This is a genomic window from Pseudomonas fluorescens (assembly GCF_902497745.1).
Classification (GTDB): domain Bacteria; phylum Pseudomonadota; class Gammaproteobacteria; order Pseudomonadales; family Pseudomonadaceae; genus Aquipseudomonas; species Aquipseudomonas fluorescens_BM.
Genome location: NZ_CABVHJ010000002.1, coordinates 287,744 through 345,414, shown reverse-complemented (window position 1 = coordinate 345,414; position 57,671 = coordinate 287,744). Strand labels below are relative to the sequence as shown.

Here is a 57,671-nt window from a genome sequence, read left to right as displayed (position 1 = left end):
TGCACCAAGTGTTCTGGATCGACCAGCTGTTTCTCGGCTCGAACTTGTTGACCCTGTTCTAAACCGCACCGCCAGTCCCCTGTAGGAGCTGCCGAAGGCTGCGATCTTTTGATCTTGCTTTTAAAAGATCAAAGTCAAAGGATCGCAGCCTTCGGCAGCTCCTACACAGGGGAATCGGGTTTACAGCATTAAACCGATTTGGGTCTTCTTCGGCAGTTTGCTCACCACCAGTTGATGCGAGCGCTGCAACAACCCGCGCAATTCCTCAGCGCCCAGCGGGTAGGGCGGTTGCATGATGATCCACTGCGCCCGCGCCAGATATGGCGCCGGGTGAATCCCCGGGCGGTCGCAATGGCCGAGAAACAGATCCTTGTCGACCTTGAATGCCAGTGAATCTCCGCGCAGCCCCTGCAAGGCAAACATCTTGTTGCCGGCAATCGAAAACACCCGCACGCCACCCCATTTGTAATCTTCTCGAGCGCCCGGCAATGCCAGGCAGAACGCCGCAACATCGGCTTCGCTCATCTTTCCCTTGCTCATAACAACCGCTCCCCACAGGCATTGAACGACTCGACCAGATGATCGATCCATGCTCGCACCGCCGGCATTACGCCGCGTCGATGCGGATACACCGCTTGCAGCCAGCCGCCAGGCAACGACCACTCGGGTAGCATCTGCACCAGCGTGCCGTTTCTCAGTTCCTCTTCGCAATACATCATCGGCAGCAGCGTGAAGCCCTGACCCGCGAGGACGCAGGCCTTGCGTACCACGAAATCATCAATGCCCAGCCGTGCTTCCATGTTCAGCTCGAAACTGTTGCCCTGCTGATCGAGCAGGCGCACATGAACCAGACGATCCGCCTCCAGCGCGCCGAGCACCGGCAGCGTTTTCAGGTCTTGCGGATGGTCAATCGTTTGCCCCTGGATAAACGCCGGGCTGGCCACCACGACCATTTGCGCCTGGCGCAGACGCCGGGTGACCAGCAACGGGTCCTCATCTCCATGTTCACGCACGCGCAACGCCACATCAAAGCCTTCGCCGACCAGATCGACGCGGCGATTGAGCAGAACGACTTCAAGTTGCACCTGCGGAAATTTACCGAGAAATTCGCTGATCACCCACGGCAGCATCTCATGCGCCAAACCGGTCGGGCAGGACACCCGCAAGCGTCCACGCGGCTCACTGGACATGCTCGCCACCGCCTCATCGGCCATTTCCGCTTCCAGCAACATCGCCTGACAGTGACGCAGATAACGTTCGCCAACCGCGGTGAGATTGAGTTGCCGAGTGGTGCGTTGCAGCAAACGCGCGCCGAGGCGTTCTTCCAGTTCGGCAATACGCCGTGACAGTCGTGACTTGGGAATGCCCAGCAAACGCCCGGCCGCCGCGAACCCGCCGGCCTCGACGACTTTGGCGAAATAGTAGAGATCGTTGAGGTCTTGCATAGAAAATCCACTGTTCTATAGATGGGACAAACTATCGCATTTCAGGCGGCTAATCATCCATTGGTTTCTTGCGTAGGATTGTCTCCATTCCGTCGCCACCGGCGATTCATTCCAGGAGATTCCACATGAAACTGCTGCATATCGATTCGAGCATTCTGGGCGACAACTCGGCTTCCCGTCAGTTGAGCAGCGAAGTCGTCAAAGCCTGGCAAACCGCCGAGCCAAGCGCTGTCGTGACCTACCGCGACCTGGCCGCCGACGCCATCAGCCACTTCTCGTCGACCACGCTGGTCGCCGCCGGTACCACCGCTGAACTGCGCAACGCCGCACAACAGCACGAAGCTGAACTGAGCGCTTCGACCCTGGCCGAGTTCATCGCTGCTGACGCCGTAGTGATCGCCGCGCCGATGTACAACTTCACCGTACCGACTCAACTCAAGGCGTGGATCGATCGCGTTGCCGTTGCCGGTCAGACCTTCCGTTACACCGAAGCCGGCCCTGAAGGCCTGTGCGGTGGCAAGAAAGTGGTGATCGTTTCCACCTCCGGCGGTATCCATGCCGGTCAGGCCAGCGGCATCGCTCACGAAGAATACCTGAAGCTGGTTCTGGGCTTCCTCGGCATCACCGACATCGAAATCGTCCGCGCCGAAGGCCTGGCGTATGGCGAAGAAGTGCGCAACAACGCCATGACCGCTGCGCAAGCAAAAATCAGCGAGCAATTGTTCGCCGCGGCGTAAGGCTTGCGTAAAGAACAGCTGATGTTCAGGTAACCCCCAAAAAACTCTGTATTCTGGTTCCGCAAGGGGCGAATACGGAGTTTTTTGTTTCTGACTGTTACATAATCTGGCCCGGGTTATGCAGTCGAACAATCAGTGTCTGAATGCATGTCGTACCGAAACACCGAATCCCGGTGGTTCTGGCCCGCCACGCAACGGATCTTTCGATTGAGCAACAACAGGGTGGGCATCCCATGATGCGTCTTTGTGCAACGTTACTGATTTGCCTGCTTGGCAGCCTTAACACAGTGCATGCTGCGCCTGGGCGACACCCTGTGTGGAGCGTCGGTTATCACGAGATGACCTTCCTCGACCCACTGGATCTGCAACCGATGCGCGCCATCGCGTTCTATCCCTCCAGCGACCGCGAACACATGAGCCTGCTCGAGGGGTACTCAGTCGAGGCCGGCGAAGACACCAAAGTCGCCATCGGCCGCTTTCCGATGTTGATGCTCTCCCACGGCAACACCGGCACGCCCCTGGCGCTGCACGACCTCGCGACCTCGCTGGCACGCAAAGGCTTTGTCGTGGTGGCGGTGATTCACCCCGGTGACAACTCCAAAGACCACAGCCGACTCGGTACCCTGAGCAATCTGTACGGGCGGCCGATCCAGATTTCCGAAGCGATTACCGCGACCCTTGGCGACCGCATGCTCGCGCCGTATGTCAACGCCGATCAGGTCGGGGTGATCGGTTATTCGGCGGGCGGCGAGACGGCGTTGATTCTGTCCGGGGCGCAACCGGATCTGGATCGCCTGCGTCGGTATTGCCAGGAACGTCCGGATGACCGGGATGCCTGTAACACCCAAGGCGAACTCATCGTTGACCGTGATGACCTGCAACCAGTCGCCGATCCGCGCGTGCACGCCTTGCTGCTGATGGCGCCGCTGAGCCTTAAGTTCGGTCGCCACACCCTCGCCGATGTGCATGTGCCGGTGCTGCTGTACAGCGGTGATGGCGACAAACTGGTGGCCTTCGACAAGAACGCTGCCGCGTTGGCGCGCAAACTGCCGACAGCGCCGGACTTCAAGTTACTGGCCGGGGCAGGGCACTTTGTCTTTATGGCGCCGTGCAATGAAGAGCAGATTCGCGCGATGCCGGCGTTGTGTACTGATGCGGATGGTGTTGATCGCGAGGACATTCACCGTAATCTGATCTCCGAGGCCGGACGGTTTTTCTCCCATGCCTTGGGCAAACCGACCCGGGCCGGCATGCAAACCGCAGATCAATAACCCGATCCCCGCAGCACCGCAGCAACTGTGGGAGCGAGCTTGCTCGCGAAGGCGTAGTGTCAGTCAATACATGTGCTGACTGACTCACCGCCTTCGCGAGCAGGCTCGCTCCCACATTGGTTTTGCGTCGATTGTTCAGGAAATCGCCCGGCGCTGGAGCAGCAGGGTCAGCCCCAGCCCGATCACCGACAACAGCGCCGCACTGAAGAATATCCACGAATACCCCAGATTCAACGCCACCGCGCCCATCAGCGGTCCGGCAATCGCCAGCGCCAGATCGAAGAACACCGCGTAAGCGCCCAAACCCGAACCGCGACTGGAGCTGGGCACCTGTTTGATCGCTTCAACGCCCAGCGCCGGGTACACCAACGACAGGCCAAACCCCGCCAGTCCGGCGCCGATCAAAGCGAAAGCAGTGGAGGGCGCCAGCCACAACATCAGCAGCCCGACGGTTTCGATGGTCATGCAGGCGATCGCCGATTTGAAGCCGCCGAAACGGCTGATCGCCGAAATAAACAGCAGCCGCGACAGAATGAAACATACGCCGAACACCGTCAGGCAATACGCCGCGCCGGTCCAGCCGCGATTAAGGTAATAAAGAGTGATAAACGTAGTCAGCGTGCCGTAGCCGATTGAGGCGAGGGTCAGGCTGGCGCCATACGGGGCAATCCGTCCGAACACCGCCCAGAATGGCAGCCGTTCGCCACGGATCACCGGCACCGAGGGTTTATTGCGGATCAGCAGCAGTGCGCCGGCCGCAAGGACCGCCAGCGCGATGCCGAGGCTGGTGAAACCGTAATCGGCGACCATTACCACACCCAGCGGCGCACCAATGGCAATCGCGCCATAGGAAGCGATGCCGTTCCAGCCAATGGATTTTGCGGTGTGCTCGACGCCGACCTGGCCCATGCACCAACTGATCGTGCCGACGCCAATCAGCCCTTGCGCGATGCCGAGCAGCAAGCGCCCGATAATCAAAATGATCAGGCTTGTCAGCGCAAAGTCTTGCAGCAGCGTAGAGACCAGGGTCAGCAAGCCGCTGAGGACAATCCCCCACAAGCCATAAATGATCGCCCGCTTGGTGCCGACCGTATCCGACATGCGCCCGGCCATTGGCCGGCTGAGCAGGGTGGCCAGGTATTGCGAGCCAATCACCAGCCCGGCAATGACCGCGCTGAAACCCAATTGTTCGTGCACATAACCGGGCAACACTGCGATCGGCAAACCGATGCAGAGGAAGGCAATAAAGGTGTAGAAGACGATGGAGACGATCTGCAGGGTGATCGCCATGGAGCTTTGCGGTGGCAGTTGCTGCGCAGACATGAGGACTCGTTCGCGGGCGGCGGTGGGAGAGTTCGCATCATGGCGTGGGCTTGAGATAAAAGAAAGCAGGCTAACTACTTTCCCTGAGGATTGATGTAGCTGCTGATGGCCCCTTCGCGAGCAGGCTCGCTCCCACCCTTGGAATGCATTCCCCTTGTGGGAGCGATCCTGCTCGCGAAGGAGTCGCACCCGTAAATCACTGCCTTTGGAATGCATTCCCGTGTGGGAGCGAGCTTGCTCGCGAAGGTATCCGCACCAGCAAATCCCTCACCCTGAAATGCAAAAAGCCCCGTCACATGGACAGGGCTTTTCAGTTTTCAGCTGCTATTTAAAACACAACACCCTGACTACGCAGGTAGTCATCGTAAGTGCCGCTGAAGTCAGTCACGCCATCCGGGCTCAGCTCGATGATGCGCGTGGCCAGGGACGATACGAACTCACGGTCGTGGCTGACGAAGATCAGCGTGCCCGGGTAGTTTTCCAGCGCCAGGTTCAGCGCCTCGATCGATTCCATGTCCAAGTGGTTGGTTGGTTCGTCCATGATCAGCACGTTCGGCTTTTGCAGGATCAGCTTGCCGAACAACATGCGACCTTGCTCACCACCGGAAATCACTTTGACCGATTTGAGGATCTCGTCGTTGGAGAACAGCATGCGGCCCAAAGTACCGCGAATCATCTGCTCGCCCTGGGTCCACTGACCCATCCAGTCGAACAGGGTGACGTCGTCTTCGAAGTCGTGCGCGTGGTCCTGAGCGTAGTAGCCCAGTTCCGCGGCGTCGGTCCACTTGATGCTGCCGGCGTCCGGGGTCAGTTCGTTGACCAGGGTGCGCAGCAAGGTGGTTTTACCGATACCGTTCGGGCCGATGATCGCCACGCGCTCGCCGGCTTCAACCTGGAAGCTGAAGTCTTTGAACAGTGGTTTGCCGTCGAAGCCTTTGGCCATTTTTTCGACGATGACCGCCTGGCGGTGCAGCTTCTTGTTCTGATCGAAGCGGATGAACGGGCTCACGCGGCTCGAAGGCTTGACCTCGGCCAGCTGGATCTTGTCGATCGCCTTGGCGCGGGAAGTAGCCTGCTTGGCTTTCGAGGCGTTGGCCGAGAAGCGGCTGACGAACGATTGCAGCTCGGAAATCTGCGCTTTCTTCTTGGCGTTGTCCGACAGCAGTTGCTCGCGGGACTGGGTCGCCACGGTCATGTACTCGTCGTAGTTGCCCGGGAACAGACGCAGCTCGCCGTAATCCAGGTCAGCCATGTGCGTGCACACGCTGTTCAGGAAGTGACGGTCGTGGGAGATGATGATCATCAGGCTGTTACGCTGGGTCAGCACGTTTTCCAGCCAGCGAATGGTGTTGATGTCCAGGTGGTTGGTCGGTTCGTCGAGCAACAGCACTTCCGGATCGGAGAACAGCGCCTGCGCCAGCAACACGCGCAGTTTCCAGCCCGGCGAAACTTCGCTCATCGGGCCGAAGTGCTGCTCGATGCCGATACCCAGGCCCAGCAACAGTTCACCGGCGCGGGATTCGGCGGTGTAGCCGTCCATCTCGGCGAATTCGGTTTCCAGCTCGGCCACGGCCATGCCGTCTTCTTCGCTCATTTCCGGCAGCGAGTAGATGCGGTCGCGCTCGGCCTTGACCTTCCACAGCTCTTCGTGACCCATGATCACGGTGTCGATCACGGTGAATTCTTCGTAGGCGAACTGGTCCTGGCGCAATTTACCCAGACGCACGTTCGGCTCGAGCATGACCTGACCGCCGGACGGGTCGAGGTCACCGCCGAGGATTTTCATGAAGGTCGACTTGCCGCAACCGTTGGCGCCGATCAGACCGTAGCGATTGCCCGCGCCGAATTTGACCGAAACGTTTTCGAAGAGCGGCTTGGCGCCGAACTGCATCGTGATGTTAGCTGTAGAAATCAAGAGTTATTCCTGCGAAGCATTCTGAGTAGCGAGGGTGCGGCTGGAGCGCTTGGCCCGAGTCAAAGTGCGCTGAAGCGGGGAAGTCCCGTCATCAACCAAGGGGGGCGCGTAAAGTTTGGCGGCGATTGTACTGGTCTGGCTCTTTAAACGATAGGGCGAAGACGCCACGATCGCCGATTGGCATGATCGCGGGACAGTTTTTCACAGATGAAGGTTCACTATCGGTTACAAACTGTGGCTAAAATGCCACCTTTCACCGAGCGTCCGGTATCGGCGCGGGCCAAGGACGTGCCATGTGTATTCAGACCACTGCATAAGACGCGGGGCTTCAGGCCGCCAGCGCGCAGTTTGTTCACTTCTGACGTGTGACGATTTCCGTGAAACTCATCATTGCTGCTATTTATGTCATTTCGATTGCATACGTTCATCTTCGTGGCCGTGTGCGTCACAAACTCGGTCGTCAATTGAGCGATCATTCGACGTTCCTCGCGCCGATCAACTGCTTCTTGTATCTGTTCTCGAAAAAGCCGAACAAGCCTTACCTCGACCCGGCTGATTTTCCCGATTTGAGCCCGCTACAGGCGCACTGGGAAGAAATCCGCGAAGAAGGGCAGAACCTGCTGCGTGCCGGCGAGATCAAGCGTTCCAATCAATACGACGACGTCGGGTTCAACTCGTTCTTCAAAAGCGGCTGGAAGCGTTTCTACCTGAAGTGGTACGGCGAGAGCCATCCGTCGGCGATGAAGCTGTGCCCGCGCACGACTGAACTGGTACAGAGCATCGGTTCGATCAAGGCGGCGATGTTTGCCGAGCTGCCACCGGGCTCGAAACTTGTGCGTCACCGCGACCCGTATGCAGGCTCCTATCGCTATCACTTGGGCCTGGATACGCCGAACGATGCCGGTTGCTACATCAACGTCGACGGTGAGAACTATCACTGGCGTGATGGCGAAGCGGTAATGTTCGACGAAACCTTTATTCATTACGCCGAAAACACCACCGACAAGAACCGCATCATCCTGTTCTGCGACATTGAGCGCCCGATGAAGTACCGCTGGGCCGCCGCGTTCAATGCTTGGTTCAGCCGTACGGTAATGTCGGCTGCCGGCGCGCCGAACGATGCTGGCGACCGTACTGGCGGGATCAACCGCTTGTTTACCCGGATCTACAAGATCCGCCTGCGTGGCAAAGAGCTGAAAAAACGCAATCGCAAGCGCTACTACATGGAAAAATGGGCGATCTTCGGTGGTTTGCTGGCAATCTTCATTCTGATCTGATCAATGTAGTGAATTAACTTACGCCTTCGCGAGCAAGCTTGCTCCCACAGTGGAATTGGGTGATTGCGAATTTCGCATTCGACTCAGAACCCTGTGGGAGCGAGCTTGCTCGCGAAGACTCTCTCAAATACAACCTGTCAGTTGCCTGACAATCCTTGGATTGTCATTCACCGGAGGCTTTCTTTGTCCTCTTGGCTGGCGCAGCCTTGGTGGCGGCCTTCGCTTTAGGCTTCGCCGGCGCTTTCCCGCCCAGACTGCGTTTGAGCAGTTCGGTCAAGTCGATCACATCAGCAGTTTTGCGTTCTTCCTCGCCACCCACCGTTTCGACATCCTCAATCTTGCCTTCATGGGCCTTTTTCTCGACCAGGGCCATGATCTTGTCTTCGAACTCATCCTTGTAATCCTCGGGCTTCCAGTCCGCGCTCATGTCCTGCACCAACCGTTTGGCCATGTCCAGTTCGCCCTTGGCCAACTGCGGCTTGGTCACTTCGCTGCCCAGTTCCAGCGTATCGAGGCTGCGAACTTCCTGCGGCCAGCGCAGCTTCACCAGCACCAGTGCAGACTCCAACGGCATCAGCGCCGCTAGGTATTGCCGTGTATGCAGCACCACGCGAGCGAGGGCGACTTTGTTGGTCTTGCTCAGGGTTTCGCGCAGCAACGCGTAGACCTTGCCGCCGCGCTTGTCCGGCGCCAGGTAGTAAGGCGTGTCGATGTTTTGCAAGGGAATCTGCTCGGCGTCGACAAAGGAAAAGATGTCGATGGTCTGCGTTGAAACCGGGTGCGCCGAGCGGATTTCCTCCTCGCTGAGCACCACATAGCGGCCTTTTTCATAGGCCACGCCTTTGACGATATTCTCCTTGGTGACTTCCTTGCCGGTGACCTTGTTCACCCGTTTATAACCCACCGGGTCCATGCTGCGGCTGTCGAGCCAATCGAAATCGACGCCCTGCGACGAGGTCGCCGAGACCAGTGCGACAGGGATGTGAACCAGTCCGAAACTGATCGCGCCTTTCCAGATTGCCCGAGCCATGGTGAGTTCTCCGAGTGATGATCGGATGACCTGCGGCCGTGGCTGAAAGTTTCCCCGGAATGCACGGGGTTTCTGGGACTCGGTCAAGTCGTGTTACATGTTGTTTAAGGCTTGTGGGTTAACAAATCCGAACCCTCGGCGTAGCGTGGACTCGAAGGCTCTATCCCCGGCCCTATCAAGAGGCAGCGTCATGAACCGAATTCTGCTTGGCATCGTCGTCCTGACCCTCAGTGGCGGTCTGGTTCATGCCGACGTCTTGTTGGCGCAAAGCCCTACCGGCAACAGCAACAACCCCTACAACAGCCCGATCCGCCGGGCCAACCCCAACAGCATGCAGGGCACCCAGCCCAGCGCTCCGCCCATTCGGGGGCCGAACACTGTGCCGACGCCGCGTCAGCCTACGGTCGAGAACCGGGGCATTGGCAACGGCCAGCCGATCCGCTCGGTGCCGGGCACACCACCCACGTTCATTCCCAATCCACCTTCGCGCAGCGGAGACAGCAACCGTTGAGCGGCGGGACCGAGGTTCTGCCGGCCATTGCAAACGAACAAAAGGAATCGTGCATGTTGCGTAAAACTCTTCTAGCCACACTGTGTGCCGGAGCGCTGATCAGCGCTCCGGTATTCGCCGCCGCCCCTAAAGAGCTGCAAAGCGAACAGGGCACCCTCGAAGTCACGACCATTTCCGCGGGTCTCGAGCATCCGTGGGCGCTGGCGTTTCTGCCGGACCGCCAAGGCATGCTGGTCACCGAGCGTCCCGGCAATCTGCGTGTGGTGGGCGCCGACGGCAAACTGTCGGCGCCGATCTCCGGCGTGCCACAGGTCTGGGCCAAGGGGCAGGGCGGGTTGCTGGATGTCGTGCTGTCGCCGGACTTCAAACAGGATCGCCTGGTCTATCTGTCGTATGCCGAAGGCGGTGGTGCCGGTGACAAGGCCGGCACCGCCGTGGGTCGCGGGCGGCTCTCGGATGACTTGAAGACGCTGAAGGATTTCAAAGTGATCTTCCGTCAGGAACCGAAACTTTCGGTCGGCAATCATTTCGGTTCGCGGCTGGTGTTTGATCGTGACGGTTATTTGTTCATTACTTTGGGCGAGAACAACGACCGGCCGACGGCGCAGGATCTCGACAAGTTGCAAGGCAAGGTCGTGCGCATCTACCCGGACGGCAAGGTTCCGGATGACAATCCCTTTGTCGGCCAGTCTGGCGTACGGCCCGAGATCTGGGCCTACGGCCTGCGCAACCCGCAAGGTGCGGCACTCAATCCATGGACCGGCACGCTATGGGAAAACGAGCACGGCCCGCGCGGTGGCGATGAGGTGAACATCATCGAACGCGGCAAGAACTACGGTTGGCCGCTGGCGACCCACGGCATCAATTATTCGATGCAGCCTATCCCGGAAGCCCAGGGTAAAACCGCAGAAGGCACCGTCGCGCCGCACCATGTCTGGGAGAAGTCGCCGGGCGTCACCGGTATGGCGTTTTACGACGCCGATCGCTTTAAACGGTGGCAACACAATGCGTTTGTCGGTGCCTTGGTGACTCAGGAACTGATTCGTTTGCAGTTCGATGGCGACAAGGTTGTGCACGAGGAGCGTTTGCTCGGTGAACTGAATCAGCGGATTCGCGATGTGCGGCAAGGGCCGGATGGTTATCTGTATGTGCTGACGGATGAATCGAAAGGTTCGTTGTACAAAATCGGCTTGAAACCGACACCTTGACGGGTAGGGCCCTGTAGGAGCTGCCGCAGGCTGCGATCTTTTGATCTTGATCTTCACAACAAAATCAAAAGATCGCAGCCTTCGGCAGCTCCTACATGTGGAGGCTTACGTTTCGCGAGAATACAGCACCACCGCCGCGCGTAATTTACCCCGGCCAAACCGGCACATTTTCTCGAATTCCCCATGGCTCACCGGCACATGCTGGCAGTCCATGGGTTGTCGATGCTGGCTGTGATCGACATCCGGATCATGCAGGTAAACGAAGTCTTCGTCGCAATCGGTCACGACCACCCAGTGCGGCGATTTGGAGCGCGTCAGTCGATAGCTGCTGATCAACACAAGCGGTTGCCCACCGGCATCGAGTAAACGCGGCAGATCCAGTGGCGCACCGATCACACACTCGACATCGGTCTCCTGCAATTGCGCCGAGAACTCATCATGCACCAAACGCATGACGTCTTTTTTATGCGCATCACGCACACCGTCGAGAAACAATGGCCCGGCCAGGCTCAATTGCAAACCCACCCTGTAACCCCGACGCCACGCCGCCAGCGCCAATCCCTGTGGACTGCAACCGCCGTGGCCGGAGCTCATGAACACCGTGGTCGCTTCACGCCAGAGCTGTAGTTCTTCGCGTCGTTCCAGCAAACGCTCAGATTGCAGTGCGCCCATGGCCATCAACAGACAGGCCGGGCCACAGGTGAAATCAGTGGTTTGCCGGTAGTAGGGCACCTTGATGCTGCGCGAGTCGCGGTGCTGGAGAATGCGTTTTTCCAGGCGTAGCGCATCGGCGTGGTCTTCGTAGTAATCGTGAATCAGCGCAAAACGCCGGTAGCCATTGCGTTCATACAGGGCAATCGCCGCAGGGTTGTCGATGCGCACCTCCAGACGCAGGTATGCACAATCGTGCTCCAGCGCCGTCGCTTCTATGCGTTGCAGCAGCTGTTTGCTCAGGCCCGTGCCGCGCGCCTCGACGGCCAGGGCAATGGAATACAGCCGCGCAAGCGAGGTGCCGCGATGAAACAACACCAGTGCGTAGCCCAGCAGTCGACCGTCGCACTCGGCCACCAGCAACTGCCCGTGAGCGCGGGTGATCATCCATTGAAAGCTGCGACTGGTGAGCCGGTCCGTGGTGAAACATTGCATTTCCAGTGCCAGCAGCGCCGGCAAGTCTTCAACTACCGCCAAACGAAAAACAGCCTTCATATGACCACCGTAAAAGTTGCGTAACGAAACGAGACTTTCGAAAAACTTCGTGCTTAATAGAAAAGGTCTTGTTCTCCAACGGATCAATCTCTATGTCAGCGGTACAGGGTCATTGGCGCGAAGTATCCGAGCAAAGTTTGCCGGCGGCAACTCTTTTAAGTTCAGCGGTTAAAGCCTCCAGTCAAGTGTTGATTATTGTCGAACGCAAGGAAGACTGGGCTTCATACTTCCCCAGTGAAGACATCGTGACCGCCCAGGAATACCTCGAACACAGCTGTGACAGCGAGTCGGGAAAACGCGTGCAGGTGATCAATCTGTGCCGCAGCTACAAGTATCTGGGCCACGGCTACTACTGCTCGTTGCTGGCCGAAGCACGGGGGCACAAGGTGATTCCGTCGGTGCGCACCATCAGCGAACTGACGAAAAAATCACTGTACGGTCTGGCATTGGACGATCTCGATAAAACCCTGGAAAAAGCCCTCAGTCATCACCTCTACAGTGATACCGAAGGTTTTACCCTGACCCTGTATTTTGGCCGAACACATATCGAGCCATTGCAGGATCTGGCCCGGCAGTTGTTTGAAGTATTCCCCTGTCCGATTCTGTTAGTTGAGTTTCGTCGAACTAACGGCTGGCACATCGAAGGGATTAAGTCTGGCGCCTTGCACAAGTTGCGCGATGATCAGGAAGATCAGTTTGCCAATGCGCTGGACGGTTTCAGCCGTAAAGTCTGGCGAGTACCGCGTTCTCCGCAAGTGGCGCGCTACGACCTGGCGATTCTGCACGATCCGCAAGAAGCCCTGCCGCCGTCCAACGCCAAGGCACTGGCAAATTTCGTCCGGGTCGGTAAAACCATGGGCATCGATGTTGAACTGATTGAGCGCAAGGATTACGCACGTCTGGCCGAGTACGACGGCTTGCTGATCCGTGAGACCACCAGCGTCGACAATCACACCTATCGCTTTGCCAAGAAAGCCGAGAGCGAAGGATTGGTGGTGATGGATGACCCGACATCGATTTTACGCTGCACCAACAAGGTCTATCTGACCGATCTGCTCAACAGCCATCAATTGGGTATGCCCGCCACCGAAATTCTCTACAAGGAGCGCCCCGAGGACTTCGAACGGGTCGGCGAGCGCCTTGGTTTTCCGCTGGTGCTGAAGATTCCCGACGGCTGTTTTTCCCGTGGCGTGATCAAGGTCGAAAGCCAGCAGGCTTTGCTCGAAGCCACCGCCGAGCTGTTTGAGCACTCGGTGTTGCTTCTGGCTCAGGAGTTTTTCTACACCGAGTACGACTGGCGCATCGGCGTGCTCAACCGCAAACCGATCTTCGCCTGCCAATACTTCATGTCCAAGGGCCATTGGCAGATCTACAACCACAAGGCCAAAGGCCAGGACGTCAACGGCGAATGCCGGACGATGGCGATCCACGAGGCGCCACGCGCCGTAGTGGAACTGGCGGTGAAGACTGCCAACCTGATCGGCGACGGCCTTTACGGTGTCGATTTGAAACAGGCCGGCGACAAAGTCGTGGTGATTGAAGTCAACGACAACCCCAACCTCGACGCTGGCATCGAAGACGCCTACTTACACGACGATCTGTATTCACTGGTACTGGAGGAGTTCGTGCGGCGCTTGGAACTCAAGCGTCGCGGCCAGGCCTGGTGATCCGCCGATGATCAACAGCTTCGCACTGAGCCACGGCGCCCTGCAGCGGGTCGAGCGACTGGACGCCGAGGTGATGCTGTTCAGCAATCCCGATGCCGCCGAGCGCGACTTGCTGCACAGTCATTTCAAAGTCGACGAGCATGCACTGGCGTCAGCGCTGGACCCGGACGAGGTCTCGCGCATCGAGTTCCATCCCGACCATCTGTTCCTGATCTGGAAGCGCCCGGAAAATTATTCCGGCGGTGGCAGTCTGGCATTTGAAGTGTCGTCCTGCGGGCTGCTGTTCGCGCCGGGGCAATTGCTGGTAATTGCCACCGATGACACGCCGCTGCACGGCCTCGGCACCCGCCAGCCGTTGAACACGCCGCTGGATGTATTGCTCGATCTGCTGTTCAACAATATCCATCACTACCTCGGGCACCTGAAGGTGATCAAACTGGTCGCCCGCGAGTTGCAGCAGAAATTCAACGCCTCGATGCAGAACCAGCATCTGGTGCAGATGTTCAACCTCAGCGAAAGCCTGATCTATTACATCAACGCGCTACACAGCAACGGCGCGGTCCTTACGCGCCTGCGCAATCATGCCGAGAAGCAGCATTTCGGCAGTGAGGCGATCGGCCTGATCGACGACCTGATCATCGAAAACAACCAGTGCTACAAGCAGGCGGAAATCTACTCTACGGTGTTTTCCGGGCTGATCGATGCGCGCGGCAACCTGATGAACAACAGCATGAACAACCTGCTGCGCAAGCTGACGTTGATCAACGTGGTGTTTCTGCCGTTGAACCTGATTGCCAGTATTGGCGGGATGTCGGAGTTCAGCATGATGACGGCGGGGACGCCGTGGTGGATTTCCTATCCGCTGTTTCTGGCGGCGATGTTGCTGGGGGCGGGGGGGATGTTGTTTGGGCTAAGGCGTTTGGCCAAATAATCGGCTTGTGCATACAACCTATGTAGGAGCTGCCGAAGGCTGCGATCTTTTGATTTTTATTTTGGTTTTAAGGGCCAAGATCAAAAGATCGCAGCCTTCGGCAGCTCCTACAGGGGAGAACGCGCGCTGCAGTCCCGCATTTGGCCGAACCGCCACCGTGATGCCTTGTTATAGTTCGGGCCTCATTTTCAGCCCGGTAAAGGATCACTGCCATGACTCAATACTCCGCCTTCAGCGTCGAACTGGCCGACAACATCGCCCATGTGCAGATCAATCGTCCGGAAAAGATCAACTCGATGAACGCGGCGTTCTGGAGCGAGATCGTCGAGATCTTCCAGTGGATCGACGACACTGACGAAGTGCGCGTGGTGGTGCTCAGCGGCAACGGTAAACACTTTTCCTCCGGCATCGACCTGATGATGCTCGCCGGCGTCGCCAATGAACTGGGCAAGGACGTCGGCCGTAATGCGCGCCTGCTGCGCCGCAAGATTCTGACCCTGCAAGCTTCGTTCAACGCCGTCGATAACTGCCGCAAACCGGTGCTCGCCGCCATTCAGGGTTACTGCCTGGGTGGCGCCATCGATCTGATCGCCGCGTGCGACATGCGCTACGCCGCCGAAGACGCGCAATTCTCGATCAAGGAAATCGATATCGGCATGGCCGCCGATGTTGGCACTTTGCAACGGTTGCCACGGATCATCGGTGACGGCATGCTGCGTGAGCTGGCTTACACCGGTCGCACTTTCGGCGCTGACGAGGCGCGCAGCATTGGCCTGGTCAACCGCGTCTACAGCGACAAGGACGCGCTGCTCGAAGGTGTGATCGACATTGCCCGTGAGATCGCTTCGAAATCGCCGATCGCGGTCACCGGCACCAAGGAAATGATCAGCTACATGCGCGACCATCGCATCGACGACGGCCTCGAATACGTTGCCACATGGAACGCCGCCATGCTGCAATCCACCGATTTGCGCGTGGCCATGGCCGCCCATATGAGCAAACAGAAACCCGAATTTCTGGACTGAGAAACCATGACAGCTCGCTGGACCACTGCAGTACTGGACACCGATCAACCTGGCGGCTGGGCCGTGGCGCGCAGCCCGGAAGGCTTTTTGTTCGATGACAACGGCGCGCTGTTTCCGCGCGAATGGCTCAAGCGTCAGGACTTGTCGGTCCTCGCCGAGCATGGCATCGGCCATCTCGATGGCGAGCCGGTGTACCTGCTGGAATTGCGCAGTGCCAGCGACGTGTCGGGTTGCAACTGGAAAGGTCTGCGGGCGTTCATGCTCGACGGCGATCACACCATTTACAAAGTGCTTGGGTATGCCGCGCAAATCGGCACTTGGGCGCGTGAGCACCGTTTTTGCGGCAATTGCGGTCAGGCGATGACGCAAGTGCCGCGCGAGCGGGCGATGTACTGCCAGCCGTGCGATCTGCGCAGTTATCCGCGTATTTCGCCGAGCATGATCGTGCTGATCACTCGTGGTGATGAGATTTTGCTCGCGCGTTCACCGCGTTTCGTCACCGGGGTTTACAGCACGCTGGCCGGGTTCGCCGAGCCGGGCGAGTCGGCCGAGGATTGCCTGATTCGTGAAGTGCGTGAAGAAGTGCAGATCGAGGTGAAGAACATTCAGTATCTGGGCAGCCAGTGCTGGCCGTTCCCGCATTCGATGATGCTCGGCTTCCATGCCGAATACGCCGGTGGCGAGATTGTCTGTCAGGAAGACGAGATTGAAGACGCCCAGTGGTTCAACGTGCACGACCTGCCGCCGCTGCCGGCGTCCAAGTCGATTGCCCGTTACCTGATCGACGTCTATGTGGCGCGGCGTTTAGGCCACGCTGAACCAGTGCTGCCAGGCTAGGCGCACAGTCAAACCCAGCACCACGGTGATGAACACCGGGCGAATGAATTTGGCGCCACCGCTGATCGCGGTGCGCGCGCCAAAGAACGCGCCGACCATCACCGACAGGCCCATGCTCAGGCCGATGATCCAGTCCACCTGCCCGGAAAACACAAACACCGACAGCGCCGCAATGTTGCTGACGAAGTTCATGCTGCGCGCGACGCCACTGGCCTTGACCAGATCGATCGGGTAGAGCAGCAGGCTGCTGACTGTCCAGAACGCGCCAGTGCCCGGACCCGCCACGCCGTCGTAGAAACCGAGGCTGAAGCCTTGGGTCGATTGCCATTTCTTTTTGATCGGTGCATTGCTGTCCAGCGGTGCTTTTGGCGTGCCGCCGAACAATAGATACAAGCCGCAGGCGAAGACGATTACCGGAAGCATCTTGTTCAGCCATTCAGCCGGCAGGTAATGGGCGACGACAGCGCCGGTCAATGCACCGACCAGTGTGCCGACAATCGCGTGCACCCACTGCCGTGGGTGGAACAGTTTGCGGCGGTAAAAGGTGAAACTGGCGGTGGCCGAACCGAAAGTCGAACTCAACTTGTTAGTGCCGAGCACAAGGTGCGGCGGCAGGCCGGCGGTCAACAGCGCAGGTGTGGTCAACAGACCGCCACCGCCGGCGATGGCGTCGATGAAACCGGCAATGAAAGCGACAAGGGCCAGAATGGCGAGGGTGGTGAGGTCAACGCTGAGTTCGAAAGGCATGGAATCGGCTTATTCGGCAGGGCGCAGATTTGGCTGCGGGGAGGGCGGTCATGTTACCTGTATCCAACTGTTGCGGCGACCCGTCTGACGCCTTCGCGAGCAAGCTCGCTCCCACAGTTTTTTGGGGTGTTCACAAAATCAATATTCACTACAAATCCCCTGTGGGAGCGAGCTTGCTCGCGAAGGCGGCTTCCCAGCCAGTCCAAAACCTACTGTTGCCTACTCAACATCCAGCCAACAAATCTCACTTAAAAAGACATCTGAATAACAGGAAAGCCCAACAAAACCAGGCATTCCAAGCCTGGCACGCTTGCTGCTCTACCACTCTCATCTCCGCAAATATCCCGAGGACACGCCAATGAGTCAGCAAGCCGTGAAATTTGCCTACTGGGTGCCGAACGTCAGCGGTGGGCTGGTGGTCAGCAAGATCGAACAGCGCACCGATTGGGGCATCGACTACAACCGCAAACTGGCACAGATCGCCGAAGCGGCCGGGTTCGAATATGCGCTGACGCAGATTCGCTTCACCGCCGGTTACGGTGCCGAGTTTCAGCATGAGTCAGTCGCGTTCAGCCACGCGTTACTCGCGGCCACCAGTAAACTCAAAGTGATCGCAGCGATCCTGCCCGGCCCGTGGCAACCGGCGCTGGCGGCCAAGCAACTGGCGACGATCGATCAACTCACCAACGGCCGCATCGCGGTGAATATCGTCAGCGGCTGGTTCAAAGGCGAGTTCCAGGCCATCGGCGAGCATTGGCTGGAGCACGACGAGCGTTATCGTCGTTCCGAAGAGTTCATTCGTTCATTGCGTGGCGTGTGGAGTCAGGACAACTTCACCTTTCGCGGTGACTTCTACCGTTTCGACAATTACAGCCTGAAACCGAAACCGCTGGGCCGTCCGGAGATCTTCCAGGGCGGCAGTTCCCGTGCGGCACGGGACATGGCGGCGCGGGTGTCGGACTGGTATTTCACCAATGGCAACAGCGTCGAGGGGATCAAGGCGCAGGTCGACGATATTCGTGCCAAAGCAGCGGCGAACAATCATTCGGTGAAGATTGGCGTGAACGCGTTTGTCATCGCCCGTGATACCGAAGAAGAGGCGCGGGCCGTGCTCGCACAGATCATCGATCAGGCGGATCCAGAAGCGGTGAATGCGTTTGGCGATGCGGCAAAACAAGCGGGCAGGGCATCGCCGGAGGGGGAGGGCAACTGGGCGAAATCGACGTTCGAGGATCTGGTGCAGTACAACGATGGCTTCAAAACCAACTTGATCGGCACGCCGCTGCAGATTGCCGAGCGGATCGTGGAGTTGAAAGCGGTCGGCGTGGATCTGGTGCTGGCGGGGTTTCTGCACTTTCAGGAAGAGGTCGAATATTTCGGGCGGCGGGTGTTGCCGCTGGTGCGTGAACTGGAGGCCGAGAAGACCGCCGCTGTCGCCTGAAACCCACAAATCCCCTGTAGGAGCTGCCGAAGGTTCGGGCCGCGATCGGACGATCTTTTGATTTTGTTTTTTAGGATCAAGATCAAAAGATCGCAGCCTTCGGCAGCTCCTACAGGGTCGATTGTTACAGACCCAGGTCAGACAGGCCCGGGTGATCATCCGGGCGCCGGCCCAGTGGCCAGTGGAACTTGCGTTCGCTTTCCTTGATCGGCATGTCGTTGATGCACGCGTAGCGCTGGAACATCAGGCCTTGCTCATCGAACTCCCAGTTTTCGTTGCCGTAAGAGCGGAACCAGTTGCCCGAATCATCGTGCCATTCATAGGCGTAACGCACGGCGATGCGGGTATCGGAGTAGGCCCACAGTTCCTTGATCAAACGGTAATCCAGCTCCTTCGCCCATTTACGGGTCAAAAACGCTTTGGCCTCTTCACGGCTGTTGGCGAACTCGGCGCGGTTACGCCACTTGGTATCAAGGGTGTAAGCCAGCGATACCCGTTCCGGGTCGCGAGAGTTCCAGCCATCCTCGGCCAGTCGAACTTTCTCGATCGCCGAATCTTGGTTAAAGGGTGGTAATGGCGGACGTACCTGGGCTGCAGTAGACATATCAGTCTCCCGATCTAATTAATAATTGAACAACAAGTCCGGCTTATTAAGGCGTTACAGGTCCAATAACTTTCGCGCCATGCATTGCGCATTATCGGCGGCACTGTGATCACCCATCACAAGCGCTACGGTAATGGCACCGTCAATCAGAATCAGCAGCTGTCTGGCCAGCAGTTGCGGATCCTCGGCGCCATGTTCGGTACACAGCTCGCACACATAGTCGAGCAGCTTCTGTTTGTGTTCTTTGGCGACCAGGCGCACCGGGTCCTGCGGATCGCCGGTCTCGCCGCTGGTGTTGATGAAGGCGCAGCCGCGGAAACCTTCCGAGGCAAACCAGCTCTTGAGCACGGTGAACAGGTTGAGCAGGCGATCGGCCGGGGTTTCGGCTTGATCGACAGCGCTTCGGTACCAGTGCATCCAGCGCACGTCGCGGCGTTGCAGGGCGGCAACGGTCAAGGCGTCCTTGTCGGCAAAGTAACGGTAGATACTTTTTCTGGAGACGCCGGCGGTTTTCACCAGAAGATCCATGCTGGTGGCAGCGATGCCACTTTTGTAGATCAGCTTTTCGGTGACATCCAGAATGATGTCGCGTGTGTCGTTGCTAGTGATTTCTTTCATGTGGCGAACAGTAGAACGATTGTTCTCCTTTGGCAATGGTTTTTTATGATCAAAAGATCGCAGCCTTCGGCAGCTCCTACATTGGCCCGTGTAGGAGCTGCCGAAGGCTGCGATCTTTTGATCTCTTTACGGGCACTAACAAGACCCGGAGGATGCGATGGTGTAAGCTCTCGGGTTCTTCGGATTCGACCCATTGCGAGCCCTATGCCGTTGCTTTTCAAACGTTCCTTGCTGCCCAAATTGCGCAGCTTTCCGCTGACCGCCGAGGCCGTGACCATTCTGTCCGGCGCCGCCGAGTTCCGTCGTTGCCTGCTCGAGAGAATCGCTGCCGCGACCCAGCGCATCTACATCGTTGCGCTGTATCTGCAGCAAGACGAAGCCGGTCAGGAAATCCTCGATGCGCTGCACGCTGCCAAGCTCAAGCGTCCCGAGCTGGAAGTTGCCGTGGTGGTCGATTGGTTGCGCGCCCAGCGCGGGCTGATCGGTGCCGGCAAACAGCCGGGCAACTCGGCGTGGTATCAGGAAATGACCCGCACGCACCAGAGCGAAGTGCCGGTGTACGGCGTGCCGGTGCAGACTCGTGAACTGTTCGGCGTCCTGCACTTGAAGGGCTTTGTGATCGACGACTGCGTGGTCTACAGCGGTGCGAGCCTGAACAACGTTTACCTGCACAAGTTCGACAAGTACCGCTTCGACCGTTATCACGTCCTGCACAGCCATGAACTGGCGGACTCGATGCATCACCTGGTCAAGCACGGTCTGATTGAATCGAAAGCCGTGCATCGCCTCGACCTGCCGAACCTGCCGACCACGCGCAGCCTGCGCAACGATATCGGCGATCTGCGTAGCCGCCTCAAATATGCAACGTACGACACCGCCACTGGCAGCACCGCCCGAGACGGTCTGTCCGTTACGCCGTTGCTCGGCGTCGGCAAGAACAACCCGTTGAACCGGGCGATTCTTGAGTTGATCGCCAGCGCGCAAAAACAACTGACCATCTGCACGCCGTACTTCAACCTGCCGCTGGGCGTGATCCGTGAGATCAACCGTGCGTTGGCCCGTGGCGTGAAGATCGACATCGTGGTTGGCGACAAGACCGCCAACGACTTCTACATCCCGCCGAGCGAGCCATTCAAGGTGATCGCAGCGTTGCCCTATCTGTACGAGATCAGCCTGCGCCGCTTCGCCAAGCGTCATCAGCGCAACATCGACAGCGGTCAGTTGAACCTGCACCTGTGGCGTGATGGCGACAACACCTATCACCTCAAGGGCATGTGGATCGATCAGCGCTATACGCTGCTGACCGGCAACAACCTCAATCCTCGGGCGTTCCGCCTCGATCTGGAAAATGCCTTGCTGATTGATGATCCGAAGGGCGAATGGCTGGAGCCGAGGGCGAAGGAGCTGGAAGAGATTTTCCGCCATACCACGCGGACCGACAGTTTTCAGAGTCTGGAGACGCTGCCAGAGTACCCGGCCGGCGTGGCCAAGTTTCTCAAGCGCGTGAGTCGGGTGCGGATTGAGCGGTTGCTCTACCGGATTCTGTAAACCTTCAGATTATTTTGTGCGGCTGAAAATGCCTTCGCGAGCAGGCTCGCTCCCACAGGGGGAATGCATTCCAGATGTGGGAGCAAGCTCCCTCCCACAGGGAAATGCAGTTCAAAATGTGGGAGCGAGCCTGCTCGCGAAGGGACCCGCTCAGACGCTACAAGAACTCAGTTGAGACCGAGCTTGCCACGCAACGTGGACAAGTCTTCAGCCAGCGTATTCACCGGCCCGACCAGCGCTTTACGGTCGTTATCCTTCACCTTGTCATACGTCTCGAAACCACCATCCTTGGTCTTGTACTTGGCCAGAATCTTGTCGACCGTGGCAAAGTTCTTGTCGACCTTCGCTGCAAACGCCTTGTCCTGCTGCTCGATCTGCGGACGGAACAGATCAACGATTTTCTTCGCGCCGTCGATGTTGCCCTGGAAGTCGTACAGGTCGGTGTGGCTGTAGCGATCTTCTTCACCGGAGATCTTGGTCGCGGCGACTTCTTCCAGCAGCGCGGCAGCACCACCGACGACTTTCTCCGGCGGGAAGGTCAGGCCGGCGACGCGGGTTTGCAGGTCTTTGACGTCGCTGTTGAGCTTGTCTGCCAGCTCGTTCAGGCCTTGGGTGCTTTTCTCCGAAAACAGTGAATATTCGATGCGGTGGAAACCGGTGAAGTCATCGGCCTTTACGCCTTTCTCGTGGTCGTCGACACGGGAGTCGATGGACGCATCGAGGTCACTGAACAGCTCGGCAATCGGCTCGATCGACTCGTAGTAAACGCGGGTCGGTGCGTAGAGCTTTTGCGCGGTGGCCAGGTCGCCTTTTTTCACCGCATCGGTGAACTGCTGGGTGTGGCTTCCCAGTTCATCGAGTTGTTCTGTGACGTAAATCTTGTAGTCCGACACCGGCCCGACCAGATCCAGCGGTGCCGTGGCTGCGAACGCCGACAGCGGGGTGTTGAGCAAACCTAGGGTCAGCAATAACGCGAGTGGCGTCTTTTTCATGGGGGCGGCTCCAGTGTTGAGAGGTTGTTTTAGGCAGCGGTTTTCGGTTGTGTGGCGTTGAGCAGCGAGCGGCCGATGAAGTCCTTGTCGCCCGTGACACCCGGCAGGGTGAAGAAGTACCCGCCGCCGACCGGTTTGAGGTATTCCTCGAGCGGTTCGCCGTTGAGGCGGGTCTGCACAGTGATGAAGCCCTTTTCCAGATCAGCCTGGTAACAGATGAACAGCAGGCCCATGTCGAGCTGGCCGTTCTTGTTCACGCCGTTGGAATAGTTGAACGGCCGACGCAGGATCAGGTTGGCCTGGGTTTCAGCCGTACGCGGATTCGCCAGGCGAATGTGCGCGTCGAGCATGGTCAGTTTGCCGGCCGGGTCTTTGCTGTAATCCGGAACTTCAGTTTCATGGCTGCCACCGATAGGCGCGCCGGAGGTTTTCACCCGACCGAGGATGCTTTCCTGTTCCTGCAACGGCGTACGATCCCAGCGCTCGACAAAATTGCGGATGATTCGCACCGCTTGATAGCTGCCGTGCGCGGCCCAGGCCGGCTCATCGCTGTCCGGTTGCACCCAGACCAGACGATCCATGGCTTTGCTGTCGTTGGAATCCGGATTGGCCGAGCCATCACGAAAACCCAGGAAGTTGCGCGCCGATTGCGCCGGCACACCCGGTTTCGCCGGGGCTTGCGGCGGCACGCTGCCTTCCTGTTTCCAGCGCACCAGCAGCAGATCGGGGAGGTTTTTGACGATGTCGCGCAGGGCGTGGATGTTGGTGTCGGCGGTGTTCGAACAGAACTGCAAACTCAGGTCGCCGTGACAGCAATCGGCATCCAGCGCATCGTTGGGGAAACCGACCATACGGATCAGCCGTTTGGGTTTGGCCTCAGCCAGACCGAAGCGCTCGTCGAACAGCGATTCGCCGACGGACACGGTGATGGTCAGGTTGTCCGGCGTGACGTTCGGGCCGAGGATGCCGGAATCCGGCGGCGGCAGTTTCGGATCGATCTGCGCGACCGGGCCGCCCTTCATCAGAAACGCGATGCGCTCGTTGAGGGTGCGGAACAACCGCTCCAGATCTTCACGATCACTGGCCAACACATCGAACGAAACCAGCATGCCCGAGGCCGGGCGCGGGGTGACGATGCCGGTCTGGTGTATGCCGTGGAAATCGTGGCGGTCTTCGGTCTTGTCGCTGCTCGGCGCTTCGGTGACTTGCGCCGGCGCGGCGGCCATGGCCGGGCAGCTCAGGGCGGAACCGGCAAGGGCGACACCGGCGGCGCCCATGCCCATCAAGACACGGCGGCGTTGCAGGTTGAGGTTTTCTGAATCTTTCATCGGAATGGGTCTTCTGCTTACAGGCCGGAAAGGCCGAGGGCGGGATCGATGCCATCCAGTGCGTCGGCCAGAGCCTGAGCCTTGTCGGCGATCTGCTTGCGTTGTGCGCCGCTGATGGAGTCGTAGCTGGCGTAGCCGTCCTTGATCTTGTAGCTGTCGAGTTCGCTGTCGAAGTCCGCCAGTGCCTTGTCGATTTTCGGCAGCAGGTCGGCGGCAGATTTGCTCAGCATTGGCCGCAGCAGATCGACCACTTTGCGTGCGGTTTGCGCATTGGCAGCGAAACCGTTGAGGTCGCTGTGGCTGTAGCGTTCCTCTTCACCGCTGGCAGCGCGAACGTCGGCCAAGGTGTTGAGGTTACGCACGATGATGTTGACCAGTTGCTCCGGTGGCAGCGACTGCGCGAGCAATTGCTGTTTGAGCGTGGTGACATCGCTGAGCAGGCGCTGGGCGACCGGCGTCAGGTCGTCGAGTTTGCGCTGCTGGAACAGGCCGAATTCGAGGCGATGGAAGCCGACGAAGGCCGGATCCTGCTCGCGTTTTTCGAAGTAATCGGCGCGGGCGTTGATGCTGTTGTCCAGTTCGGCCAGACGTTGCGCGGCCGGCGCCAGATGTTGATAAGCCGCACGCGCGGGCAGGTATAGCGCCTGGGCTTGGCTGAGATCACCGCTTTCAATCGCTTGATCGAGCGCCGTGACGGCTTTGATCAGCGCGCTGCTCTGGCTGGCCAGATACACGCGAAATTCCGACAGCGGCCCGACGAAGGCAACCATCGACGGTTTGGCTTTGGCCGCAGCGTCAGACGCGGCAGTTGGCGTCACGTGCAGGGTGCCGCGCGGATTGCTCAGCAGGCCGCAGGTGATCGCGTAATCGCCCGGTTGCAGGTTGGCGTTGATCACCTGGCTCAGGCCCGGCGCGATGTTTTCCCGTTCTTCGACGACCAGCACGCCGTCAAGGATTTCCCATTCCACCGCACGGTCGGAGCGATTGACGATGCGGAAACTGGCGTGCCCTGCCGGCACCGTCAGTGCATTCGGCTCGCAGTTGCCCGGGTGAATATTCACCACCACTTCATCGTGATTGTGCTGACGCTTGGCCGCGGCCATTTTCGAGGCGTAATAAAACAGACCGCCGGCGGCGATCATCACCACCACCGAGCCGGCCACCGCCCAACGCAAGGCGCGAGGAGGGGAGGCCTGAGGAGTATTAGGCTTTGACATGAATGCCCTTATTGGCTGGAAACGGAAGACGATTGTGCGGAGGGCTTCGGCGCGGGAGCCGGGTAAAAGAACATCACCAGTGCCACCAGCAGATAGATCAGATAGGCCCCGAGGGTGCTGACGGTCGGCGCATCCTGATAACCGAACATGCCGGCCAGCACCGAGCCCAGCGGGCCGTCCATCGGCAGCGTCGCGCTGAAGTCGAACAGCACGGTCTGCAGGTGATTCCACAGCCCGGCTTCATGCAGCGCCTGCACCGAGTTGGCAAGAATCCCGGCGGCGACCACCAGAATGAACAGGCCGGTCCACTTGAAGAACGCCGAAAGGTTGAGGCGCATGCTGCCGCTGTAGATCAGGAAGCCGACGATGATTGCCAGAATCAACCCGAGCAGGGCGCCGATGGGCGCGCCCGGGCCTTCGCTTTGCTGGAACACTGCGAGCAGAAAGAACACCGTTTCCAGGCCTTCCCGGGCGACGGCGAAAAAGACCATCGCGATCAAGGCGATCACTTGGTGCTTCGAAGAAGTCAGCGCCTGATCCAGCGAGGCTTGCAGCGAATGCTTGATCGAGCGCGCCACTTTGCGCATCCAGAACACCATCGAGCTGAGAATGCCCACGGCCACCAGGCCGACGATGCCTTCGAACAGCTCCTGCTGCTTTTGCGGGAATTCAGCGCTGACCAATTCCAGACCACCGCCGACCAGCAGGGCGAGGGCTGCGGCGAGAAACACGCCGATCCACACGGCGGGCATCCACTGGCCACGGCCGGTCTGTTGCAGGTAGCTGGCGATAATGCCAACGATCAGCGCGGCTTCAATGCCTTCGCGCAGCATGATCAGAAAGGGAACGAGCATTAGGCATCCAACAAGTCATTCGAAGAGGTTACAAGTTGTAACATAATGAAAGTCATTCTCACATGACATTGATTGACATAAACCTGAACAAAAGCTGAACAAGTTAAAGAACAACCATTCTCATGCAGGTGACACCGGAACTTTGTAGGAGCTGCCGAAGGCTGCGATCTCTTGATCTTGGTTTTTAGAATCAAAAGATCGCAGCCTTCGGCAGCTCCTACACGGGATTCGCGTTGGTTGCGGTAATATGCCTGCCACCCAAAACAACAAGGTTCGCCGCGCTCCATGTCGGAAAAAGACACCATCGCCGTTCAACTGGTGCGTGAAGCGCTGCTGCAAAGTTGTGCCCCGGGCGCAGCCACCGAAGAGGTCTTGCACAAGGTCGGGATTGATCCGGCGTTGCTGCACACCGAGCACGGCCGGGTGCCGGCCTCGCAGTACGCAAAGCTCTGGCGCCTGCTGGCCCGGCGCGGTGATGACGAGTTTTTTGGCATGGATCCGCGCAAGCTCAAGTCCGGCAGCCTTGAGTTCCTGTGCCGCAGTGCGATGGCGCAACCGACATTGGCGGCGGGTTTGAGCACGGGTTTGAGCTTTCTGTCATTGATGCTTGAGCGCATGCCGGCGCAACTGGTGCACCAGCAAAGTCTGGCGGAAATCGTCCTGCTGGAGGACGCCCCCGATCCACGCCGCGCGTTCACTTACTTCACCTACTGGATGATCGTCCACGGCGTCGCGTGCTGGCTGGCCGGGCGGAGGATTCCGATTCTGGCCATTGAACTGCGCTGCGCGGCGCCGGACTTCACCGATGATTACCGGGTGATGTTCTCGGAAAATCTGCGTTTTGAGCGGCCGCGTACTCGAATGATTATTTCTGCCGATTGCCTCGACCTGCCGATCAAGCGCAGCGTCGAGGAGTTGAAGCGCTTTCTCGCCCACGCCCCGGCCAACATTCTGGTCAAGTACCGCGACCCGGAAAGCCTCGCCAGTCGGATCAAGCACGACCTGCGGCAACTGCCGGCTGAACATTGGCCGGAAACCGAAGCCTTGGCCCAGCAGTTGTGCATGTCCGCTTCGACCTTGCGCCGACGCTTGGCGGAAGAAGGGCAGACCTATCAGGGTCTGAAGGACAGCGTGCGCAAGGAACTGGCGATTAGCTGGCTGGCTGAGCCGTCGATCAGTTTTGTCGAGATTGCCAGCCGATTGGGATTTGCCGACGCGAGCTCGTTCTACAAGGCGTTCCGCAAGTGGTCGGGGTCCAATCCTGGCCACTACCGCCAGCTGATCCTGAATGAGGTTGTCTGAAAGGGCCTCTTCGCGAGCAAGCTCGCTCCCACATTTGATCGTTCCCACGCAGAGCATGGGAACGATCGGTGTGGCAGGGCATGGCCAAACCAGTCAGCCACATTGATAGCTTTGACCATTGCCGCCGCCGCCCCGCAGCGCGACTATCTCCCTGTTGTTTACGCTTCCCAGCCTAATAAAAAACAGAGGGATTCTGGCAATGCGCGATTACTTGTCTGCCACCGCACAGTTCAACTATCAGCACACCGTGGATGCCGCGCTCAGCGGTACGCTTGAGGCGCTCAACGCCTGCGTCGAATGCTGCGACCGCCACGCCTTGCCGGGGCGCATTGCGCTGTTCTGGGAAGGCCGCGATGGCGCCAGTGCGACGTACACCTTCAGCGATCTGCAAGACAAAGCCGCGCGCTTCGCCAATTTCCTCCTCGCCCAGGGCGTGCAGAAGGGTGACAAGGTCGCCGGCCTGCTGCCGCGCAATACCGAATTGCTCATCACTGTGTTGGCCACCTGGCGCATTGGCGCGGTGTATCAGCCGCTGTTCACCGCGTTCGGCCCGAAAGCCCTCGAACATCGCCTGAACAGCTCCGGCGCCAAAGTCGTGGTCACCGACGCGGTCAACCGGCCGAAACTCGCTGAAGTCGCCGATTGCCCGACCCTCGTCACCGTCGGCGGCGCGAAAGGCCAGGGCATTGTCCGTGGTGATTTCAGTTTCTGGGCCGAACTGGCCAACCATTCCAGCGTCTGCGAACCGGTACTGCTGACTGGTGAAGACCCGTTTTTGCTTATGTTCACCTCGGGCACCACCGGCCCGTCGAAAGCGCTGTCGGTGCCACTCAAAGCTATCGTCGCCTTCCAGAGCTACACCCGCGACGCCGTTGATCTGCGCCCGGAAGATTCGTTCTGGAACGTCGCCGATCCGGGCTGGGCCTACGGCATTTATTTCGGCGTCACCGGGCCGTTGTCGATGGGCCACCCGATCACCTTTTACGATGGCCCGTTCACCCTCGAAAGCACCTGCCGGGTGATCAACAAGTACAGCATCACCAACCTCACCGGTTCGCCAACGGCTTATCGTTTGTTGATTGCCGGCGGCGATGAGTTCGCCAAGTCGATCAAAGGCAAATTGCGCATCGTCAGCAGCGCCGGTGAACCGCTGAATCCGGAAGTGATCCGGTGGTTCGCCGACAACCTCGACGTGGTCATCCACGACCATTACGGCCAGACCGAACTGGGCATGGTCCTGTGCAACCACCACGGCCTCGACCATCCGGTACACGTCGGCGCCGCCGGTTTCGCCTCGCCGGGCCACCGCATCGTCGTGCTCGACGACCAATACAACGAACTTGGCGTCGGCCAGCCGGGCATCCTCGCCATCGACCGACCGCAATCGCCGATGTGCTGGTTCGGCGGTTACGAAGGCGCGCCGACCAAGGCGTTCGTCGGCGATTACTACCTGAGCGGCGACACCGTGGAATGGAACCCGGACGGCAGCATCAGCTTCGTCGGTCGCAGCGATGACGTGATCACCACCTCCGGCTACCGCGTCGGCCCGTTCGACGTGGAAAGCGCGCTGATCGAACACCCGGCGGTGGTCGAAGCAGCGGTGGTCGGCAAACCCGATCCTGAACGCACCGAGCTGGTCAAAGCTTTTGTCGTATTGAGTGCGCAATACCGCGCCGCGCCGGAGTTGGCCGAAGAGCTGCGCCAACATGTGCGCAAACGTCTGGCCGCGCATTCGTACCCGCGTGAAATCGAATTTGTCAGCGAATTGCCCAAGACCCCAAGCGGCAAATTGCAGCGCTTTATCTTGCGCAACCAGGAAATCGCCAAGGCTCAAGAGGCTGCGGCGCATAACGTTTCAGCTTGAATCAGGAAATACAGTCATGCAGATCGAGAACAAGGTTTTTATCGTCACCGGCGGCGCGTCTGGCCTTGGTGCCGCCACCGCTGAGTTGCTGGTGAGTGCCGGCGCCAAAGTGATGCTGGTGGACATGAACGCCGAAGCCGTGGCCGCTCAGGCTCAGCGTCTTGGCGCGCAAAGCGTCGTTGCCGATATCAGCAACGAAGCCGCTGCCGAAGCCGCCGTGCAGGCGACCGTCGCAGCCTTTGGCAGCCTAAACGGTCTGGTCAACTGCGCCGGCATCGTCCGTGGCGAGAAGATCCTCGGCAAGAACGGCCCGCATGCGCTTAGCAGTTTTGCTCAGGTGATCAACGTCAACCTGATCGGCAGCTTCAACATGCTGCGTCTGGCCGCTGCGGCGATTGCCGAATCCGAGGCAAATGCCGATGGCGAACGCGGAGTGATCATCAACACTGCATCTGTCGCGGCGTTCGACGGCCAGATCGGTCAAGCGGCGTACTCCGCCTCCAAAGGCGCGATCGCCAGCCTGACCCTGCCGGCCGCCCGCGAACTGGCGCGTTTCGGAGTTCGCGTGATGACCATCGCCCCGGGCATTTTCGAAACGCCGATGATGGCTGGCATGACCCCGGAAGTCCGCGATTCGCTAGCCGCCGGTGTACCGTTCCCGCCGCGTCTGGGCAAGCCTGCCGAGTACGCGGCGCTGGTTCGGCATATCATCGAAAACAGCATGCTCAACGGCGAGGTGATCCGTCTCGACGGTGCCTTGCGCATGGCCGCCAAGTAAGGAGGATTTGTCATGACTATTTCCAACGATCCGATTGTTATCGTCAGCGCCGTGCGCACGCCCATGGGTGGTTTTCAGGGCGAACTGAAAAGCCTCACCGCACCGCAACTCGGTGCTGCAGCGATCAAGGCAGCGGTTGAGCGCGCCGGTGTCGCCAGCGATGCAGTCGATGAAGTGTTGTTCGGTTGCGTATTGCCTGCGGGCCTCGGTCAGGCGCCTGCGCGTCAGGCTGCGTTGGGCGCCGGGCTGGATAAATCGACCCGTTGCACCACGGTCAACAAGATGTGCGGCTCGGGCATGGAAACTACGATTCTCGCCCACGATATGCTGATCGCTGGCAGCGCCGATGTGGTGATCGCCGGTGGCATGGAAAGCATGTCCAACTCGCCATACCTGCTGGATCGTGCCCGCGCCGGTTACCGCATGGGCCATGGCCGTGTGCTCGACTCGATGTTCCTCGATGGCCTTGAAGACGCTTACGACAAAGGGCGCCTGATGGGCACCTTCGCCGAGGATTGCGCCGAAACCAATAGCTTCAGCCGTGAGGCGCAGGACGCTTTTGCCATCGCCTCGACCACCCGCGCACAGCAGGCGATCAAGGACGGCAGCTTCAAGGACGAAATCGTCCCGCTGACCGTGACCGTCGGCAAAGAGCAAGTGCTGATCAGCCATGACGAGCAACCGCCGAAAGCCAAACTGGACAAGATTGCCTCGCTGAAACCGGCGTTCCGCGAAGGCGGCACGGTCACGGCAGCGAATTCCAGTTCGATTTCTGACGGTGCGGCGGCGCTGGTGCTGATGCGTCAGTCGCAAGCGCAGAAGCTGGGGCTGAAACCGTTGGCGGTGATTCATGGTCACGCCGCGTTTGCTGATACCCCGGGCCTGTTCCCGGTGGCGCCGATTGGTGCGATCAAGAAGCTGATCAAGAAAACCGGTTGGTCGCTGGGTGATGTCGATCTGTTTGAGGTCAACGAGGCGTTTGCCGTGGTGGGCATGGCGGCGATGACGCACCTGGAAATCCCTCATGACAAGTTGAATGTGCATGGCGGTGCCTGTGCGCTGGGCCATCCGATCGGTGCGTCGGGTGCGCGGATTCTGGTGACGTTGCTCTCGGCACTGCGCCAGAGAAAGCAGAAGCGCGGCATCGCGGCGATCTGCATCGGCGGCGGTGAAGCCACGGCCATGGCTGTTGAATGCGTGTATTGAAACAAACGCCAATCCCTGTGGGAGCGAGCTTGCTCGCGAAGGCATCGTGTCAGCCAACATCGAAGTTGAATGACATACCGCTTTCGCGAGCAAGCTCGCTCCCACAGGATTTGTGTCTGAACCTGAAGTAAGGATTCACCATGATTCCCAACGAAGACCAAACCCAGATCCGCGACATGGCCCGGCAGTTCGCCGAGGAACGCCTGAAACCGTTCGCCGCCGAGTGGGATCGCGAGCACCGTTTTCCCAAGGAAGCCATCGGCCAGATGGCTGAGCTGGGCTTCTTCGGCATGCTCGTGCCGGAGCAGTGGGGCGGCTGCGACACTGGCTACCTGGCGTATGCCATGGCCCTGGAAGAAATCGCCGCCGGCGACGGCGCCTGCTCGACGATCATGAGCGTGCACAACTCGGTCGGCTGCGTGCCGATCCTCAAGTTCGGCAACGACGATCAGCGCGAACGCTTCCTCAAACCCTTGGCCAGCGGCGCCATGCTCGGCGCATTTGCGCTGACCGAACCGCAAGCCGGTTCCGATGCCAGCAGCCTGAAAACCCGGGCACGGCTGGAAGGTGATCACTACGTGCTGAACGGCTGCAAACAGTTCATCACTTCCGGGCAAAACGCCGGGATCGTGATTGTGTTTGCGGTCACCGATCCGAGTGCCGGCAAGCGCGGCATCAGCGCGTTTATCGTGCCGACCGATTTGCCAGGCTATAAAGTCGCTCGCGTCGAAGACAAGCTCGGCCAGCACGCCTCCGACACCTGCCAGATTCTTTTCGAAGATGTGAAAGTGCCGGTGGCCAACCGCTTGGGTGAGGAGGGCGAGGGCTACAAGATCGCCCTGGCCAACCTTGAAGGCGGCCGCGTCGGCATCGCGTCGCAATCGGTGGGCATGGCCCGCGCCGCATTTGAAGCGGCGCGCGATTATGCCCGTGAACGCGACACCTTCGGCAAGCCGATCATCGAGCATCAGGCCGTGGCCTTCCGCTTGGCCGACATGGCCACACAGATCGCCGTCGCCCGGCAGATGGTGCATTACGCCGCCGCTCTGCGTGACAGCGGTCAACCAGCACTGGTCGAGGCGTCGATGGCCAAACTGTTCGCTTCGGAAATGGCCGAGAAGGTCTGTTCGATGGCGTTGCAAACCCTCGGCGGTTACGGTTACCTCAACGACTTCCCGCTGGAGCGCATCTACCGCGATGTGCGTGTCTGCCAGATCTACGAAGGCACCAGCGACATTCAGCGCATGGTCATTTCGCGCAATCTTTAAGAAGGAATTTGTTTATGACTTACGAAACCATTCTGCTGGAAACCCACGGCCGCGTTGGCCTGATCACCCTCAACCGCCCGCAGGCGCTGAACGCGCTGAATGCGCTTCTGGTCAGCGAAGTGAACCAGGCACTCGATGCGCTGGAAGCGGACGCGAACATCGGCTGCATCGTCCTCACCGGTTCGAAAAAGGCCTTTGCCGCCGGTGCCGACATCAAAGAAATGGCCGAACTGACCTACCCGCAGATCTACATGGACGACCTGTTCAGCGACAGCGATCGCGTGGCCAACCGGCGCAAGCCGATCATCGCCGCCGTTAACGGTTTCGCCCTCGGCGGTGGCTGTGAGTTGGCGTTGATGTGCGATTTCATTCTAGCCGGTGATAACGCAAAATTCGGTCAACCGGAAATCAATCTCGGTGTGCTGCCGGGCATGGGCGGCACCCAGCGCCTGACCCGCGCCGTGGGCAAGGCGAAAGCCATGGAAATGTGCCTGAGTGGGCGCTTGATTGATGCAGTGGAAGCCGAGCGTTGCGGGATTGTCGCGCGGATCGTGCCGAGTGATGAGTTGTTGGATGAAGCGTTGAAAGTGGCGGCGGTGATTGCCAGCAAGTCGCTGCCGATTGCGATGATGATCAAGGAAAGCGTGAACCGTGCCTTTGAAGTCAACCTTACCGAGGGCGTGCGATTTGAGCGTCGGGTGTTCCATGCGGCGTTTGCCACGCAGGATCAGAAGGAAGGGATGGCGGCGTTTATTGCCAAGCGTGAGGCTGCATTCCAAGGCAAATAAATGTAGTGCCTGAGCTGACGCCTTCGCGAGCAGGCTCGCTCCCACATGAGGTTCTCGGCGTTCACACAATCTGTGTTCGCTGGAGATCTCTGTGGGAGCGAGCCTGCTCGCGCCCCTCACCCTAACCCTCTCCCGGAGGGAGAGGGGACTGATTGGGGGATATTGATGATCTGCGCCGACCTGAAAGAACTTTACTGAATCCCTGATCGACCTGGTTTACCCAATCCATAATCGCCTCGGTCTTTCAGGTCGATGTATGACGCCATACACCTCGGTCGGCTCCCTCTCCCACTGGGAGAGGGCTGGGGTGAGGGAAAAGGGGCCACACCATTACAACTGATAGTTCTTCAACTCCCGCGCAATCACCATCCGCTGAATCTCGCTCGAGCCTTCATAGATCTGGGTAATCCGCGCATCGCGGTAGTACTTCTCGACCGGATAATCCTCCAGATACCCGTACCCGCCATGAATCTGAATCGCCGACGAGCAAACCTTCTCGGCCATTTCCGAGGCAAACAGCTTGGCCTGCGACGCCTCTGACAAACACGGTTTGCCCGCCGTCCGCAGCCGCGCCGCATGCAGGATCATCAGCCGCGCCGCGTTGATCTGCATGTGCATGTCAGCCAGCAGGTTGGCAATGCTCTGGTGTTCGTTGATCGGTTTGCCGAACTGAATACGGTCACGCGAATACACCAGCGCCGCTTCAAACGCGGCACGCGCGATACCTAGTGCCTGCGCCGCAATGCCAATACGTCCGCCTTCAAGGTTGGACAGTGCAATCGCCAGGCCTTTGCCGCGCTCGCCGAGCAGATTGGCCTCGGGAATGCTGCAGTTGTTCAGCGTCACCGCGCAGGTGTCGGAAGCGCGGATGCCCATCTTGTGTTCAGTGCGATCAACGATAAAACCCGCAGTATCGGTAGGCACCAGAAACGCCGAAATACCTTTCTTGCCCAGATCCGGATCAGTCACCGCAAACACGATCGCCAGCTTCGCCCGTTTGCCGTTGCTGACAAATTGCTTGGCGCCGTTGATGACCCACTGGCCGTCACGCAGTTCGGCGCGAGTGCGCAGGTTGTGCGCTTCGGAACCGGCCTGCGGTTCGGTCAGGCAGAAGCAGCCGATGGTCTGACCGCTGGCCAGATCCGCCAGCCAGGTCTGTTTCTGTTCTTCGCTGCCGTAATTGAGCACGGGGCCGCAACCCACCGAGTTGTGGATGCTCATGAAAGCGCCAGTCGCGCCGTCACCGGCGGAAATCTCTTCCACGGCCAAGGCGTAGGCAACGTAATCGACGTAAGTGCCACCCCATTCCTCGGGCACCACCATGCCGAGCAAACCCAATTCACCCATCTTCGCCACGAGTGCGTCGTCAATCCAGCCAGCCTTTTCCCAGGCCTGCGCGTGTGGGGCGATTTCGCCACGGGCAAAGTCCCGGGCCATGTCGCGGATCATCACTTGTTCTTCAGTCAGTTCGAGATCGTGCATGGCTCAGCTCCCGCTCTCAGCAAACTCGTGGAAGAAACTCGCGACATGCGCAGCGTCCAGCGCAGCGAGGGTCGGCGGGTTCCAGCGCGGTGTCTTGTCCTTGTCGATCAGCAGGGCGCGGACGCCTTCGATCAGGTCGCCGCGCTTGAACCACTGGCGATCCAGATGCAGTTCCAGCGCAAAGCAATGTTCCAGGCTCAAGTGGCGGCCGCGACGCAGCATCTCCAGAGTAACGGCCATGGCCAGCGGTGAGCGGGTTTCCAGCAGGTCAGCGGTGGTGGTCGCCCACTCATGGCTGTCGGCGACGGTCACCGCGCGCAATTGTTCGACCATGCTCGGCACGTCCGGCAGGGCGAAGAAATGGTCGATGGCCGGGCGCAAAGCCTCAAGTGGCGCATCGGGCAAGGTTTGCACGGCGTGCTTGGCCAGCAGGTTTTGCAGGGCTTTCAGCGGCGTGTCCTGCCACTCCATCTGATCGAGTCTTTCGTCGAGCAGCGCCAGTTTGCTGCTGTCCAGATACCAGTCGGCGAGGCCGCAATACAGCGCATCGGCGGCACGAATCTGCACGCCGCTGACGCCCAGATAAATCCCCAGCTCACCGGGAATGCGCGGCAGGAAATAACTGCCACCGACATCGGGGAAATAACCGATGGCCACTTCCGGCATCGCCAGACGGCTCTTCTCGGTGACCACGCGCAGATCGGCGCCTTGCACCAGACCCATGCCGCCGCCGAGGACAAATCCGTCCATCAGCGCCAGCACCGGTTTGCGGTAGTGATGAATCGTCAGGTCGAGGGCGTATTCCTCGACGAAGAAATCTTCGTGCAGCGTGTCGCCGCTTTTGAAGCTGTCGTACAGCGAACGAATATCGCCACCGGCACAGAAGGCTTTTTCACCAGCACCGCGCAGGACCACGGCGTGAACATCGGCGTCAGTCGCCCAGGCATCGAGCTGCTGTTGCAGCAGGCGCACCATGTCGAGGGTAATGGCGTTGAGACCGGCGGGGCGATTGAGGGTCAGGTGACCGATATGATTGCGAACCTCGGCCAGCACTTCGTTTTGCGTGGCATCCATGGACGGTGTCCGCGGGGATGAAGCCTGAGCTGTCATCAGTAACTCCCTGCTTTTATTGTCTTTATTCGAGAAGCTCGCGCGCGAGCGTTACCGGATCGTAACAGTGCAAATTTGCCGTGTACAACCGGGATATTCGCAGGGGGAGTTTGCGTTTTTACCTTGGTCGAAAATGTGCTCGGGCTCATGTAGGAGCTGCCGCAGGCTGCGATCTTTTGACTTTGATTTTAAAGATCAAAAGATCGCAGCCTTCGGCAGCTCCTACACAGGGATTCAGCGGAAGGTTTGGGTAATGCTGCGGCGCTTGGCGTGCAGTTCGCTGGCGTGGATCAGTTGTTCGAGGTCTTCAGGGGTTATGTCGATGAAGGCTTCCATGTCGGCCAAAGCGAGTTTCAGGTCTTCGGCGGTGATGGCCTGACTGTCGACCGGTGTCAGCACCGGCGCCGATTCTGCCGGACGTTTCGGGTAACGGATCCGCGTCAGATTGTTGTAGGCCAAGGCGCTGAGCAGCATGCACGCGGCGCCAAGCATCACCGGTTCCATGGCTTTCCAGTCCATGGCGATGGTCGCTGGATCGGCCAGAACCAGCGTCAGCGCCAACGCTCCAGCGGGAGGATGCAGGCAACGCAGCCAGCACATCAGAATCAGCGCCATGCCCGCCGCCAGACAGGCGCTGCCCAGCGTTCGGCCGAGCACATGGGCCACCAGCAACGCGACGACGCCGGCACACAAGTAGCCGCCGAGAATCGACCAAGGCTGCGCGAGGGCGCCGGAGGACACGGCGAACAGCAACACCGCCGAAGCGCCCAGCGGGCCGATCAGATGATAGGCGACGTCATGACCGAATACCTGCGCGCACAACCACACACTGAACAATGTGCCCAGCGCCATGCCGATGGCGGCACGGCTCCATTCGGTCGGGCGGGTATTGATGGCGGCGGGCAACCAGCGAGCGAGCATTTAAATCTGATCCTTGCAGCAAATTCGAGGCAAAAAAAAGGACTTGTCCGGCATATCCGGAAAGCCCTCGAAGCGTTCCAACATTGGGGGAGGAACCCGCACAGTGTGCCGATCAATCTCGATGCTGACAAATTCATATTAATGCACATTTAGTGCATTAATTTTGAATTGAAGCGACGCGGCGACCGCTCATGAAACATAAATAGCCACCCACAGCGGCCATTGCGCTCAAGGCATAGAACATGCTCGGCGCCGGTGTGTGCATCAGCAGAAATCCGCACATGACCGGACTGGCTGCACCACCCAGCGCCGCCAGATTCTGCGCGCCGTAGTAGCTGCCGCGCAGGTCTTCCGGGGCCAATGTGTCGACGAACAGAAAGTCCGCCGGGTAAATGATCATCTCGCCCAAGGTGAAGATGAACATCGCCACGCACCAGCCGACCAGGCTGTCGGCCAGACTGAAGCCGATCAGCCCGACGATGAACAAGGCGGTGCCGCCGGCAATCCAGTGACGCAGGTGTTCGCGGCTGAGCAAGCGGCCGATCTGGTACTGCAACAGGATCACCGTGATTGCGTTGCACGCGAGCAAGGCGGCCATGGTGTCCAGCGTCTGTTGCTGGGTGTGGGTGACCAGCAGGTATTGCGACAGGTACAGGGTGAAACGCCCGTGCACCAGGGTGCTGAGCAGGCAACCCAGGGTAAACAGGATCATCGTGCGGTCGTTTTTCAGGATGATCAGGGTTTTCAGAAAACTCGGCGGCGCAGCGACTGGAGTGATCGGGCTGGCTTCCCGGCCGGTGCCGAGCAGCAGAAAGAGGCTGCCGATGGCAATCGCACCGGCCACGATAAAGGGCGCAGCGGGCTGCACCCCGGCAATCACCACGCCGATCATCGGGCCGACGGCATAGCCGATGTTGGTCAATGTGTAGTTGAGGGAAAACGCTTTGACCCGTTGGCCGACTGGCAGGTTTTCACTGAGGATGGCTTTGGAGCAGATGAGGAACAGCGCCGACGCCGTTTCGCTGATGATCAGCACCAGGGTGACCAGATACAGATTCTGCGCGAAGGTCAGCAGGATCAGACCGATGCCGCTGGAGAGCATGGTCAGGATCAGCAACTGGCGTTTGTCGAGCCGATCGATGATGTAACCACCGTACAGCGACAACAGGGTGGCGCTGAACACCGCAATGCCCAGCAGCAGACCGACGTCTTGCGGATTGAGGCCGAGCTTGTTGCTGAGGAACAGCGTCAGCAGCGGGCTGATCAGGGCGCGGCTGATAACGACGGTCAGCGAACTGATCATCAACCGGCGGATGAGGCGCGAGTAGGTGGCCACGAAGGGTCAATGTCCTTATTTCAAATACCTGGCGGGCGTACGTCATCCTTACCGGGCAATCATCACCGGTCAAGCCGCCATAACACCATCCCCTGTGGGAGCGAGCCTGCTCGCGAATGCGCAGTGTCAGTCAACATTGATGTATCTGACACAACGCATTCGCGAGCAGGCTCGCTCCCACAGGGGATTTTCATTGCTTTCAAATCAGGGGCAGGCGCATGGCACAGCGACCTTCCGGGGGAAAGCCGTGGGTGATTTCGGCTTGCAGTGCTTCGCGCAGATGGTGATCGGCGACTGAGGGAATCAACTCGATAAACCCCATGCGCTGATAAAACGGCGCATTCCACGGCAGATCGCGGAAGGTGGTCAGCGTCACTGAGTTCAACTGCATCACGCGCGCTTGTTCAATGACTGCCGCAACCAGTGCGCGACCCATGCCTTGTCCTTGAAAAGCCTGACTGACGGATAGCTCCTCAATGTGCATGTGCTGATCGATGTCTACAGCACGAACAAATCCAGTCAGTTGCCCATCGCTATTTTCAGCAACCCACACGTACGCCTGTTCGATGGCCTGCAGATGCTGAGCAGCATCGGGCACTTCGGCATCAGCCAGCCACGCCAACGGCGGTTCAAGACGAAACAATTGCGCGGCCGAACGCTCGATCGCGGGGAGGGCAACCGCGTCAGCAGGGCTGGCGCGGCGTACGTCGAAGGTCATGTTGAAGCGCATCCTGCCGATCAAGAGGTCGACAGGTTACGGTTTCAGCCACAGCAATACATAGTCGTTTTTATCAAAACGCCCGTTCAACACCGGCTGCGCACTTTCCAGTGGCGTGCCCTTGAGGGATGGCAGATCACTGCGATCCATCATCAGCCACGCCGGACCTTTGAGCGCCTCCAGTTGCTGGATCGAGTCGCTGAACTGCGGTTGCAGATCCTGCGAGAGATTGACCATGAACTTGATCGCCTTCGCATCCTTGCCCATACCGTGCAGCACCAGTGGCGCCGGGTTTTGTTGAACCTGGGCGAACACCGCGCGACTGAACGTCTGGGTGTCGTACAACCGCCGCTCCACCGGCTCGAACACTGCCGCGTACACCGTCCACAACGCCAACACGGCACTCAACGCCAGCACTTCGACACGCCAACGCGGGAGCAACAATCGCGACAACGCCAGGAGTTGCAGCAGGCCCAGCACGATAAACACCCAAGACACTTCACTCAATTGCTCGGGAAAGCGCCGTTGAGCGACCAGCAAAACCACCAGAAGCAAGCCCGGCGTGACCAGCCACAAGCCCATGATCAAGCCGCGCAAATAGCGGAACACCCGCCCATGCGCAACCTGAAACGGATACGCCGCAATGATCGCCGCCATCGGCAGCATCGGCAGCAGATACCGGGCCTTTTTCGCCTGGGGAATCGACAGGCCGACCATCACAATCAGTCCCGCCGCCGCGCAGTACTGCACCAGACGCAGCGCCGGGCCACGTTGCTGCGGTTTGCTCAGCCAGGCCGCCACCAGTACCAGCAATGCCAGCGGATAGGCCAGCGCGTAGTTGCCGAACGAACTGGTGAAGTAATACAGCGAACCGCTGACGCCTTCGCTGCCGTCCATGCGCCCCATGAACTGCATGCGGATCACGTCCTGCAAGAAGACCGGGCCACCGCTGAGTTTCGCCAGCCACAACAGCAGGCCGACGCAGGCTGCGAGCAGCAGCGAAGCCAGTACGCCGAACACCAGCAGTCGCGACCACTCACGGTTGAGCAGGTAATAGCTGCACAGCATGCCGGTCGGCACCACCAGACCAATCGGCCCGCGAATGCCGAAGCCGAGCAGCAGCAACGCGAAGATCAGCGGCCAGTGACGCCTGCCGGCAAAATGCTCATGGGCATAACCCAGATAGAACACCGCGAAGGCCACTGCCGCGAGCATCAAGTCCTGCGACACCGCGCGCACTTCAGTGACGAAACCGCTGGTGAGCATCAGCAACGCAATACTGATCAACGCCCAACGCCGCGAGTACGGCGCCAGCAGTCGATACATCAGTGTCACGATCAGCGCGCCGGCGACGGCACTTGGCGCCCACGCCGTAAGCGCGTTCACAGTGCCGAACGGCAGCGACAGCAGCCAGATGAACAGCGTCGAAACTGCAGAATAATCCGCGTACGGCTGACCATAAGTGGTCGGAAACACCGTCGGCCCATGCCGCAGCATTTCTTGCGCGAACAACACGAACCGCGAATCGAAACCGATCGGAGCCTGCCCGTAGACTCCGGCCATGAACAATAAAAACGCCAGCAACCCTGCGATCAGGGACTGCCGGCGGATTTCAGGCGATAACGTGATCAAGCGACGTCGGACGCGTGCGGCCACTGTTGCAGCGGAATCGGCAACTTGCGCGATTCGCCACGGCCCATCGGGAAGTAATGGAAGCCGTTGCGCGCCAGACGCTCAGCGTCGTACAGGTTACGGCCATCGAAAATCACCGGAGTGTTGAGGCGTTGTTTGATCAGGTCGAAATCCGGTGCCTTGAACTGCTGCCACTCCGTGCAGATGATCAGCGCATCGGCGCCGGGCAGTACCGATTCCGGAGTGCCCATCAGCATCAGTTTCGATTCGTCCGGGTAGAGGTTCTGGGTTTCCTGCATGGCTTCCGGGTCGAAGGCGCGCACGCTGGCACCGGCGGCCCACAGTTCTTCGAGCAGGACACGGCTTGGCGCATCGCGCATGTCATCGGTGTTGGGTTTGAACGCCAGGCCCCACAGGGCGAAAGTCTTGCCGCGCAGGTCACCCTTGTAGAACGCGTTGATGCGCTCGAACAACTTGTGTTTCTGCCGTTGATTGATCGCCTCGACCGCTTGCAGCAAATCGCTGGAGCAGTGCGCTTCTTCGGCGCTGTGGATCAACGCGCGCATGTCTTTGGGGAAGCACGAGCCGCCATAACCGCAGCCCGGATAGATGAAGTGGTAACCGATGCGCGTGTCGGCGCCGATGCCCTGGCGCACCGATTCGATGTCGGCGCCCAGGTGTTCGGCGAGTTCGGCGATCTGGTTGATGAAGCTGATCTTGGTCGCCAGCATGCAGTTGGCGGCGTACTTGGTCAGCTCGGCGCTGCGCAGGTCCATGAACATGATGCGGTCATGGTTGCGGTTGAATGGCGAGTACAGATCGCGCATCACGTCGCGCACTTCATCGCCTTCGCAGCCGATGACGATACGGTCCGGACGGCGGCAGTCAGCAACGGCCGAGCCTTCCTTGAGGAATTCCGGGTTGGAAACGATATCGAACTGCAGCAGGCGGCCGGTTTTGATCAAGGCTTTTTCGATGTGCTTGCGCAAGGTGTCGCCGGTGCCCACCGGTACCGTGGATTTTTCCACCAGAATCAGCGGCTGCTCACGATGCCGGGCAATCGCGTCACCCACCGACAGCACGTAGCGCAGATCCGCCGAGCCATCCTCACGCGACGGCGTACCGACGGCAATAAACGCGACTCGACCGTGCTGCACGGCAAGTTGCTCATCAGTGGTGAATTGCAGGCGTTTCGAATCCAGACCCTCACGAACGAGGCTGGCCAGCCCCGGTTCAAAAATGCTGACATGACCCTGGCGCAACAGGTCGACCTTCTTCTGGTCGACGTCCATGCACACGACATCATGGCCGACCTCGGCCAACACAGCCGCTTGCACCAGACCGACGTAACCGCTGCCAAATACTGTGATTTTCATGGAGCACTCCTGAATTCGGGCGCACGAGCCGGACGAGTGTTGATGGTGATGACCCCGAGCATGACCAACGCCACGCCCAGTGATTTAGTGAAACTGAAGGATTCGTTGAACAGCGGCAGACTGGCCGCCAGCAGATAAACCAGCGCATAGCTGATGCTCAGCAGCGAATAAGCGCGGCCCAGCGGCAGATCGCGCAGGGCGGCGAGCCAGCAGAGCATCGACAGTGCGTAGGCAAAAATCGCCGTAACGACCACGGCCAATGCGCGCAGGTCGAGGCTGTCGATGTGCAGCCATTTTTCCGGTGCGGGCAGACGGGTCATGCTCCAGCGCATGCCCAGTTGCGCAGTGCTGACGAGAAACACGCTGCCCAACGCGAAGGTGATGCCGCGACGTTGATTCATGACTGTTGCCCCAGCAAAACCACGCCGCCGATTACCAACGCCACGCCAAGCCAATGCTGGCGGTCGATGGGTTCACGGAACACGAAGCGCGCGATCAGGGTAATCAGTACGAAGTTGAGGCTGAGCATCGGATAAGCGATGCCGACCTCAAGGCGCTGCAACACCAGCAGCCACACCAACAGACCCGAGCCGAGAGCGAGCAGGGCCAGCCATAACCACGGCGAGTGCAGTTTGCCGGTCAGCGAAGAATCACCCCCGCGCCAACTCTCCACGGCGTACTTCTGCGCGATCTGACCGAGACAGGTCAGCAGGCACGCAGCCAACAGCAGCAACAGGCTCATGACGCCTCCTTGGGCAGGATCATGATCACCAGGTTGCCCTGTTCGTAACGGATGCCGTCCTTGGGCAACTTGTCGATTTCGTCCAGTTCGTCCTGCCCCTTGACGCGCATCACCACGCCGACCGAACCGCTGCGGCGCGCCTCGCGCATCCACTGTTGCACGTCTTTGCTGTCGACCCGCTGTTGAATGCCGTCAGGATAGGCAAGGCCATATTTCAATTCGCCTATCGTGTTGTACAACGCCACTTGCGGGGTTCTCAGGCGCCAGGCCAGCGCCGAAGCGGCACCCAGATCGTTGCTCAGCAGATGGGTGGTTTGCGCCAGTTCGCTGACGTGATGCTTGATGAACTGATCCGGTATCTTGTTGGCGACCACCGATTTGGGCAGCGCCGCCGGCAACACGGCGATCAGCAACAGGCTGCCGAGCGCCGGCGCGGCCCAGCATTGCAGCGGCAGAAAGGCTTGCAGGAGGTTGGCGATGATCCAGCCGATCAGCGCGATAAACACCAGCACCATGCTGTGCAGTTCGTGGTCGTAGACCGGTTTGGTCAGTTGCAGATAGACCAGCGCGATCAACGTGACGACGCCCAGCAACAGATTGAGCAGACCATTGATGCTCAGCGCGCGACCTTGCTCAAGACGCAAGCGGTCGGCCAGCGAGTTGCCCAGCAACAACGCCATCGGCAGCAGGCACGGCAGGATGTAAGTCGGCAGTTTGCCGTTGGCCAGGCTGAAAAACCCCAGCGGCATCGCCAGCCAGAGCAGCACAAAGACCACTTTCGGTTGAGCGCGGGTTTGCCATGCCTGCTTGAATGCCGTCGGCAGCAACCCTACCCACGGCAGACTGAACGCCACCAACAGCGGCAGATAGAACCACCACGGCGCATCGTGTTGCGCGTCATCACCGGCAAAGCGACGAATATGTTCGTGCCAGAAGAAGAACCGCCAGTAGTCCGGCTCCTGCGCATGCACCGCGAGCACCCACGGCAGGCTGACGAGGATCGCCACGGCAATCGCCACCGGGCCGAACATCAGCAGTTCACGCCAGCGTTTTTGCCAGAGCATCCACGGCAGGGCGATCAACACCGGCAGCAGCCAGGCGAGGAATCCCTTGGTCATGAAACCCATGCCACACGCCAGCCCCAATACCGCCCAGGCCGCCATGCGCTTGCCGCTGGTGTGGCTGTCGACGGCAAACCACAGCGCCACCAGACTCAGGTTGACCCAAAAGGTGAACTGCGGATCGAGGTTGGCGTAACCGGCCTGACCGGCGACCACGGTAAAACTCATGTAGAGCAGGGCGCAGACGAAGCTTTTACGCGGCTCGTTCCACAAGCGCCGGGCGACCAGATAGCACAGCAGCACACTCAACCCGCTGCTCAGCGCCGACGCGAAGCGCACGCCGAACAGGTTTTGCCCAAACAACTCCTGACCCAGCGCGATCATCCAGTAACCGGCAATCGGCTTCTCGAAGTAGCGCAGGCTCATGAAGTGCGGCGACACCCAGTTGCCGCTCAGCAGCATGTCCTGGCTGATCTGTGCGTAGCGGGTTTCGTCGGGAATCCACAAGCCGTGCGTGCCCAGCGGCAGCAGATAGGCCAGCAAGCAAATGACCAGCAACAGCAGTGGCAGCGTCCAGCGTTTAATCATGCGCCTTGCACTCCCAGCCAGCCTTCACGGCCGTCGAGGGCGCCGCGTTGCACGCGACCTACGGGCAAGGTGTTGAAGAACTCGGGCAGCAAATCGCCCAGCGGTTTGAAATCGATATCTCGCTGGCGCGCATCGGCCAGCAATTGGCGAAAATCCTCAGCCATCAGAATCCCTTCTACTTCGGCGTGAATGGTGTAGACGTTGAGCTGTTGCGGGCGAAAGTGATCAAGGATGAAACCGTTGAAGTCCCGCGCCGCTACGATCGGGCCGACGACTTCGTCGAAGGTCGGCAAATCCACCGGAATCTGCGGTGTACCCGGCGTGCCGTCGGCCAGCAACGGGCGAAACAGGCGTTGCCCACGGCAATCGCTGTTGTAGCGAAAGCCGAAGGCTTGCTTGGCCTCGATCACGCGCTCGTCCGCACGCCAACCGGCAGCGGCGGAACACTCGACTTTCTCGCCGAGAATGTCGCTCAAGGTGTCGACGCCCTGACGAATCTGCTCGATCAGTTGCGCGTTGCTCCAGCGCCCGGCATTGGCCTGCCAGCCGTGGTGATCCCACGCATGCAGGCCCACTTCATGACCGGCATCGCGGGCCTGACGCATCAGGTGGCCGAGATCGCGGCCAATCGGTTTGCCCGGCCACGCGGTGCCGGCCAGCAGAATGTCCCAGCCATACAGGCCGGCCGCGTTGGAGCGGAGCATCTTCCAGAGAAACTGCGGGCGGATCAGACGCCACAGATGCCGGCCCATGTTGTCCGGGCCGACACTGAAGAAGAACGTTGCCTTGATCTGCGCCTCGTCGAGCATTTCCAGCAGCCGCGGCACACCTTCACGGGTGCCGCGGTAGGTGTCGACGTCGATACGAAGTCCTGCCTGCATTACTTCTTGTCCGCGATTTCGAGCATGGCCTCGCGCAAGAAGAAATCGAGCGTATTGCCGATGGTCTCGCGCATTTCCACGGTCGGCGTCCAGTCGAGCAGACGCTTGGCGTTGGCAATGCTGGGTTTACGGTGCTCGACGTCCTGGTAACCGGCACCGTAGAACGCCTTGCTTTCCACGTCGCGGAAACCGGCGAACGGCGGGAAGTTGTCACGCAGCGGGTGCGCTTCGAACTGACGCAGTAGCTCTTCGCCTAACTGACGGATGCTGGCTTCGTTATCCGGGTTGCCGATGTTGATGATCTGGCCGTTGCAGACGTCGTTGTCGTTATCGATGATTCGCGCCAGTGCCTCGACGCCGTCAGCGATGTCGGTGAAGCAGCGTTTCTGTTCACCACCGTCGAACAGGCGAATCGGCGTGCCTTCGACCAGGTTGAGGATCAACTGGGTGATGGCGCGGGAGCTGCCGATGCGGGCCGAGTCCAGACGGTCGAGACGCGGTCCCATCCAGTTGAACGGGCGGAACAGGGTGAAATTCAGACCCTTGGCGCCGTAGGCCCAGATCACCCGGTCCAGCAGTTGCTTGGAGACGGAGTAGATCCAGCGCTGCTTGTTGATCGGGCCGACCACCAGGTTCGAGGTGTCTTCGTCGAAGTGCTTGTCCTGGCACATGCCATAGACTTCCGAGGTCGACGGGAAGATCACGCGCTTGTTGTACTTGACGCAGTAGCGCACCAGTTTCAGGTTTTCTTCGAAGTCGAGTTCGAACACACGCAGCGGGTTGCGGGTGTATTCGATCGGCGTGGCGATGGCCACCAGCGGCAGGACCACGTCGCACTTCTTGATGTGGTACTCGATCCACTCGGAGTGAATGCTGATATCGCCTTCGACGTAGTGGAAGTGCGGATGGCTGCGCAGACGGTCGATGGCGTCGGAGCCGATGTCCAGGCCATAGACTTCGTAGCGGTCGTCACGCAGCAGACGCTCGGACAAGTGATTGCCGATAAAACCGTTAACGCCGAGGATCAGCACGCGAGTGCGACGCGGTGCGCGGCCGGATTCAGCTCCGCGCAGCAGCGAGCCATCGACCAGACCGAGTTCACTGGCCAGTTGCGGGCCGCTGAGGAACAGACCATTGTCGTTGCGTTGACCGGAGAGGATTACCAGCGAATCTTCGCCGCAGGCAATGCGCAGCGGGTCGACACTGATCACCCGACCCGGTGCCTGACCGTCGTTGCCCTTGGCAACTTCAGCGCTCCAGACGATGAGTTTGTGCTCACCGACCGCGCAAAAAGCGCCCGGATACGGTTGAGTGACGGCGCGAACCAGGTTGAATAACTGCTCGGCCGGTTTCGCCCAGACCAGCTTGCCGTCCGCTGCGGTGCGACGACCAAACACGGTGGCTTTGGATTCGTCTTGCGCGGTTTCACTGACCTTGCCTTGCAACATGGCCGGCAGGGTGTCACGCAACAGATCAGCGGCGGCGGTGCGCAACTTGCCGTGCAGACTCAACGCGGTGTCGCTACGTTCGATGGCAACACGCTGCTGGGCGACGATGGCGCCGGCATCTGCACGTTTGACCATGCGGTGCAGGGTGACGCCGGTTTCGGTTTCGCCGTTGACCAGCACCCAGTTGGCCGGGGCGCGGCCGCGGTAGCTCGGCAACAGCGAGCCGTGCAGGTTGAACGCGCCTTTTTTGGCCAGAGCCAGCAGTGGCTCGCTCAGCAAGTTGCGATAGTAGAACGAGAAAATATAGTCAGGATCGAGTTTGGCAATGCGCTCGATCCACAGCGGATGATTGACGTCTTCCGGCGCATGCACCGGAATGCCTTTGGTGGCGCACAGTTGCGCAACCGATCCGTAAAAAGCGTTTTCTTTCGGGTCATCCGCGTGAGTGAACACCGCCGCAATGTCATAGCCGCTGTCGAGCAGGGCTTGAATGCCGGCGCAACCAATATCGTGATAAGCGAAGACAACAGTTTTTGCACTCATGAGTGAACCTGACCGGTAGTAGAAGTAGAAGAGAGACCGTCAACAGTGACCGCAGGCGCCGGCTCGGCGGCGTGGCTGCGCAAGACTTTTTCAATGAAGAAACGCGGGCGAGCGCGCACGTCGCTGTACATGCGGCCCAGGTATTCGCCGAGCAGACCCATGCCGATGAACTGGCCGCCGGTGAACACAAAGAGCACGGCGAACAGCACGAACATGCCGTCACCGGCCCAGCCGGAACCGAACGCCAGGCGCATGACGATCAACGCAAAAGCAAACAGCAATCCAAGCCCGGCCATGGTGAAACCGACGATGCTCAGCAGGCGCAAAGGTGTGGTGGTCATGCAGGTGATCAGGTCGAACATCAGGTTGATCAAACGCATCGGGCTGTACTTCGAATCGCCGTGTTCACGCTCGGCGTGGGCAACGACGATTTCCGTGGTGTGGCGGGCGAAGCTGTTGGCCAGAATCGGGATGAAGGTGCTGCGTTCACGGCAGGCGAGCATCGCGTCGATGATCGTCCGCCGGTAAGCGCGGAGCATGCAGCCGTAATCGCTCATGGCGACGCCGGTGGAGCGCTGCACGGCGAGGTTGATCAGCTTCGACGGGTAGCGGCGCAGGGCCGAATCCTGGCGGTTGCCGCGCACGGTGCCGACGACGTCGTAACCTTTTTCGGCTTCGGCGACCAGGCGCGGGATTTCTTCTGGCGGGTTCTGCAGGTCGGCGTCGAGGGTGATGACGACATCGCCTTTGCACTGCTCGAAACCGGCCATGATTGCCGCATGCTGGCCGTAGTTGCGGTTGAGGATGACGGCCACGAACGGGCTGTCCTCACGGCTCGCAGCTTCTTCCAGAAGGTTGGCGGATTCGTCACGGCTGCCGTCGTCGACGAGGACGATTTCATAGTCGTGACGCAGCATCCGGCAGGCCGCCTCGGTGCGGCGCAGCAGTTCCGGAAGGCTGTCCTGTTCGTTGTAGACCGGGATGACGATCGACACACAGCGGATCGGATAGGGTTTCACGGGCGTTTGTCCATAAGAGTGGCGATGGCACCGACCACGCGATCAAGGTCTTGATCGCTCATGTCGGGGAACAACGGAATCGAGCACAGCCGCGCCGAGTTCCATTCGGTGTTGGGCAGATACAGATCGGGGTCACGCTGGCGATACCAGGTGTGCAAGTGGGTGGCGATGAAATGGATACCGGTGCCGATGCCCTGGTCCTGCAAGCCTTGCATGAAGGCTTCGCGGTCCATGCCGCAGCGCTCGCTGTCGATGCGCAGGATGAACAGGTGCCAGGCGTGGGTCTGCGCGTAGGCAGGCACGGCCAGCGGTTGCACCGGCAGGCCTTCGAGTTTTTGCCGGTAGGCGGCGGCCAGTACGGTGCGGCGCGCGTTGATCGCGTCCAGACGCTCCAGTTGCACCAGCGCAATCGCGGCATTGATGTCGGCGAGGTTGTACTTGAACCCCGGTTCCATCACTTGCGCCTGCGGCTTGCGGCCACCGGTCAGGCGATCGTAGGCGTCAACGCCCAGACCGTGGAATTTGAGCATGCGCACGCGGCTGGCCAAGGCTTCGTCGTCGGTGACGAACATCGCGCCTTCGGCACAGGTCATGTTCTTGATCGCGTGGAAGGAAAAAATCGCTGTGCCCTGCGCGCCAACGTGGCGGCCCTTGTAACGGGTGCCGGCAGCGTGGGCGGCGTCTTCGATGACTGCGATGCCATGTTTGTCGGCCAGCGCGTACAGCGGATCGAGATCAAACGCGGCGCCGGCGTAATGCACCGGAATGATCGCTTTGGTGCGTGGGGTGATGGCGGCTTCGATGCGTGCGGCGTCGGTCATCAGGGTGTCGCGGTCAACGTCGACGAACACCGGTGTGGCGCCGAGCAGCGAGATCATGTTGGCGGTCGACACCCAGGTCTGCGACGGGGTGATGACTTCGTCGCCCGGGCCGATACCGAGTGCCAGCAGGGTGATGTGCATGCCGCCGGTGGCGGACGAAAGTGCCACCGCATGCCGACAGCCAACGTAGTGCGCGAATTGTTCTTCGAGTGCCTGATTTTTCGGTCCGGTAGTGATCCAGCCGGAACGCAATACTTGCTCTACGGCTGCAATTTCTTCATCGCCGATACTCGGACGAGAAAAGGGGAGAAACGCCTGACTCATGAACACCTCATCACAAACAATCAGAAGAAAACCAAGTCACCAGATAGGATCCAATCTCAGCGTAGACGCAAAAAATACCTTTGCATCAATAAGTTGCTGAAAAGACTTACCGTCGGGGTTCGGTTGACTTTTGTGGCTTCGCGCGGCAGTTTGGACAGGGCCGACGCGGGATCTGTTGGAATTAAGGTTATGCCCGTTTTTGTGAAAGGAACATGAAAAACCGGTCGGCGAATCGTTTATCTAGAACTCATACAGCCGCTGTTCAGACTTCTACCGTTTATCGTCGTTTTTAGTAGAAAAGTCCTACGGAAGTGTCCCCTTTATAGGGGAAATGTTGCAGTTGTTAGTTGCTGTGTTGAATTGTTTTTACTCAAGGCCTTTACGTTTGACTGACTTGTCCGTTGTACCGCTGCAAACCCGCCAAACCAATCCGATGACCCTGTATCTGGCGCGCCTGGCTCCCTCCAGCCAGTTAACCATGCGCTACGTTTTGCAGGATGCGGCCGACCGTCTCGGCTTTGAAGACATGAATGTCGAGGATATTCCCTGGCATGCGTTACAACCTGAAGATGTTGTTGCGCTGGTTGCCGCTTTGCGCGAAGACAACTATGCGCCGAACACTTCTTCGCTGTATGTGAATGCCGTGCGCGGTGTGATGAATGAAGCCTGGCGCATGAGCCTGATTTCTCAGGATCATTTGTTGAAGATGCGTTCGGTCAAAGCCATTGCCGGCACCCGCTTGTCGCAGGGGCGCAACTTGAAACGCACCTTGATTCACGAATTGATGGAAGTCTGCGCCGCCGATCCACGCCCTCAGGGGTTGCGCGACGCGGCAGTGATTGCGCTGTTGTACGGCACCGGCATGCGTAAATCGGAGTCGGTGGATCTGGACTTGAACCAGGTCGATTTCACCGAGCGCAGCCTGACCGTCACCGGCAAGGGCAATAAGCAACTGATCAAGTACGCGCCGGCCTGGGCGTTCGCCAAACTCGATGCGTGGCTGGAACTAAGACGCTCCCAACTCAAGGAAGGCGAGAGCGACGATGCCTTTCTGTTCAACCGCATCCGGCGCGGCAGCCACATCACCCGCGAGCGCATCACCAAACACGCGATTTACTACATCGCCCGTCAGCGGGGTACTCAGGTCGGGGTGAAGATCATGCCTCACGACTTCCGTCGCTCGTTTATCACGCGGGTGATCGAAGAGCATGATCTGTCGATCGCGCAGAAGCTCGCGCACCACAGCAACATCCAGACCACCGCCAACTACGATGTGCGCGATGACAACGAGCGGCGGCGTGCGGTGGATCGCTTCGATCTGTAATCAGCAAGCGGCGAACAGATGGGCCGCACCGAGCACCGATAACTGCACGTCGCTGCCAGCAGGCGGCGCGTGCATGCCGGAACTGCGCACCAGCAGCGAACGTCCTGGATCCTGAGTGATCGACGAGCGCAGTTCGACGGTGAGGGTGCAGGTGTTGCCGGCAAACTCGCGTTCGGTGACCACGGCGGGGCAGCCTTGTGTGCCGAGTACGGCGCCGGACAACTGCAACTGTTCGGGCCTGAGCATGATCTGCGCATTGCCAATAAAGCCGTTGCTGTTCACCGGCACCTGGCCGAGATCGCAGTGGGCCAGACCGGATTCGATCCGCGCCGGCATGACCACGGCTTCACCGAGAAAATGCGCGGTCTGCTCGTCGTGGGGAAAGCGGTAAAGGTCCATCGGATGCCCGGATTGCACCAGCCGCCCGCCGCGCATCACTGCCAACTGATCGGCAAATGACAACGCTTCACCCTGATCGTGGGTCACCAGAATCGTCGTGACGCCAGCGTCCTCGAGCAAGCGCGCAACCATTTTGCGCATGGCGCTGCGCAGGCCGGTGTCGAGGGCGGAGAAGGGCTCATCGAGCAGCATCAGTCGCGGTTGTTGCGCCAATGCCCGGGCGAGGGAAACCCGTTGCTGCTGGCCGCCGGACAGTTCATGCGGCCAACGGTTGGCCATGTTGGCGTCCAGCGAGACGCTGTCCATCAATTCCTTGATCCGTTCCTCTCTGGCGGTGCCGGTTAGCGTCAGGCCAAAACCGATGTTGGCGGCGACGGTCATGTGCGGAAACAGCGCGCCATCCTGAGGGACATAACCGATCTGCCGTTGATAAGCGGGCACGGCGTGAGTGCTGTCGACCAGCACCTGACCGTTGAGCGTGAGGCTACCGGCATCAGGGAATTCAAACCCGGCAATTATCCGCAGCAGGGTGGTTTTGCCTGAGCCGGACGGGCCGACAATCACCGTGCGGCTGCCGGTCGGCACTGACAGGCAGATGTCATCCAGCGCTTTCTGCGCGCCAAAGGACTTGTTCAGGGAGATCAGTTCGAGTGCGTTCATCGGCCAGCGGTGCGCCTGGATTGGTGATAGAGGAGGGCCGTCAGCGGCAGCGAAAGCAGCACCATCAACAGTGCGTAAGGCGCGGCGGCGGCGTAATCGATTTCGCTGGTCATCGCCCAGAAGCCGGTGGCCAGCGTACGGGTGCCGTTGGGGGCGAGCAGCAAGGTCGCGGTCAGTTCATTGGTGATCGCCAGAAACACCAGCGCGGCGCCGGCGGCAGCGCCCGGCGCCGCGAGGCGCAAGGTGATCAGCCACAAGGCGCGCAGGGGCGATCGGCCGAGGCTTTGCGCAATGTTCTCCAGTTCTACTGGCGCCTGGGCAAAACCGGCACGCAGGCTGACCAGTGCGCGTGGCAGGAACATCAACAGGTAGGCGAGCAGTACAGTAATGGTGGTCTGGTAGATCGGCCGGGCGAAATGGATGGTCACGGTGACAAGTGCCAGCGCCACGACAATCCCCGGCAGCGAACTGGTGATGTAGTTGCAGCCTTCTAGCAGGCGCTGCAGTTTGCCCGGTGCACGAATCGACAGCCAGGCAACCGGAATCGCCGCCAGACTGGTCAACAACGCACCGGCGACGCCGAACGACAGGGTTTGCAACAGCGCGGGCAGCAGTTCGCCACCGCCCCAGACCTCAACGCCACCAGCAATCAACCAGCGCCCCAGCGTCAGTAACGGCACGCCGAGCGCGAGCAGGCAGGTCAGCCCTTGCAGGCTCAGCCCGAGAATGACAGTGCCGCGACTCAACAACACGGTGCGTTGTTCGCGCGCACTGCCGGAGCCCACGCGGGCATATCGCGCCTTGCCCCGGGCGGCGGATTCGACGGAGAGCATGGCCAGACAACACAACGCCAGAACACCCGCGAGCATGTTCGCCGCCGGGCCGTTGAAGGTCGATTTGAACTGATCGAAAATCGCCGTGGTGAAGGTATCGAAGCGGATCATTGCGTAGAGGCCGTACTCGGCCAGCAGGTGCAACCCGACCAGCAATGCACCGCCACAAATCGCCAGACGCAACTGTGGCAACACCACACGGAAAAATACCGCCCAAGGCTTGAGACCCAAGGATTCGGCGACGTCTTCAATCGCCGGATCGAGACGACGCAAGGTCGCCGCAATCGGCAGATAAAGAAACGGAAAATAAGCGATCACCGACACCAGTACGCCGGCCGGCAATCCATGAATCGAAGGAATCAGACTGACCCACGCATAACTGTGTACGAACGCTGGCACCGCCAGCGGCGCCACGGCCAGCAATGACCACAAACGCCGACCGGGCAAGTTGGTGCGTTCGGTCAGCCAGGCCAGTGTGGTGCCGAGCAAAATGCATAGCGGCAGGGTGATCAACACCAGCAGCACGGTGTTGATCAGCAGTTCCGCCACCCGTGGACGAAACACCAACGCTTCGATAGTCGCCCAGCCAGTCGCCCATGACACACCAAGCACAAACGCGATCGGCAACAGTGACAGCAATGAAACGCCGATCGCCAGCGCAACCACCCACGAACCCCCGCGACCGGTGAGCGCGCGGGGTTTAAGTCTAAGGCTCGCGGAGGCCGTAGCTGCGACCTGCGCGGGTAGGGTTTCGGGGAGCACTTACAGGATTCCCGCCTGGGTCATCAGCTCGACGGCTTTCTTGCTATCGAGTTTCGACGCGTCGACGGTTGGCGCATCAAGATCCTTCAGCGGTGTCAGTTTCGGGTTGGACGGCGCGTCCTTGCCGACGGCGTACTCAAACGAGGTGCCGCTGTGGAGAATCTCCTGACCTTCCTTGCCAGTGATGTATTTGACGAACTTCTGCGCCTCTTCCTGATGTTTGCTGGAGGCCAGCACGCCAGCGCCGGAGGTACTGACAAACGCACCCGGATCCTGATGTTTGAAGTAGTAAAGCTTGGTGTTCTGGCTGTTTTCGCCGGTCTTGGATTGATCGACGAAGCTGTAATAGTGGTAGATCACGCCGCTATCGATCTGCCCGGCATTCACCGCTTTGAGCACCGCGCTGTTGCCGCGATACACGGTGGCGTTGGTTTTCATGCCTTTGAGCCAGTCGAGCGTGGTGGCTTCGCCTTTCTGCTCGAGCACGGCGGCGACGATGGCCTGGAAGTCAGCGCCGGCCGGTGAAGCAGCCCAGCGACCTTTCCACTCCGGTCTGGCCAGATCGAGCAGGGATTTCGGCAGGTCTTTTTCCGCCAGTTTCGCCGGGTTGTAGACGAACACCGTAGAGCGCGCGGCGATGCCGATCCATTGGCCGTGGGCCGGGCGGTACGCCGCGTCCACTTGTTGCAGCGTGGCCGGCGCGATCGGCGCGAACAGCTTGGCGTTGTCGACCAGCGCCATCGCTGGGGAGTTTTCGGTGAGGAACACGTCTGCCGGCGAGGCCGCGCCTTCCTGCACGATCTGGTTGCCCATTTCAGTGTCGTCGCCGTTGCGAATCGTCACCGGAATCCCGGTTTCCTCGGTGAAACCGGCAACCCAGGCTTTGGTCAGGCTTTCGTGCTGGGCGTTATAAACCAACAAGCCAACACCGTCAGCCGCAACGGCTGAGCCTGCGCTGAGCAGGGCGCTGACCAGCAATGCGTGTTTCAGAAAGGACGGGACCTTTGAATTCATAACGGTGACGCTCCTGATTTTTTAGACGTTATGGGCAGGCATTCGCGGGCAGACTTCAATGCGAATGATTTGCAGATATTCAGCCGCAGGCAATGTAGAGAGGCAAATGAGAAAAAAACGTCAAACAAACCGTTAATACATGTCATTGCCATTCAGATTAGCAGCGACTGGGTGACGCGCGGTTGCCGTGCGTCATTCCGCGTCAGGCTATTCAGGAGGGATTGGGGATGTAGGCGACGCTCTGGTCGGCGCGGCCATGGAACACCTGTTCGCCGCGGGTTGGCGTGGTGCGGATGACGCGGTGATCGGCGCTCAGGTAGTCGAGTGGCAACGGATCACCACTGCGATACTGGGCAACGATGATGGTGCGTTGCGGATCCCAGTGCTGACCGCTGCTGCGTTCCAGCCAGGCCAACATCGCCGCGCTGTCGCCTGTGCGTGGGAAGTCTGCGGTTTCTGCCACGTAGTAGAAGGGCGCGCCGCCGGTTTGCAGGTACATCGGCACTTTGTTGTCGACCTCGATCATGACCATGCGCCACTGATTCAGCGGTGCCTGCTGGCTGGCCTGCTCGCGCACGGTTTCGCCGAAGCGGATCACGCCGCCACCGCTGTTGGTCCACGGATACAGCACGCCGAGTACACCGACCATCACGGCCGTGGCGACCGCAAAACCGACTTTCAAACCACGCCCTCGGAGGCTGCGCGCGGCCATGCGTCGGGTGATCCACCACGCACCGAGCAGTTGCGCGAACGGCACCAGAGGCAACACGTAATAGCTGCGTCGGCTGCCGCTGGCGGTGAAAAACAGCAGCAACAGGCCGAGACCCTGAATCAGCCAACGGGTGTCCGGTTCAATGTTTCGCCAGTTTCGCAGCGCCACCCACAGGGCGATGATCCAGCACGGCGCCCACGGCAGGGTGTAGACCGGCAGGTACAACAAATAGGTGTAGATCGGGCCGATGTTGTCGAAGGGCTGGAAAAACCGCACAACGTTTTCCCGCAACACCAGTTCCAGACCGCTTTGCCGATAGTCAGGGGATCCGTAGACATGCGAGAGCAGGAACGGCAATCCATAGAACGCTCCGGCGATCAGCAGCGCGGCGCACAGGCGCAGGTTGAGATGGCGTTTCCAACGGCCGTTTTGCAAAAGATGCGGTAACAGCAGCAGTCCCGGCAGGATGAAACCGATCAGGCCCTTGAACAAAGACGTCAGCGCCAACAGGCCGAAAAACATCACATAGCGCCAGAACCGGGTGTCATCCGGGCCACGCCAATACCACCACACCGCCGCGAGAACACCGCAAACGGTGAGGATGTCGGCCGTCGCGACCCGCGCCCAGAAGACGAAATAGAATGTGGTCGCCAACATCCATCCGGCAATCAGCCCGGTGCCTTTGCGAAACAATTGCTCGCCCAGCAGGTACACCAGCCATACGCTGAACCACGCCGAAATGACCGACGACAAGCGCAATGACCAAGGCCCCAGGCCTCCAGTCAGCCAGGAAGTTGCGGTGATCAGCCAGTACGACAGCAATGGTTTGTCGTAGTACGGATCGCCCTTGAGATACGGGTCGAAGTAGTCGCCGCTTTGCAGCATCTGCAACGCGATATTGGCCCAGCGGGTTTCCGCGCCCCAGAGTTCGCGACTGCCCAGCCCGAGCAGCAGCATCAGGGCGGTCGCCGCCAGCAGAATCCATAACGCCCTGGGTTCTTTGGCCGTCGCGGTCATGGCTGGCGCTTGGCGAAAATGTAGATCTGCAGATTGCCGCGCTGGTAATGCTTGCCGTCAGCCGGCAACAGTTCGATTTCCTGCGCTTCCTGGGTGCTGTTGACGCGCATCACCACCGCCACCGAGCCTTTTTTGCGCGCGTCGGTCATCCATTGGCCGACGTCGTCCAGACCGACCTTGCGGGCAGCCATGGCCGGATCGTCGAGGCCGTATTTCAGTTCACCGACGGTATTGAACAGATCCACTTGCGGCCGCTTTAGACGCCACGCCAAGGCCGACGCTGCGCCAAGGTCATTGCTCAATAACGAGGTTGCCTCGCTCAAGGCCTGTTGGTGCTCGGCAATAAACTGGTCGGGCATCTTGCTGTCGACGATCTGTGCCGGCATCGCGGCGGGCAGCAAGGCAATCAACAGGCCGATGCCAAGCGCCGGCATGGCCCACATCGCCAGCGGCCGCATGATTTGCAGGGCATTGGCGATGATCCAGCCGATCAGCACGATAAACACCAGCGACAGGCTGAACATCTCGGTGTTTGCGTAGAGTTCCTTGCTCGCTTGCAGATAGATCAGCGCAATCAGGGCAGCGCTGCCCAGCACGGTGTTGATCACCCCGTTCAGGCGCAGAACCTGCGTGTTGCGCTGCTCCAGCCAGTGGACCACGGTGTAACCCATCAGCAGCGCCAGTGGTAACAGGCACGGCATGATGTAGGTCGGCAGTTTGCCGCTGCTCAGGCTGAAAAAGATCAGCGGCAGCACAAACCACAACGCCAGAAACGCAGTTTTCGCTTCACGCTTTTCACGCCAGGTGCGGATCAACGTCGATGGCAACAACAGCGCCCACGGCAACGTCGAAGCAAACAGCAACGGCAGATAGAACCACCACGGCCGTGCATGCTGGGCATCATCGCCAGCGGCGAAACGGCGGATGTGCTCATGCCAGAAGAAAAACCGCCAGAAGTCCGGCTCGCGCACATGTACCGCCAGTGCCCACGGCACGCTGACCAATGCGGCGACCAGCACCGCCACCGGGCCGTAGCGCAGCAGTTCGCCGAAACGGCGTTGCCAGATCATGTAGGGCAGGGCGATCAGTACCGGCAGCAGCAGGGCCAGAAAGCCCTTGGTCATCAGGCCCATGCCGCAGGCGGCACCGAGCAATGCCCAACTGCCGAGGCGGGCCTTTGTGGTGGTGCTGTCGATGGCAAACCACACCGCCACCAGACTGAGGTTGACCCACAAGGTGAACTGCGGATCGAGGTTGGCGTAGCCTGCCTGACCGGCGATCAGGCCAAAACTCATGTACAGCAAGGCACACGCTGCGCTGATGCGCGGGTTGTTCCAGAGCCGGCGCGCCAACAGGTAGGCGAGCCAGACGCTGACGCCGGTACTGAGCGCCGAAGCGATGCGCACGCCAAACAGGTTGTCACCGAAAATCGCCTGGCCGATCGCAATCATCCAGTATCCGGCAATCGGCTTCTCGAAATAGCGAATGCCCATGAAGTGCGGCGCGACCCAGTTGCCGCTCAACAGCATTTCCTGGCTGATCTGACCGTAACGGGTTTCGTCGGGGATCCACAAACCGTGGGTCATCAGCGGCAACAGATAAAACAGCACAAACGCCAGGATCAACCCGGGGATCGCCCAGCGTTGGATCAGCGGAGGAGGTTGTATCAAATGGCGGGCAGCGTGGCGCAACGGAGGGGTATCGGACGTCATGACTGAGCCTTGTGACGAATAAAAAGTATCTGGCTTAAAACACTAGAAGCCGTGGCGGTTTTTTCATTGGTTATGTGTAACGTCTAATGTCTGCCAGAACGGCGTATTGATAATGCCCAACACTGTAAGTTGTTTCTGGTTATCAATTCGTACAAGTAAGGTACTTCCATACTCCGCGGCAATCGCGTGAGGAAAACCGGTCTGTTTTTCAAAATCACTGATGCAGCCGCTGTGCGTGACCAGCACAAGATTCTGCTGCGCCACTTTGCGCGCGACGATTTCATCGCGAAGTGTCGGC

The 57,671-nt window shown here is 59.6% G+C and carries 52 protein-coding genes (2 of these 52 running past the window's edge); 19 read left to right on the top strand and 33 right to left on the bottom strand.

What is annotated here, in order from left to right; translation table 11 throughout:
* Positions 1-62 carry the end of a DUF1294 domain-containing protein gene (locus F8N44_RS04265; protein WP_150649448.1) on the top strand. The gene continues 370 nt to the left of window position 1, outside the view, so the window shows 62 of its 432 coding nt (coding positions 371-432); its start codon lies off the left edge, out of view; the stop codon is at positions 60-62.
* Positions 63-180: 118 nt separating this feature from the next.
* Here F8N44_RS04265 and F8N44_RS04260 read toward each other — a convergent pair whose 3' ends face one another.
* Both F8N44_RS04260 and F8N44_RS04255 read right to left on the bottom strand, forming a co-directional pair.
* A complete protein-coding gene (locus F8N44_RS04260; protein WP_150649447.1) occupies positions 181-540 on the bottom strand; it encodes an MmcQ/YjbR family DNA-binding protein in 360 nt (119 codons plus the stop codon).
* Entirely contained in the window at positions 537-1,445 is a 909-nt protein-coding gene (locus tag F8N44_RS04255; RefSeq protein WP_150649446.1) for a LysR substrate-binding domain-containing protein, read from the bottom strand. Before F8N44_RS04255 ends, F8N44_RS04260 begins: the two co-directional genes overlap by 4 nt.
* A 125-nt stretch (positions 1,446-1,570) precedes the next feature.
* On the opposite strand from F8N44_RS04255, the gene F8N44_RS04250 reads away from it, so the two are divergent.
* Complete coding sequence (locus F8N44_RS04250) at positions 1,571-2,182, top strand: FMN-dependent NADH-azoreductase (RefSeq protein ID WP_150649445.1); 612 nt, start codon at positions 1,571-1,573, stop codon at positions 2,180-2,182.
* A 233-nt stretch (positions 2,183-2,415) separates the two neighbouring features.
* On the top strand, positions 2,416-3,453 hold the full coding sequence (locus F8N44_RS04245) for an alpha/beta hydrolase family protein (RefSeq protein WP_150649444.1): 1,038 nt from the start codon (positions 2,416-2,418) through the stop codon (positions 3,451-3,453).
* Positions 3,454-3,588: 135 nt separating this feature from the next.
* Here F8N44_RS04245 and F8N44_RS04240 read toward each other — a convergent pair whose 3' ends face one another.
* Together F8N44_RS04240 and F8N44_RS04235 are read right to left on the bottom strand one after the other, a co-directional pair.
* A complete protein-coding gene (locus tag F8N44_RS04240) occupies positions 3,589-4,776 on the bottom strand; it encodes an MFS transporter (RefSeq protein ID WP_150649443.1) in 1,188 nt (395 codons plus the stop codon).
* 328 nt (positions 4,777-5,104) lie between these two features.
* Entirely contained in the window at positions 5,105-6,691 is a 1,587-nt protein-coding gene (locus tag F8N44_RS04235; protein WP_007914779.1) for an ABC-F family ATPase, read from the bottom strand.
* Positions 6,692-7,068: 377 nt separating this feature from the next.
* Between F8N44_RS04235 and lpxO the strand changes: the two genes are divergently transcribed.
* Positions 7,069-7,968: a lipid A hydroxylase LpxO gene (gene lpxO, locus F8N44_RS04230; protein WP_150649442.1), complete on the top strand. Its 900-nt coding sequence runs from the start codon at positions 7,069-7,071 to the stop codon at positions 7,966-7,968.
* Between the two features lie 163 nt (positions 7,969-8,131).
* On the opposite strand, the gene F8N44_RS04225 is transcribed toward lpxO, so the two are convergent.
* Entirely contained in the window at positions 8,132-8,998 is an 867-nt protein-coding gene (locus tag F8N44_RS04225; protein WP_150649441.1) for a Ku protein, read from the bottom strand.
* Positions 8,999-9,188: 190 nt separating this feature from the next.
* Between F8N44_RS04225 and F8N44_RS04220 the strand changes: the two genes are divergently transcribed.
* Together F8N44_RS04220 and F8N44_RS04215 are read left to right on the top strand one after the other, a co-directional pair.
* Positions 9,189-9,509, top strand: coding sequence for a hypothetical protein (locus F8N44_RS04220; RefSeq protein WP_150649440.1), 321 nt, complete (start codon positions 9,189-9,191; stop codon positions 9,507-9,509).
* Positions 9,510-9,562: 53 nt separating this feature from the next.
* Positions 9,563-10,717, top strand: coding sequence for a PQQ-dependent sugar dehydrogenase (locus F8N44_RS04215; protein WP_150649439.1), 1,155 nt, complete (start codon positions 9,563-9,565; stop codon positions 10,715-10,717).
* A 105-nt stretch (positions 10,718-10,822) separates the two neighbouring features.
* Here F8N44_RS04215 and F8N44_RS04210 read toward each other — a convergent pair whose 3' ends face one another.
* On the bottom strand, positions 10,823-11,923 hold the full coding sequence (locus tag F8N44_RS04210) for a peptidase C39 family protein (protein WP_150649438.1): 1,101 nt from the start codon (positions 11,921-11,923) through the stop codon (positions 10,823-10,825).
* 92 nt (positions 11,924-12,015) lie between these two features.
* Between F8N44_RS04210 and F8N44_RS04205 the strand changes: the two genes are divergently transcribed.
* From F8N44_RS04205 to nudC, 4 genes are all read left to right on the top strand, one after another.
* Positions 12,016-13,590 (top strand): RimK family protein, encoded by a 1,575-nt coding sequence (locus F8N44_RS04205; RefSeq protein ID WP_150649437.1) that lies wholly within the window; start codon positions 12,016-12,018, stop codon positions 13,588-13,590.
* 7 nt (positions 13,591-13,597) lie between these two features.
* Entirely contained in the window at positions 13,598-14,521 is a 924-nt protein-coding gene (locus F8N44_RS04200; protein ID WP_150649436.1) for a magnesium transporter CorA family protein, read from the top strand.
* 212 nt (positions 14,522-14,733) lie between these two features.
* Positions 14,734-15,546, top strand: a complete 813-nt coding sequence (locus F8N44_RS04195) for a crotonase/enoyl-CoA hydratase family protein (protein WP_129393953.1) — start codon at positions 14,734-14,736, stop codon at positions 15,544-15,546.
* A 6-nt stretch (positions 15,547-15,552) separates the two neighbouring features.
* Positions 15,553-16,383 carry an NAD(+) diphosphatase gene (nudC, locus tag F8N44_RS04190; protein WP_150649435.1) on the top strand — a complete coding sequence of 277 codons (831 nt, stop codon included), beginning with the start codon at positions 15,553-15,555 and terminating at the stop codon, positions 16,381-16,383.
* Here nudC and F8N44_RS04185 read toward each other — a convergent pair.
* Positions 16,351-17,130 (bottom strand): TSUP family transporter, encoded by a 780-nt coding sequence (locus F8N44_RS04185; RefSeq protein WP_122598157.1) that lies wholly within the window; start codon positions 17,128-17,130, stop codon positions 16,351-16,353. The two genes, nudC and F8N44_RS04185, sit on opposite strands and share 33 nt — an antisense overlap.
* 358 nt (positions 17,131-17,488) lie before the next feature.
* Between F8N44_RS04185 and sfnG the strand changes: the two genes are divergently transcribed.
* Positions 17,489-18,571, top strand: a complete 1,083-nt coding sequence (sfnG, locus tag F8N44_RS04180; RefSeq protein ID WP_150649434.1) for a dimethylsulfone monooxygenase SfnG — start codon at positions 17,489-17,491, stop codon at positions 18,569-18,571.
* Positions 18,572-18,695: 124 nt separating this feature from the next.
* Here sfnG and F8N44_RS04175 read toward each other — a convergent pair whose 3' ends face one another.
* Together F8N44_RS04175 and F8N44_RS04170 are read right to left on the bottom strand one after the other, a co-directional pair.
* Entirely contained in the window at positions 18,696-19,175 is a 480-nt protein-coding gene (locus tag F8N44_RS04175) for a DUF1348 family protein (protein ID WP_150649433.1), read from the bottom strand.
* Positions 19,176-19,229: 54 nt separating this feature from the next.
* The gene (locus tag F8N44_RS04170) at positions 19,230-19,793 is read right to left on the bottom strand and encodes a TetR/AcrR family transcriptional regulator (protein ID WP_127927811.1); all 564 of its coding nucleotides are present in this window, start codon (positions 19,791-19,793) and stop codon (positions 19,230-19,232) included.
* 204 nt (positions 19,794-19,997) lie between these two features.
* Between F8N44_RS04170 and pssA the strand changes: the two genes are divergently transcribed.
* Entirely contained in the window at positions 19,998-21,341 is a 1,344-nt protein-coding gene (pssA, locus tag F8N44_RS04165) for a CDP-diacylglycerol--serine O-phosphatidyltransferase (protein ID WP_150649432.1), read from the top strand.
* 167 nt (positions 21,342-21,508) lie between these two features.
* On the opposite strand, the gene efeO (F8N44_RS04160) is transcribed toward pssA, so the two are convergent.
* From efeO (F8N44_RS04160) to efeU, 4 genes are read right to left on the bottom strand one after another with little or no spacing between them, the layout of a single operon-like run.
* Positions 21,509-22,333, bottom strand: coding sequence for an iron uptake system protein EfeO (efeO, locus tag F8N44_RS04160; RefSeq protein ID WP_095126287.1), 825 nt, complete (start codon positions 22,331-22,333; stop codon positions 21,509-21,511).
* Positions 22,334-22,362: 29 nt separating this feature from the next.
* Entirely contained in the window at positions 22,363-23,661 is a 1,299-nt protein-coding gene (gene efeB, locus F8N44_RS04155) for an iron uptake transporter deferrochelatase/peroxidase subunit (RefSeq protein WP_150649431.1), read from the bottom strand.
* Between the two features lie 17 nt (positions 23,662-23,678).
* Positions 23,679-24,878: an iron uptake system protein EfeO gene (gene efeO, locus F8N44_RS04150; protein ID WP_150649430.1), complete on the bottom strand. Its 1,200-nt coding sequence runs from the start codon at positions 24,876-24,878 to the stop codon at positions 23,679-23,681.
* An 8-nt stretch (positions 24,879-24,886) separates the two neighbouring features.
* Positions 24,887-25,732, bottom strand: a complete 846-nt coding sequence (efeU, locus tag F8N44_RS04145) for an iron uptake transporter permease EfeU (protein ID WP_077572785.1) — start codon at positions 25,730-25,732, stop codon at positions 24,887-24,889.
* Positions 25,733-26,017: 285 nt separating this feature from the next.
* Between efeU and F8N44_RS04140 the strand changes: the two genes are divergently transcribed.
* From F8N44_RS04140 to F8N44_RS04110, 6 genes are all read left to right on the top strand, one after another.
* Positions 26,018-27,034, top strand: a complete 1,017-nt coding sequence (locus F8N44_RS04140) for an AraC family transcriptional regulator (protein WP_150649429.1) — start codon at positions 26,018-26,020, stop codon at positions 27,032-27,034.
* Between the two features lie 199 nt (positions 27,035-27,233).
* Positions 27,234-28,898 carry an AMP-binding protein gene (locus tag F8N44_RS04135; protein WP_150649428.1) on the top strand — a complete coding sequence of 555 codons (1,665 nt, stop codon included), beginning with the start codon at positions 27,234-27,236 and terminating at the stop codon, positions 28,896-28,898.
* Between the two features lie 16 nt (positions 28,899-28,914).
* Positions 28,915-29,676 (top strand): SDR family NAD(P)-dependent oxidoreductase, encoded by a 762-nt coding sequence (locus F8N44_RS04130; RefSeq protein ID WP_150649427.1) that lies wholly within the window; start codon positions 28,915-28,917, stop codon positions 29,674-29,676.
* A 12-nt stretch (positions 29,677-29,688) separates the two neighbouring features.
* Positions 29,689-30,882, top strand: a complete 1,194-nt coding sequence (locus F8N44_RS04125) for an acetyl-CoA C-acyltransferase (protein ID WP_150649426.1) — start codon at positions 29,689-29,691, stop codon at positions 30,880-30,882.
* 140 nt (positions 30,883-31,022) lie between these two features.
* Positions 31,023-32,150 (top strand): acyl-CoA dehydrogenase, encoded by a 1,128-nt coding sequence (locus F8N44_RS04115; RefSeq protein WP_150649425.1) that lies wholly within the window; start codon positions 31,023-31,025, stop codon positions 32,148-32,150.
* Positions 32,151-32,164: 14 nt separating this feature from the next.
* Complete coding sequence (locus tag F8N44_RS04110; protein ID WP_150649424.1) at positions 32,165-32,938, top strand: enoyl-CoA hydratase; 774 nt, start codon at positions 32,165-32,167, stop codon at positions 32,936-32,938.
* A 330-nt stretch (positions 32,939-33,268) separates the two neighbouring features.
* Here F8N44_RS04110 and F8N44_RS04105 read toward each other — a convergent pair whose 3' ends face one another.
* The 14 genes from F8N44_RS04105 to arnB all read right to left on the bottom strand — a co-directional run bounded on the left by F8N44_RS04105 (position 33,269) and on the right by arnB (position 48,940).
* Positions 33,269-34,420, bottom strand: coding sequence for an acyl-CoA dehydrogenase family protein (locus tag F8N44_RS04105; RefSeq protein WP_150649423.1), 1,152 nt, complete (start codon positions 34,418-34,420; stop codon positions 33,269-33,271).
* A gap of 3 nt (positions 34,421-34,423) precedes the next feature.
* Complete coding sequence (locus tag F8N44_RS04100; protein WP_150649422.1) at positions 34,424-35,530, bottom strand: enoyl-CoA hydratase/isomerase family protein; 1,107 nt, start codon at positions 35,528-35,530, stop codon at positions 34,424-34,426.
* Between the two features lie 234 nt (positions 35,531-35,764).
* Positions 35,765-36,451, bottom strand: coding sequence for an HPP family protein (locus tag F8N44_RS04095; RefSeq protein WP_150649421.1), 687 nt, complete (start codon positions 36,449-36,451; stop codon positions 35,765-35,767).
* A 157-nt stretch (positions 36,452-36,608) separates the two neighbouring features.
* On the bottom strand, positions 36,609-37,787 hold the full coding sequence (locus F8N44_RS04090; RefSeq protein ID WP_150649420.1) for an MFS transporter: 1,179 nt from the start codon (positions 37,785-37,787) through the stop codon (positions 36,609-36,611).
* 199 nt (positions 37,788-37,986) lie between these two features.
* The gene (locus F8N44_RS04085; protein ID WP_150649419.1) at positions 37,987-38,505 is read right to left on the bottom strand and encodes a GNAT family N-acetyltransferase; all 519 of its coding nucleotides are present in this window, start codon (positions 38,503-38,505) and stop codon (positions 37,987-37,989) included.
* Positions 38,506-38,541: 36 nt separating this feature from the next.
* Positions 38,542-40,137 carry an ArnT family glycosyltransferase gene (locus F8N44_RS04080; protein WP_150649418.1) on the bottom strand — a complete coding sequence of 532 codons (1,596 nt, stop codon included), beginning with the start codon at positions 40,135-40,137 and terminating at the stop codon, positions 38,542-38,544.
* Complete coding sequence (locus tag F8N44_RS04075; protein ID WP_150649417.1) at positions 40,134-41,513, bottom strand: UDP-glucose dehydrogenase family protein; 1,380 nt, start codon at positions 41,511-41,513, stop codon at positions 40,134-40,136. The genes F8N44_RS04080 and F8N44_RS04075 overlap by 4 nt, the downstream gene beginning before the upstream one ends.
* Positions 41,510-41,914 (bottom strand): 4-amino-4-deoxy-L-arabinose-phosphoundecaprenol flippase subunit ArnF, encoded by a 405-nt coding sequence (arnF, locus tag F8N44_RS04070; protein WP_150649416.1) that lies wholly within the window; start codon positions 41,912-41,914, stop codon positions 41,510-41,512. The genes F8N44_RS04075 and arnF overlap by 4 nt, the downstream gene beginning before the upstream one ends.
* A complete protein-coding gene (arnE, locus tag F8N44_RS04065; RefSeq protein WP_150649415.1) occupies positions 41,911-42,255 on the bottom strand; it encodes a 4-amino-4-deoxy-L-arabinose-phosphoundecaprenol flippase subunit ArnE in 345 nt (114 codons plus the stop codon). Before arnE ends, arnF begins: the two co-directional genes overlap by 4 nt.
* Positions 42,252-43,904, bottom strand: coding sequence for a lipid IV(A) 4-amino-4-deoxy-L-arabinosyltransferase (arnT, locus tag F8N44_RS04060; RefSeq protein WP_150649414.1), 1,653 nt, complete (start codon positions 43,902-43,904; stop codon positions 42,252-42,254). The genes arnE and arnT (F8N44_RS04060) overlap by 4 nt, the downstream gene beginning before the upstream one ends.
* The gene (gene arnD, locus F8N44_RS04055; protein WP_150649413.1) at positions 43,901-44,785 is read right to left on the bottom strand and encodes a 4-deoxy-4-formamido-L-arabinose-phosphoundecaprenol deformylase; all 885 of its coding nucleotides are present in this window, start codon (positions 44,783-44,785) and stop codon (positions 43,901-43,903) included. Before arnD ends, arnT (F8N44_RS04060) begins: the two co-directional genes overlap by 4 nt.
* Entirely contained in the window at positions 44,785-46,776 is a 1,992-nt protein-coding gene (arnA, locus tag F8N44_RS04050; RefSeq protein WP_150649412.1) for a bifunctional UDP-4-amino-4-deoxy-L-arabinose formyltransferase/UDP-glucuronic acid oxidase ArnA, read from the bottom strand. Before arnA ends, arnD begins: the two co-directional genes overlap by 1 nt.
* Positions 46,773-47,795, bottom strand: a complete 1,023-nt coding sequence (gene arnC / locus F8N44_RS04045) for an undecaprenyl-phosphate 4-deoxy-4-formamido-L-arabinose transferase (RefSeq protein WP_150649411.1) — start codon at positions 47,793-47,795, stop codon at positions 46,773-46,775. Before arnC ends, arnA begins: the two co-directional genes overlap by 4 nt.
* Positions 47,792-48,940, bottom strand: a complete 1,149-nt coding sequence (arnB, locus tag F8N44_RS04040) for a UDP-4-amino-4-deoxy-L-arabinose aminotransferase (RefSeq protein ID WP_150649410.1) — start codon at positions 48,938-48,940, stop codon at positions 47,792-47,794. Before arnB ends, arnC begins: the two co-directional genes overlap by 4 nt.
* 433 nt (positions 48,941-49,373) lie before the next feature.
* Between arnB and xerC the strand changes: the two genes are divergently transcribed.
* Positions 49,374-50,264 (top strand): tyrosine recombinase XerC, encoded by an 891-nt coding sequence (gene xerC / locus F8N44_RS04035; protein WP_150649579.1) that lies wholly within the window; start codon positions 49,374-49,376, stop codon positions 50,262-50,264.
* Here the strand turns inward: xerC and F8N44_RS04030 are convergent, their stop codons facing one another.
* From F8N44_RS04030 to F8N44_RS04005, 6 genes are all read right to left on the bottom strand, one after another.
* Positions 50,265-51,323, bottom strand: coding sequence for an ABC transporter ATP-binding protein (locus tag F8N44_RS04030; RefSeq protein WP_150649409.1), 1,059 nt, complete (start codon positions 51,321-51,323; stop codon positions 50,265-50,267).
* Positions 51,320-52,918 carry an ABC transporter permease gene (locus tag F8N44_RS04025; RefSeq protein WP_150649408.1) on the bottom strand — a complete coding sequence of 533 codons (1,599 nt, stop codon included), beginning with the start codon at positions 52,916-52,918 and terminating at the stop codon, positions 51,320-51,322. Before F8N44_RS04025 ends, F8N44_RS04030 begins: the two co-directional genes overlap by 4 nt.
* Complete coding sequence (locus F8N44_RS04020) at positions 52,919-53,932, bottom strand: iron ABC transporter substrate-binding protein (protein WP_150649407.1); 1,014 nt, start codon at positions 53,930-53,932, stop codon at positions 52,919-52,921.
* Between the two features lie 211 nt (positions 53,933-54,143).
* Positions 54,144-55,661: an ArnT family glycosyltransferase gene (locus F8N44_RS04015; protein WP_150649406.1), complete on the bottom strand. Its 1,518-nt coding sequence runs from the start codon at positions 55,659-55,661 to the stop codon at positions 54,144-54,146.
* Positions 55,658-57,373 (bottom strand): lipid IV(A) 4-amino-4-deoxy-L-arabinosyltransferase, encoded by a 1,716-nt coding sequence (gene arnT / locus F8N44_RS04010; RefSeq protein ID WP_150649405.1) that lies wholly within the window; start codon positions 57,371-57,373, stop codon positions 55,658-55,660. Before arnT (F8N44_RS04010) ends, F8N44_RS04015 begins: the two co-directional genes overlap by 4 nt.
* Positions 57,374-57,436: 63 nt before the next feature.
* Positions 57,437-57,671: the 3' end of a histidine phosphatase family protein gene (locus F8N44_RS04005; RefSeq protein ID WP_150649404.1), read on the bottom strand. 365 nt of this gene lie beyond the right edge of the window; the window shows 235 of its 600 coding nt (coding positions 366-600); the start codon falls outside the window, past its right edge; the stop codon is at positions 57,437-57,439.

Excerpts from the sequence above, each read along its gene's own strand:
- F8N44_RS04260 (WP_150649447.1), bottom strand. The coding sequence starts at position 540 with ATGAGCAAGGGAAAGATGAGCGAAGCCGATGTTGCGGCGTTCTGCCTG.
- F8N44_RS04255 (WP_150649446.1), bottom strand. The coding sequence starts at position 1,445 with ATGCAAGACCTCAACGATCTCTACTATTTCGCCAAAGTCGTCGAGGCC.
- F8N44_RS04250 (WP_150649445.1), top strand. The coding sequence starts at position 1,571 with ATGAAACTGCTGCATATCGATTCGAGCATTCTGGGCGACAACTCGGCT.
- F8N44_RS04245 (WP_150649444.1), top strand. The coding sequence starts at position 2,416 with ATGATGCGTCTTTGTGCAACGTTACTGATTTGCCTGCTTGGCAGCCTT.
- F8N44_RS04240 (WP_150649443.1), bottom strand. The coding sequence starts at position 4,776 with ATGTCTGCGCAGCAACTGCCACCGCAAAGCTCCATGGCGATCACCCTG.
- F8N44_RS04225 (WP_150649441.1), bottom strand. The coding sequence starts at position 8,998 with ATGGCTCGGGCAATCTGGAAAGGCGCGATCAGTTTCGGACTGGTTCAC.
- F8N44_RS04220 (WP_150649440.1), top strand. The coding sequence starts at position 9,189 with ATGAACCGAATTCTGCTTGGCATCGTCGTCCTGACCCTCAGTGGCGGT.
- F8N44_RS04215 (WP_150649439.1), top strand. The coding sequence starts at position 9,563 with ATGTTGCGTAAAACTCTTCTAGCCACACTGTGTGCCGGAGCGCTGATC.
- F8N44_RS04210 (WP_150649438.1), bottom strand. The coding sequence starts at position 11,923 with ATGAAGGCTGTTTTTCGTTTGGCGGTAGTTGAAGACTTGCCGGCGCTG.
- F8N44_RS04205 (WP_150649437.1), top strand. The coding sequence starts at position 12,016 with ATGTCAGCGGTACAGGGTCATTGGCGCGAAGTATCCGAGCAAAGTTTG.
- F8N44_RS04200 (WP_150649436.1), top strand. The coding sequence starts at position 13,598 with ATGATCAACAGCTTCGCACTGAGCCACGGCGCCCTGCAGCGGGTCGAG.
- F8N44_RS04195 (WP_129393953.1), top strand. The coding sequence starts at position 14,734 with ATGACTCAATACTCCGCCTTCAGCGTCGAACTGGCCGACAACATCGCC.
- nudC (WP_150649435.1), top strand. The coding sequence starts at position 15,553 with ATGACAGCTCGCTGGACCACTGCAGTACTGGACACCGATCAACCTGGC.
- F8N44_RS04185 (WP_122598157.1), bottom strand. The coding sequence starts at position 17,130 with ATGCCTTTCGAACTCAGCGTTGACCTCACCACCCTCGCCATTCTGGCC.
- sfnG (WP_150649434.1), top strand. The coding sequence starts at position 17,489 with ATGAGTCAGCAAGCCGTGAAATTTGCCTACTGGGTGCCGAACGTCAGC.
- F8N44_RS04175 (WP_150649433.1), bottom strand. The coding sequence starts at position 19,175 with ATGTCTACTGCAGCCCAGGTACGTCCGCCATTACCACCCTTTAACCAA.
- F8N44_RS04170 (WP_127927811.1), bottom strand. The coding sequence starts at position 19,793 with ATGAAAGAAATCACTAGCAACGACACACGCGACATCATTCTGGATGTC.
- pssA (WP_150649432.1), top strand. The coding sequence starts at position 19,998 with ATGCCGTTGCTTTTCAAACGTTCCTTGCTGCCCAAATTGCGCAGCTTT.
- efeO (WP_095126287.1), bottom strand. The coding sequence starts at position 22,333 with ATGAAAAAGACGCCACTCGCGTTATTGCTGACCCTAGGTTTGCTCAAC.
- efeB (WP_150649431.1), bottom strand. The coding sequence starts at position 23,661 with ATGAAAGATTCAGAAAACCTCAACCTGCAACGCCGCCGTGTCTTGATG.
- efeO (WP_150649430.1), bottom strand. The coding sequence starts at position 24,878 with ATGTCAAAGCCTAATACTCCTCAGGCCTCCCCTCCTCGCGCCTTGCGT.
- efeU (WP_077572785.1), bottom strand. The coding sequence starts at position 25,732 with ATGCTCGTTCCCTTTCTGATCATGCTGCGCGAAGGCATTGAAGCCGCG.
- F8N44_RS04140 (WP_150649429.1), top strand. The coding sequence starts at position 26,018 with ATGTCGGAAAAAGACACCATCGCCGTTCAACTGGTGCGTGAAGCGCTG.
- F8N44_RS04135 (WP_150649428.1), top strand. The coding sequence starts at position 27,234 with ATGCGCGATTACTTGTCTGCCACCGCACAGTTCAACTATCAGCACACC.
- F8N44_RS04130 (WP_150649427.1), top strand. The coding sequence starts at position 28,915 with ATGCAGATCGAGAACAAGGTTTTTATCGTCACCGGCGGCGCGTCTGGC.
- F8N44_RS04125 (WP_150649426.1), top strand. The coding sequence starts at position 29,689 with ATGACTATTTCCAACGATCCGATTGTTATCGTCAGCGCCGTGCGCACG.
- F8N44_RS04115 (WP_150649425.1), top strand. The coding sequence starts at position 31,023 with ATGATTCCCAACGAAGACCAAACCCAGATCCGCGACATGGCCCGGCAG.
- F8N44_RS04110 (WP_150649424.1), top strand. The coding sequence starts at position 32,165 with ATGACTTACGAAACCATTCTGCTGGAAACCCACGGCCGCGTTGGCCTG.
- F8N44_RS04105 (WP_150649423.1), bottom strand. The coding sequence starts at position 34,420 with ATGCACGATCTCGAACTGACTGAAGAACAAGTGATGATCCGCGACATG.
- F8N44_RS04100 (WP_150649422.1), bottom strand. The coding sequence starts at position 35,530 with ATGACAGCTCAGGCTTCATCCCCGCGGACACCGTCCATGGATGCCACG.
- F8N44_RS04095 (WP_150649421.1), bottom strand. The coding sequence starts at position 36,451 with ATGCTCGCTCGCTGGTTGCCCGCCGCCATCAATACCCGCCCGACCGAA.
- F8N44_RS04085 (WP_150649419.1), bottom strand. The coding sequence starts at position 38,505 with ATGACCTTCGACGTACGCCGCGCCAGCCCTGCTGACGCGGTTGCCCTC.
- F8N44_RS04075 (WP_150649417.1), bottom strand. The coding sequence starts at position 41,513 with ATGAAAATCACAGTATTTGGCAGCGGTTACGTCGGTCTGGTGCAAGCG.
- arnF (WP_150649416.1), bottom strand. The coding sequence starts at position 41,914 with ATGAATCAACGTCGCGGCATCACCTTCGCGTTGGGCAGCGTGTTTCTC.
- arnE (WP_150649415.1), bottom strand. The coding sequence starts at position 42,255 with ATGAGCCTGTTGCTGCTGTTGGCTGCGTGCCTGCTGACCTGTCTCGGT.
- arnT (WP_150649414.1), bottom strand. The coding sequence starts at position 43,904 with ATGATTAAACGCTGGACGCTGCCACTGCTGTTGCTGGTCATTTGCTTG.
- arnD (WP_150649413.1), bottom strand. The coding sequence starts at position 44,785 with ATGCAGGCAGGACTTCGTATCGACGTCGACACCTACCGCGGCACCCGT.
- arnA (WP_150649412.1), bottom strand. The coding sequence starts at position 46,776 with ATGAGTGCAAAAACTGTTGTCTTCGCTTATCACGATATTGGTTGCGCC.
- arnB (WP_150649410.1), bottom strand. The coding sequence starts at position 48,940 with ATGAGTCAGGCGTTTCTCCCCTTTTCTCGTCCGAGTATCGGCGATGAA.
- xerC (WP_150649579.1), top strand. The coding sequence starts at position 49,374 with ATGACCCTGTATCTGGCGCGCCTGGCTCCCTCCAGCCAGTTAACCATG.
- F8N44_RS04030 (WP_150649409.1), bottom strand. The coding sequence starts at position 51,323 with ATGAACGCACTCGAACTGATCTCCCTGAACAAGTCCTTTGGCGCGCAG.
- F8N44_RS04020 (WP_150649407.1), bottom strand. The coding sequence starts at position 53,932 with ATGAATTCAAAGGTCCCGTCCTTTCTGAAACACGCATTGCTGGTCAGC.
- F8N44_RS04015 (WP_150649406.1), bottom strand. The coding sequence starts at position 55,661 with ATGACCGCGACGGCCAAAGAACCCAGGGCGTTATGGATTCTGCTGGCG.
- arnT (WP_150649405.1), bottom strand. The coding sequence starts at position 57,373 with ATGACGTCCGATACCCCTCCGTTGCGCCACGCTGCCCGCCATTTGATA.